Below are 57,671 nucleotides of genomic sequence, written 5' to 3'. Positions count from 1 at the left end.
GTCCCTGGAAGCCCACAATCTGGGGGGGCTATATCACATGCGGGTTTTTGTCGGCCGTGATGCATCTGGTCAAGGCTGTTTGGCCCTGGAGCAATCTAAAATTGTCAACTGGCGGCAGGACCGCGAAGGAGTGGAGGTAAGGCAGATTCTGATCAACAACATAGAGGGCCTGCGGTTTACTTATGGGCTGGGTTCAAAAGAGTACAGCACCTGGAACGGGCTGCGTGATGGACGCTTGCCGGATCGGGTGCTAATGCATCTGGCCTTGCCGTGTCAAGAAACCAGAACCTGGCAGATTCCCATTCATGTTGCCGAATTCCAGTCTAAACCTGAATAACCCTCCCCGGCGCTGCCCTCCGGCCTCAGAAGAAGGGGTGGTGCTGTTGCTGGTGATCTGGATTCTGGGCCTGATCAGTGTGGTAATCCTGACCGGGGCTTACGAATGGCGCAATGAAATTAAGTTAACCGCCAATTTTCAAGAGTCTTGCCAATGCCACAGTCTGGCCCAGGCCGGAGTGCATTACGCGTTAGGGAAGCTAGTGGAGCTTAAACTGGCCGAGGCGGCAATAATGGAGTCGCCTACGGCTTCTATTCCAGCGGGGACCTGGCGGGGCGATCAGAAGCTTCATATTCTGGAAATTGCAGGGGGCCGGGTGGAGGTCCGGGTAGCTGATGAAGGCGGAAAGATCAATCTCAATCTGGCCGATCAGAAAATCCTGGGCAAATTATTCGCTGCCTTGGGCTACAAGAAAGCGTCTGGCCAGTCCCTGGTTGCCGCTATCATGGACTGGCGGGACACCGATGCCCTGACCAGGCCGCAGGGAGCGGAAAGCCCCTATTATCTCCGCCTTAATCCTGCTTATCCTGCCAAAAACACCGGATTTGATGTGGTGGAAGAACTGGGTTGGGTGAAAGGCCTGGGGTACAGCCAGTTGCTCCCGCATTTAGCGGATTACTTTACGGTTAATAAAAATGGTCCCGAAATCAATATCAACACTGCCTCCCTGGAGGTTCTGCAGGCCATTGGTTTTTCCCGGCCCCAGGCCACCCGGATAAGTATGGCCCGGCAGGAAAAATCCTTTCGCCTTCCCAACGAGGTGGCGGCAGTGGCTGGGGCGGTGGCATTTCAACGCCTAGAAAGTTTGATCGGCTTTGAAACCTCGCCTTTTTTTACAATTTTATCTAAGGGTATGGTAAAAAACCAAAAATCCTGTCATACTATCAAGGCAATAGTCAGCATTGATTTAGGTCAGCCGGTTCCCTGGGCCATTGTCTACTGGGCCGACGATTATCCGGACTGACATATTTTTAGGATGGATAAACCTGATATGACCTGGACCAAACCTCAATGGTGGCAGACAATTTCATCTGAGCTGCTGACCGGCACCCAAAGCCTGGGGGCCTATCTGGACCGCTCCGGCCTTACTCTGGCCCATGTGGAAAAGGGTCTGTCGGGATTGGAACTGCGTCATCTGGCCTGCCTGCCCTTGTCACCTGGGGGGTCGGAGACCTGGTCAATTAACCTTCAAGCCATTATCACGTCGTGGAAGTTGCAATTTTGCCCGGTGAGCCTGGCGGTCGGCCGGGAATTGGGTTTTATTAGACAGGCAATACTGCCCCGGGCCGTAGCGGAAAACCTCTCCCAAGTGGTACAATATGAGCTAGACCGTTTTTTTCCGTTTCCCGCCGACTCCCTTTACTTTGATTTTCAGGTGATAAAAGAGACGGATACCGAGGTTCAACTGCTGCTGATGGGGCAGCCGCGGGAGCCGGTGGAGGACTGCCTCAACTTGCTAGAACAGGCGGGCTTGAGAACCATTACCGTGGAGCCGGAAATAACCGCTACGATAAATGCCTTTGGCACCCTGGTGAAAAGATTGCCCGCTTCCTGGCTTGTGTGGCGCACTGATTCCGAGGGTTTTGAGCTCATTCATCTCGAAGGGCGACGAATTCGAGCCTATCGTCAGGTTCGGTTAGCACCGACGGAAAAAACCGTCCCCCGGCTACTCGCCGAAATCGATCGTCTTCGAGAACAGGGGGCAATGCCCGAAGCTTTATGCCGGTCTGGGTGGGAAACGCCAGAAGCTGACCTCAATCCCCTCACGGAGGGGCACGAGCTCTCGATAATTAACCCAGATCAACTCCAGGTTAAAGGTCTGCCTGCGGCCAGTGACCTGGGGGGGGGCCTACCGGCTTTGGGTGCGGCCCTCCGGGGTCTGAGGAAAGTCCCCCTGCAAACCAATCTCCTCCCGGAAACCGAGAGGTCCAAGGTAAAATTAAGGGGACTTTTTCTCACCAAGATATTACTGGTGGTCCTGATCGGTTTAAGCTGCTTATGGGCTGGAAGCCTGATGATTCATAAGCGGGTCCACCTGTATCAGACCAATCGCCTTCTGGCCCGTCTGGGGCCTGAAACCCGCCAGGTCGCCCGGCAATTGAGCGAAAGCCAGGAAATGGCGAAAACTCTGGAAAGTCTTGAACAACGGCTGGAGCAATACCCTCGAAAACTTAATTTGCTGAAGGAGTTGACCAACTTAATTCCTGAAAACACCTGGCTTTTTTATCTGAAATGTAACGAACGGCAACTGGAAATGGGGGGGGTCTCCCGATCAGCGGCAGACCTGATTCCCCTGATGGAGCAATCCGGTTGGTTTACCAAAACCGAATTCGCCTCTCCTATCGTCACTGATGCTAATGGACGCGAGCATTTTAAAATTAAAGCAGAAATTAAGGTCCTGGGGATGGGATCTTGATAAATTGTCCGATCAGCAACGGCGCCTGGCCTGGGGACTGGGCGGACTGCTGCTGTTTATCGTGGTTATCTTTGGGATCATCTTTCCACTGCTGGATATGAAAAATGATTGGGCCCAGGAGCTGGAAAAAAAACAACTAATGCTACGACATTACCAGAATTTGTTGGCAGAGCAAAGCAGAGTGGCCCAAGTCCACCAAACACTAAACGACGCCTTGACCCAGGCCGAGACCAAATTTCTTTCCGGGAGCAATCCTGCGGTGGCAGCCGCTGATCTTCAGGAAATCCTCAAAACCCTGTCCGGCGACCAGGGTCTTAAGTTGATCAGTATAAATGTGTTACCTTCTCGGGAAGCCGGGTCTTATCTAGAAGTGCCGGTCCAGGTGCAACTTTCGGCCAACATTGAACAATTACTGAAATTTCTCTACTATCTGGAACATCACCGAAAGCTTCTGTATCTCACGCAATTAGAGATCAACGCGGCCCGCAGCCATGCCTTGTCACGGCGGGCCAGTATGTTGCGAGTCAGCATGGAAATTGCCGGGGTGATCAAGCGGGAGTCCAAGGGATGATCTGGCGCCAGGGTCGCATCTGGGATATTTTGTTATTAGTGGCAAACGCCCTGTTGCTGGGGGCCATCATCGGGGTCTGGAGCGGTGAAACGACGCTGCCCGTCAAGGCCAATGCCAAAGCCGGGGTGGCTGTGCCCCAGGTTCCGGTCCTGGCCGATAAGCAGCCGCTGAGTGCTTTTCAGATAGTCCAGACCAAAGACCTGTTCAGTCCCCAACGCATGGCGTTTCATCTCTGCCCTGATCCGAGCAAAGGTCAGGCTACTCTAGAGGGCGGCAAACTCCAGGGAATCATCATCATCGGCCAGGAAAAGGCGGCTATCATCAGTTCGCCTGATTCCAGGGGGCGACCCCAGGTTCAGGTAGTCCGCCAAGGTGAGGAATGGCGGGGCTTCAAAGTAGTGGAAATCTGTACAGAAGCGGTGCTGTTCCAGGGAAAAGGGATTAGCAAAACTCTAACCTTCCCAACCCCCCTGGTGCAGTCTCCGCGGGGTTCAGCACTGAGGGGAGGGCCGTCCCTGGAGAGTGAGGAACCTGAAGTACCGCCCGAAGAAATGGTGGAGCCCGAGGGACTCCAAGAAGAAATTGCCCCAGAGGAGATGTGGGAGGAAGAAGTGATCGAGGATTCGATTTAACCAGATAATAACAAGTTGCGATCAAAGAGCTAAAATGCCTCCTAACCCTCGCCCTCTCCCCCGCCAGCAGGGGAGAGGGGATAAAGGATAAAATTACTCATTTGAAAGCTAATCGGTATAAGACCTTGATGGCAGCCTTCTTATTTTAATTTGGCTAAAATTAAAAATCGATGGATCATGGCTAGTCGGCTTATTCAGATACTGATCGGGTTTCTGTTGTTGGGTATGGTCGGATGCGCCTCGCCAGCAGAGCAATCCCCTTACCCGGCCGTGGTTTCTAGACAGATACCAGTGCAGGTATCCACTGGCCCGGCACCCCCTCCCCGTCCGATCCCAGACTCCAAACCCAGAGAACCGCTCCCCGGGAATTTGCCTCAGGATGACCGGTTCCTGCAGGACTATGCTCAGGCTCTCAAGAAAATCCAAACTATCCAGCGTCCCAAACGCAAAGACGAGAAGATCTATCCTATTGACCTCAATTTAAAAAATGCTGACCTGGTGGAAACCATCGGGGTTCTGGCGGACACCATGGGGATCAACTACTTAATCGATCCCCGGGTCAAAGGCAAAGCCAGCGTGCGAGCCACCGGCAAGCTGAGTCAGAGCGAACTGTTATCCATCCTGGAAACCCTGTTGTTGGTGAATGGGGCCGCCTTGATCAGAGATGTCAATGTTTATAAGATTGTCCCGGCAGACAAGGTTGGGGCGCAGGCCTTACCGGTCTATACCCGAGGGATTCCGCCGACCGGGATGACCGTCCAGGTAGTTTTCTTAGAGCAGACCGCCGCCAAAGAGATGATGCCGGTTCTGAAGCCCCTAATGTCTCCCGGCGGATCCATCTCTGAAGCTGCAAATAATTCCTTAATCCTGGTCGATTATCCTGCCAATCTGGAAAAACTGCTGAATCTCATCCACCTGATCGACACCCGCAGTCTGGCTCAAACTCAGATTCAGATTGCCAAGGTGGATAATACCTCCCCGCAGAATCTGATTTCTGAGTTAGAGGTAATTTTTTCCGCATATGGTGCTTTAGCCCCCAAGGAGAAATTTGGCGTGGGCTTCCTGCCGGTCCCCCGACTTAATTCGATCCTGGTCCTGGCCGGTTCCAAGCCCCTGATGGACCGGGCCCTTTACTGGATTCGCCAGCTAGATCTGAAAACCGACATGCTGGCCGACATCCATGTCTATCACGTGGAGAACTATAAGGCCAGAAACCTGGCCAACCTCCTGACCCAGGTATATGGTGGCAAGCCCCTGGCGCCGGAGGTAAAGGAGGTTGAACCTGAGGACCGCCGCCCCACTTTCTTGGGACAGTCTGGTGCTGCAGGGGAAGGAGGTCTAGGAACCGGCATCATGGGTGGAACCAGGACCTCAGGTTTGGGGCAATCAGGAGGCGGCGCTGGCAGTATTGAAAGAAGGCGAGGCCCGGGCGGAGGCCTGTTAGAGGGACAGAAGGAACAGGCCGTTCCCTTAGCCGAAGCCGCGGCCCCAGAGGTCTCCCCTAAGGAAGGGGTGCGCATCATCCCGGACGAAGAGAACAACCTGCTGGTGATAGTCGCCCCTCCCCATGAATGGCGGGTGATTTCTCAGCTCTTGCAGCGCCTGGACCTTATGCCCCGTCAGGTGCTGAATGAGATCTTGATTGCCGAAGTGCGGCTCACCGGCGATCTCAAGTATGGCGTAGAGTGGTTTTTGAACTCCAAACTGGTCACCCCTAAAACCAAGAACGGCACCCCCAGTCTAAATATCTTGCAAGGACCCTCAGCCGCCTTTTCCAAGGCCATCGGCGGCTTTACGTTTGCGGTCCGGGATTCCTTAAATGAATTCCGAGGCTTGATCCATATGCTGGCCGAAGAGGGCAAGGTCAACATCCTGGCCTCGCCCCACATCATGGCAGCCAACAATCAAGAAGCCCGTATCCAGATCGGCCAGGATGTTCCCATTCTGACTTCCCAGGCGGTCCCCCTGATCAGCCAGACAACCTCTTTACAGACCCAGACGGTGGAATACCGCAGTACTGGGATTATCATGCTTGTGAAACCCCAGATCAATGCCAAGGGCCTGGTGACCCTGGACATCACTCAGGAGGTGAGCGCCGCGGTCCCCACTACCACTGGGGTGGAAGCCAGCCCCACCTTTATCATCCGCACTGCCAAGACTTCTCTGATCACCGGCGACAATCAGACTATCGTCTTGGGCGGTCTGATCCGGGAGGATGCGACCCGGACGGCCTATGGCATTCCCGGCTTGCGCAAGATCCCCTTGCTGGGAGCGCTGTTTGGCAGCGAAGAGGTGAAAAGAGAAAAGACCGAGCTTTTGGTGCTGATTACCCCCCACATTATCTCCAGCCTGGAAGAGGGAGCCCGCCTCACCGATGAAGTCAAGCACCGCATCCCTCTGGAAGAATTAAGTCCCGAATGGCAGAAAAAGACCCAACCTAGACCTCCGAGGGCGCCATGAAATAGTATATCCCGCCACCATAATTGAGAAACCCGGATACCGAGTGCTTTTTAGGCCCCCCGGATATTTTTATGGTTAGCTGAGCCGCTCTGGTGGTCGGACTGATCCAATGGCTCTTGGGAGATTTGAGCGAGAAGTCCTTGCCGAGAGAAGACGATAAGGATGACGATAATAATCAGCAAAAAATGCTATATTCAGTAATTGAAAATTAATTAAGAAAATATTATATTAATCAAAATTTATGGCTAAACAGAGCCACCAGGGGAGGCGCACATGAGCCGGCTGTTGATGGTAGGTATTCTGATATTGGGATTGGCACTGGGCAGCAGTATCGCCACAGCCCAAAACTACTCTCAGAGCAAACCCAGTCCGGAGGTTATGTTCCTCGATGGTCTGGTGGGGCGGCCGATTGGGATTGCAGCCACTGCGGTGGGATTTGCCACCCTGGTAGCCACCCTACCCTTCACCCTGCCCTCTGGCAGCACCGGTCAGGCCGCCCGCGGACTGGTGCGGGAGCCTGCGGCCTGGACCATTGGCCGACCTTTAGGTCAGAACTATATGTTCCACCGCCATCAAAGATTCTGGCTGCCTTGAGCCTTTCAAGCGGTGGGATAATAAGATAATTTTCATCTAGATGACGGGCTACCAGAATATTAAACCAAGTAGATCTGGCTCGGCAAAGAGGTAGACCAAAGCAGCCAAACCCAGAAAAGGGCCGAAGGGGATCGGAGTTAAGCGCCCCTGGCCGCTTTTCCAGGCCAACATCCCGCCGCCTAGACTCCCCAGGGTGGCGCTGATCAGAATCACCACCGGAATCGATTTGAGGCCCAAAAAGGCCCCGATCAGAGCCAGCAGCTTGACATCCCCGCCGCCCAAACCCTGACGCCCGGTCACTTTCCCATAACCCCAGCCTATGGCTTGCAACAGAGCGGCACCTGCCACTGCCCCGGCTAACGCCTGGCTAAAGGAAAGATGGGGCAGTATCAGGGCCAAGACCAGCCCCAGAGCAATGCCGGGTAGAGTGATGATATCGGGAAGCCACTGATGTTCCAGATCAAGCCCGGTCAGGATCACCAGGGCGGCGGTAAACGGCCCATAGGCGAACAGCAGCGGCTCCCCCGGGAACCGGGCCCATAGCCCCAGGGCCAGTAATCCGCCCGCCAATTCAACAGCGGGATAGCGCCACGGAATGTCACCCTGACAGAAGCGGCATCTACCTTTCAGCCAGATAAAACTGATAATCGGCAGGTTGTCATACCAGGGGATTGGGTGGCGGCATTGCGGGCAGCGGGACCGGCCGGCCCACACCGGTTCCCCCTGGGGAAGCCGAGTGATTACCACATTAAGGAAACTCCCCAGAGCCAGACCTGCCAGGAAGGCCAGAAGATAAGCGATCATCAGGTTGGTCCCGACCGGCTCGGCAACGTCAGCCTCGACTTACTCGGTTCCTACCTCGAGGCGGCTTACCTTGGTTAGGGGCATATTCCAGTAGCCCAGGTCAGTGTTGCCTTCCAAAATGTAATTGATTGAAATTTCCGACTGCAGAGCCTCTCCAGAGGTCAGAACAATTTTAGCCGGGCGATAACCGTCCTGGTCCGGGCCAGTGAACTCCAGGCGTTGGATCAGGGTTAAGGGGATCCAGGTATTGGCCCCTGCTTCCCGGACCCGGAGCTCCTGGCGAGTCCCGGGAAGCCTCAAGCCACGCACATAATAGGCCAAGCCATCCTCAGTGATAACCACGCTGGGCCAGGTAAGCGGGGCCGGCACCATCTGGGGGGCACAGGCGGCCCCCAACCACAGTATCAGGCCCAGCAGCCAAACTTTTTGCCGAATCAAGGGGCAGATTTTTATCATTTCTTGATTTTCTCTAAAGACGGTACTTCTACTATACAATCAAAATTTTAAATCGAGCAATTATTTTTCACATTATTTTTTAACCTGGTTTAGCTGCCCTCCCGGAAATGAATAGGGCCCCGATACAAAAATATATTTCCCTTGAATCAAGAATTTTTCTGGGCTAAATTAACTTATCCCGAAAGTTTAGATACTGCCTTTAATTTATCGGATCATCAACCAGAAGCGGATAATACCGGGAGAAGCTATGAAGCGTTATCAGGATGCAAAATGGACCCGCGCCATGGCCTTGACGCTGGATTATAATTATGCCATGGCCGACTTTGTGGGAGTACAAAATGGTTTGCGCTCCGAAGAACTGGATGAATTAACAACCCGTATTCAAGAGATCGACCAGGATTTAAAAACCCGCCGGCAACAGGGGAAATTAGCCTTTTATGAGCTTCCTTATCGGCAAGAGACCATCACCGAGGTCAAAAACCTGGCCAAACCCCTATTGGAGTGGTTCTGGGATTTTATTGTCCTGGGAATCGGCGGGTCAGCCCTGGGGGCCCGGGCCTTGCATCAGGCCCTGTGTCATCCCCAGCATAATCTATTGGCCCTCGCCCGGCGGCATCATAGGCCGCGGTTGTTGGTCGCGGATAATATTGATCCGGACGGCTTTTACGGCCTCTTAGACGCGGTCGATTTGCGTCGCACCGTCTTTAATGTTATATCTAAATCAGGTAGTACGGCCGAAACCCTGAGCCAATTCTTGTTTGTTTACGGAATGTTAAAAGGCCGGTTAGGAGAAGCACGAGCCCGAGATCGGGTGATCCTGACCACTGATCCAGAACAGGGTAATCTCCGCCGCCTGGCGCAATCGGAAGGGTTTAGAAGTCTTACCATCCCCCCCAAGGTGGGCGGCCGGTTTTCGATCTTCAGCGCGGTCGGCATGTTTCCGGCCGAAATGGTGGGGATTGACATAGATGAATTAATGGCCGGTGCCCGCTTTATGGATGTGTGCCTCAAGGAGCCGGAATTCAAAAATAATCTGGCGTATCGGCTGGCGGCGATTTATTATCTTTTCTATACCCGCAAGAATCGGCCGATTCAGGTATTAATGCCATATGCCTCGTCCCTGTCCGGGGTGGCGGAGTGGTTCTGCCAGATCTGGGCCGAAAGCCTGGGGAAAAAATTCAACCTCCAAGGTCAGATAGTCAACGTCGGCCCTACCCCGGTGCGAGCCTTGGGAGCCACGGATCAACACTCCCAGCTTCAGCTTTATATTGAGGGTCCATTTGATAAAGTAATTACTTTTTTAGAGGTGGAAAACTTTCAGCATCACGTGGCGCTTCCCTCCCTCTACCCAGAGCTCGAAGGCTTAAGTTATCTGGGCGGTCATACCCTGAACGAACTGATCAAAGCGGAGAAAACCGCCACCGCCTTCAATCTCATGCGCAACGGACGTCCCAATCTGACCATCCGGCTCCCGGAGATCAATGCCTTTACCATCGGACAACTGCTCTTCCTTTTTGAGGTAATGACCGTAAGCTTGGGAGGACTATTGGGGGTAAATCCTCTGGACCAGCCTGGGGTGGAGGGGGGCAAGCATACCACCTATGGCCTGATGGGCCGACCGGGATTTGAGGAGTATCGACAGCAACTAGAGAGTGCCCCACCCCTCCGGGAACAATATCAAATCATCTGAGACTGCAGCCTGATGGCAATGTTTGAGCGGCTTAAACTGGCCTGGCGGCCTGACCGCCAGGATGTGGAAACCTTTCGGCTGGTAAAGTTTTTCTCTTTTACCGGCTTCATGGTGATTTTGATCTTTACTCTGCTGCTCACCCTGCTACTGGTCTACCGGGCTCAGAAGCTGGCCCTGAAAAAAAGCCAAGATTACGCCCTGCTGGTGGCGGCTAATCTAAACCATCAGGTTTTTCAACAATTTGTCTTGCCCGTAGCCATCCGCTATCAGGGAAAAATTCAGATCAAAGATCCCGAGCAGTTTGAACGGCTGGATGCCGTAGTCCGCCACACTATTCATGGTTTTCACATCAAACAGGTGAACATTTATGATCAGGTGGGAACCCTTTCTTATAGTACCGACGACATTCCCTTAGGGGAGGATTGTTATGATGTTCCTGAGGTTAAAAAGGCCTTATTGGGCGAACCCAGTCTGATCGCCCCCAACAGTCTCCTGGACCTGCTACTTTTTCATTTGACCGCACCCCAACAACTGAAAACCTATATTCCCTTCCGACTAGAGAGAAAATTGACCCCGGAACTGGGGCCGGTGATCGGGGTGTTTGAAATCACTCAGGATATTTCCCAAGATCTGGCCGAAATCGGTTGGTTCCAGCTCTTTATCATCACCACCCTGGTGGTGATCATGGGTCTCTTATTCCTAATTCTGCGGCAAATTGTCAAAAAGGCGGAGATAATTTTAGAGCGGCGGCACGAAGAACAAAAGGCTCTGTTAGCCCAGCTCAATCAGGCCGAAAAACTGGCGGCCCTGGGGGAGATGATCGCCGGGGTGGCGCACGAAATCCGCAACCCCCTGGGAATTATCAGTTCCACGGCAGAACTCTTGCGGCAACGCCTGGCCAAATATGAGCCCCAGGACCGACTGGCGCAGATTATTGTGGAGGAATCGAACCGACTCAACCAGACCGTGACGGAATTCCTTGACTTTGCCCGGCCGCGCGAACCCAACCTGCGGCCCTGCAACCCGGAAGAAATCCTGGAGCGCAATCTTGAACTTCTCCAGCCGGAGATTGAGAAACACCACATCACGGTGGACAGGCATTATAGTCTTGACGGCCATCCTTTGACGGCCGACCCTGATCTCCTCTACCGGGCCTTTTTAAATATTTTGCTCAATGCCATTCAGGCTCTGCCCGAGGGGGGTAAGATCACCGTGACCACTAGATTCGGGCCCCATAACGAGGGTGCCCTGATCCAGGTACAGGATAATGGCGAAGGGATTGAGGCGGAAGCTATCAGCAAAATCTTCAATCCTTTTTTTACTACCAAGGATATGGGTAGCGGTTTGGGGCTGTCGATCGTAAAAAGCATTATCGAAAGCCACCGCGGCACTATTGACATCGACAGCACCCCGGGCCAGGGGACTACCGTCATCATCATGTTGCCAGATGCGGAGTGAACCAATAAATTCCCGCCCGATGGTCCTTCCTGCCCAGCGATTCAACAACTTAGCCGGATGGTTGGTGAGCTTAGGAATCCCCGACCGGCAAGAGTTCTAAATTCGGCTGAAATTAAAAGTGGCCCGGTCATCTACTGGATGCGTCGGGATCAACGGGTCCATGATAATTGGGCCTTGCTCTTCTCTCAGGAACAAGCCTTAAAACAAGGGGCCCCGCTTTTGGTAGTTTTTTGCCTGGTACCGCGTTTCTTAAATGCTGCCTTAAAACAATACTCCTTTATGATCCAGGGGCTTCAGGAACTGCCACGGAACCTTGCCGCCCAAAATTCATCGGGCTTGGCCGGAATTTCTGGAAGATTTCCCACCCCGGGCCAGGCATCCCCAGGCCTAGGGTGAGCCAGATATTTGGCAAAATCCGCTACATGAGTTATAATGCCTATAAAGCAAAATTCCATATTAAAGCCTATATTAAAAAAAGTTTGTAAAGTCGGGAAAAAGCCGCTCATTATATGGCTTCTTGGCGGACAGCGAAAATTCCGTACTTTAGGGAGTTACCTCAGGTAATAAGGTCATAGTTAAGTTAAAAGCTTGATGGTGAGCTTTAAAATCATCTGTTACCCTAGCTTTGCCATTATACTGTTATAACTTGGCTATGCTGATCAGCCTGGCTTTAGCGTAATAATATTTTTCAGGTATATTACTACGAGCATTTAAAAGATTACTTTGAGGGGAGGGCGAGGGACCGCCGCTCCCTCTCCCCAGAGCTTTTTTCTGACCCCTATTCATTTATTTTATTTTATGATCTGAGTGATAATTAGGCGTTCGGACTCCAAACTAAAATTTCCAGGGAATTTATGGATACCATCCTGGTTGTTGATGATGAAAAAAATTATCTGCTGGTCATGGAGGCCTTGCTTTCCGGGGCTGGATACGAAGTGCTGACCGCCGAAAGCGCCACCGAAGCCCAGAAGATTGTCCGCCATAATGATCTGGATCTGATCATCACCGATATGAAAATGCCCAGAGTCAGCGGCATCGAATTGATGGAAGAAATCCAGCACCTTAATCCCGACTTGCCGGTAATCATCATGACCGCCTTCGGCACGGTGGAAAAAGCGGTGGAGGCCATGAAAAAAGGGGCCTTCGACTACATCACCAAGCCCTTCAAAAACGAGGAGATTCTCGTCACTATTGCCAAGGCCTTGGAATTACGGCATCTTCTGGACGAGAACCGACGTCTCCGTCAGGACCTGGCCCAAAAGTACCGGTTCGAGAATATTGTCGGCAACAGCCGGGCCATGCAGGAGATCTTTGCCCTGGTAGAAAAAGTGGCCCAAACTCGGGTAACGGTCCTGATCACTGGCGAAAGTGGCACTGGTAAGGAGCTGATCGCCCGGGCCATTCATCAACGCAGCCCCCGCAGCCAAAGGCCCTTTATCTCGGTAAATTGCGGGGCCTTGACCGAGACCCTGCTGGAAAGTGAGCTTTTCGGCCATGAAAAAGGTGCCTTCACCCACGCCGTGGCCCTCCGCAAAGGCCGGTTTGAGCTGGCCGACGGCGGCACCCTGTTCCTGGACGAAGTGACCGAGATGTCTCCGGCCCTGCAGGTCAAATTACTGCGAGTCCTGCAGGAAATGGAGTTTGAGCGGGTAGGCGGATCGCGTACCCTGCGGGTGGACGTGCGCCTAGTGGCCGCTTCTAATCGGGATTTAAAAGCCGAAGTCGACGAAGGGAATTTTCGAGAAGACCTGTTTTACCGCCTTAATGTGGTCCACCTGGAGATTCCGCCGCTGCGCCAGCGGCCCGAGGATATCCCGCTCCTCGTGACTCATTTTATTCAAAAATATACCCAGGAAAACGCTCAGGGCGAAGTCCGGGTGGATCCGGAGACCATGAGAATCTTAACCCGGCATTCTTGGCCGGGTAATGTCCGGGAATTGGAAAATGTCATCGAACGGGCCGTAATTCTTCGCAGTGGCGACGTCATTACTCCGGCTGATTTGCCCCCCAATCTGGCCACCACCCGGCCCGAAAGCGAGTTTGACATTGACCGCCTGGTCCCCCTCAACACCCCCTTACCCGAAGCCCTGGAACGCATTGAAGAACTGATGATCCGGCGGGCCTTGGAACATTCCGGCCAGGTCCAGGTTCGGGCCGCCGAACTGCTGGGAATTACCAAAAGCCTGTTGCAGTATAAGCTGAAGAAATATCATCTGAATGTCTAGAGGGCGATTTGTGTCTTACCCAGACCAGCCCTCTGAGCGGTTGAGGAGCGATTGTGGAACTCAAAGATTTTCCGGAAGATTTACAACCTTATCTCATCCCTACCCCTAAGGGGGAAATGGTCTATCGCTGTCTGGAGTGCGGGGCGGAATATGGCATTGATGAATTGCTCTATACCTGTCCCCGCTGCCAGGGCCTGTTTTTGCTGGAGGACAAGGCCGCTGACCGCCTCTGGCAGCTGCCCGGCAGCTTCTGGCGGCGGCTGTTCAATTACCGGAAAATGTTAAATATTGCAGCAGTAAAAGGTATTTTTCTTTATCATGAGCTGATTGCTCCGGTCATGCCCCCGGAGGACATCATCTATCTGGGAGAAGGCCATACCCCCCAGGTAGCCGCCAATAGCCGCCTGCAGAATGAAATCGGCATGGCCTTTTATTACAAAAACGACGGCCAGAACCCCAGTGCCTCTTTCAAGGACCGGGGCATGGCTGCCGCCTTGAGTTACCTCAACTATCTCATCCGCACCCGCAACCTGGAGGGCGTATTGGCGATCTGCGCCTCTACCGGCGACACCTCGGCAGCCGCCGCCCTGTATGCCTCCTATCTGGGGGATAAGCTAGCTTCGGCAGTGCTGCTGCCACAGGGCAAAGTCACCCCCCAGCAGCTTTCCCAGCCCCTGGGCAGCGGCACCCGGGTGTTTGAGATTCCCGGCGTCTTTGACGATTGCATGCGGGTGGTGGAGGCCCTGTCGGAGCGCTACCACGTGGCGCTGCTCAACTCCAAAAATAGCTGGCGCATCCGGGGGCAGGAGTCTTATGCCTATGAAATCGCCCAGTGGTACGATTTTCACCTGAAAAAAAAGGTTATCGTGATCCCCATCGGCAATGCCGGGAACATCACCGCGGTGCTGGAAGGCTTATTGCGGTTCCATGATTTGGGTATCATCGACACCCTGCCCCGGGTTCTGGGGGTACAATCGCACCATGCCGACCCGGTGTTTCGCTATTACCAGGAGCAGAACCCCACCAAGCGCATCTTCGTTCCGGTCACCGTCAAGGCGAGCGTGGCCCAGGCCGCCATGATCGGTCGGCCAGTCTCCATGCCGCGGGTCATCCACCGGGTAGAGGAGTATCTGCGCCGGGCTGGCGAGGGCAGCTTTGCGGTAGTCCAGGTCACGGAACAGGAGATCATGGACTCGATGCTCTTGGCCAACCGCAACGGCCACATTGCCTGCACCCAGGGCGGCGAATCCCTGGCCGGATTGCGGGCGGCCCTGCGAGCCGGTCTGGTCAATCGGGACGAAGAGGCGGTGCTGGATGCCACCGCCCATGCCCTCAAATTCAGCTCCTTTCAGCAGATGTATTTCGACAACAGCTTCCCGCCGGAATTTGAGGTGGTGCCTAAGCCCGAATATCAGAACCACCCGCAATTGCTGACCCCGCAGGTAAATCTGGCATCGGGCCGCCCCGCATCTCCGGCCGCACAGCAGACGTTTACCCAGGATCTAGTCAAGCAATTGGCAGCCATATTAGCTTTGAAATCCAGGGACGAAGATTAGGAAGAGAGAAAGTTGTGCAGAAATCGCTGTCACCAATTTTTCTGGATATAGAGGATAAAAATAACAAACTCATTCGCCCCCGGAATCGCAAAAGGCGAATAGTATTCGGTTGGTACGGCGGGAAGTTTAACCATCTTGATTGGCTTTTACCCCTCTTACCTAAATGCCATCACTACTGCGAGCCTTTCGGAGGGTCAGCGGCGGTACTCCTTAATCGTGAACCATCACCGGTTGAGACTTATAACGATATAGATGGAGAGGTAGTTAATTTCTTTCGTATCTTGCGCGACAAAAAAGACGAGCTGATCCAGGCTATAGCCCTGACGCCATTTTCTCGGGAAGAATTCTTCTTTGCTATAAACTGCGATGTCGGCTCCCTATCTGAGGTTGAACGTGCCCGCCGGTTTTTTGTCCGCGCCCGTCAGGCTAGAACCGGCTTAGCCCAAACCGCAACCCTGGGAAGATGGGCAAATTGCAAGAACACTAGCCGAGCCGGGATGTCTGGAGTAGTGTCGCGCTGGCTCGGCAGTGTCGAAGATCTCCCTGACATTGCTTTGCGTTTGCTTCGAGTACAAATCGAAAATCGTCCAGCAATTGAACTGATCAAATTATATGATGGGGCAGGAACGCTATTCTATTGCGATCCCCCTTACGTGCATGATACACGGGGAGATAGCAAAGCCTATGGCTTTGAGATGGATGAATTGGAGCACCGCCAACTAGCCACAGTATTGGTCAACTGCAAGGGTAAAGTAGCAGTTTCTGGTTATCGTTGCGATATCTTGGATAAGCTTTATGAAGGTTGGCGCCGCTTTGACGCGCCTCCTAAGCATTGTCACTCTATAAAAAAGTTACGCCAAGAGGCTTTGTGGATGAATTATTGAAGGAACCTGATTAGCATGTCTGCAATTGATTACCATCTGGCTCGAGAGTTGCTGGAAAAATCCATACTTGCAGCTGAAAAAGCCGTTCTCCAAGGGGCTGCCCTACCCGTAAGGGACGATATCCAGACTGCTTTACAGACTCTGTTCCGATCTAAAACCCAGGCCTATCGTGAAGTCCTTTTAGGTTGTACTTTAGCCAGAATATTAGATAAATCTATTAATATCCGCCAACCATACACAGATCTGGGGCCAAACGCCTTCAGTGGTCGCAGCCTCGATGAAAAGGTTATAAATCCCTTTTTACATGAAAAGCGTATTCCATCAACTCATGGCCTCTATCTAAGTGTATTCCGACGCTCGGTCCGCTTTGATCTGACTACACGGGATGGCTTGAGAGATAAAAAAGGTTATGATGCTTTCCTTAGTCTTTTAAATTACTTAGAATCAACTTCAGTAGATGCTGAACTCGGAAATTTTTTGCAATACCACTTGTATAAGTTTGTTAAATTACGGGAAAGTGCTGCAATACCGCTCTTTAGGCCACAGAGACTTAGCCTGGACCAATACGACACTTTGATTTCCGGTCTGCTTAATACTCCCAGCGGCGGTAGATTTCCATTGATCTTAGTAGTAGCTACCTTTTTTACCATTAAGCATTTGTTTGGCTTGCAAAATTGGACAATAAATTCGCAAGATATTAATGTCGCTGATGTTGCTTCGGGCGCGGGTGGTGATATAACCATTACCAGCCAGGGGCAGACGCTTATGGCGGTTGAAGTAACCGAACGCCCAGTGGACAGATCGCGAGTTGTGGCAACCTTTAATACAAAAATCGCCCCTGCCGGAATTGAGGATTATCTGTTCTGTTTAAAAACTTCTCCTCCCTCCTCGGAAACCATGGAGCAGGCTCGACAATATTTTGCCCAGGGTCATGAAGTAAATTTTGTCGAAATCAAAAATTGGATTTTAATGTTGCTGGCTACCATCGGCAAAGCTGGAAGGGCATTGTTTAATAAAGAGATGATGCGGCTATTAGAAGAACCACATGTTCCTAAACTTATCAAAATAGCATGGAACGAGCAACTTAATAAAATATTCGCTATTTAACGTTAGGTTATCCAGGATATGGAAACGAAGCCTTCGCTCATGCCGGCTGAACGGATTGAACAGTCCATCATATTGATCCGGGGCGAAAAAGTTATCCTGGATGCCGATCTGGCCAGGCTTTATGAGGTTGAAACCCGGGTTTTGGTCCAGGCCGTCAAACGCCACCGGGACCGCTTTCCCGAAGATTTCATGTTTCAGCTTACCAAAGAGGAGTTTACTCTCTTGAGATCACAATCTGTGAGCTCAAAACAGTGGGGCGGCCGGCGTTATCCGCCCTATGCCTTTACCGAACAAGGGGTGGCGATGCTCTCCAGCGTGCTCAACAGCCCTAGGGCGATCCAGGTCAATATCGAAATCATCCGCACCTTTATTCGGCTGCGACGGATGCTGGCCACCCATAAGGAACTGGCCCAAAAACTGGCGGCCCTGGAAAAAAAATACGATGCTCAGTTCCAGATCGTCTTTGAGGCTATCCATCAACTCATGACCCCACCGGCGCCCAAGCGTCGCCGCATCGGTTTTCTGGGAGAGTGAATAAACTCTAATTTTTGGGTTGAGAATAAGAATAATTTTGCCGGAGGCTCTATAGGGATTATAAAAGGGAACTAATGGCGGCGCGATTAGAAATCACCTGGCGGCCGGAACTGGTGGATGCCGAGGGCGAAGCCATCCGGCGGAAAGCCAAAGAATATTTTGGCCTGGAATTCTCCCGGGTGCGGGTTATCCACATCCTGACCATTGATGCCCAGCTCTCCGGGTGCGAATTGGAGGCCATCCGCACCCAGATCTTTACCAACCCGGTGACCCAGATTTCCAGTTATCAACCATTGGCTGACCGTTTTGATTGGGCGGTCTGGGTGGGGCTCCGGCCCGGAGTACGGGATAACCCGGGGGCTACGGCGGTAGAAGCCATCGAGGCTTTTTTGGGGCGTTCTCTGGACGCGCAGGCGGCGGTCTATACGTCAAAATTATACCTGTTTGAAGGAACCGGCATTTCTTCCAGGGATGTTGCCCGAGTGGCCCAGGAATTGCTGGCCAACGATATTATTCAGGAATTTCGGGTGTATTCCCCAGATGCCTGGAACCCGCAAACCGGCATTGGGTTGATCATCCCCCAGGTGCGGCTTGACCATCTGCCCATCGTCACCACCTTCAATATCGACAGCGACGCCACTTTGCAAGAACTCAGCGAGCTTCGCAATCTGGCCCTCCAGGAGCAGGATATCCCGGTGATCCGGGCCTATTATCTGCGGCCGGAAGTGCAGGCCCGGCGGGCTAACTTTGGGCTCGGTCTGCCTACGGACGTGGAACTGGAATACATTGCCCAGGCCCGCAGCGATCACTGTAATCACAACACTTTCCGGGGGTTGTTTCATTATCACGACCAGGTAACGGGCGAGCAGGTTACGGTTAACAGCCTGTTCAAGACCTGCATCGAAGAACCCACCCTAAAACTGGCCCGGCAAAAGTCCTGGGTGGTGTCGGTGCTCTGGGATAATGCCGGGGTAGGCCGTTTTGATGATGACTACAGTTATGTGATTACCGGCGAAACCCACAATTCGCCCTCCAATATGGAGGCCTACGGCGGCGCGCTGACCGGCATCGTCGGGGTCTATCGCGATCCGCTGGGCACCGGCAAAGGCTCCAAGCTGATTGCCGGTCTGTATGGCTACTGTGTCGGCCCCCGGGATTATCGGGGGCCCTTACAGCCGCATCTGCACCCTCGGCGACTGCTGGACGGGGTCATCGAAGGGGTCAAAGACGGCGGCAATAAAAGCGGCATTCCCACCCCGCTCGGAGTGCTCTATTTTGATCCCAGCTACTTGGGCAAGTGTCTGGTGTTCGTGGCCGCCTTGGGGTTGATACCCAATAAAATCCAGGGTGAGAATGCCGCCCAGAAGACCACTTCCCCCGGTGATTTGATTATCATGTGCGGCGGCCGGGTGGGTAAGGATGGCATTCACGGAGTGACCGCCTCCTCGGAAGTTTACGGGGCCCACACTCCGGCTGGGCATGTGCAGATCGGCGACCCCTATACCCAGAAAAAGATGCACGATTTCCTGCTCGAGGCCCGCGACCGGGGCTACATTGCCTTTATTACCGACTGCGGTGGCGGCGGTTTGTCTTCAGCCATCGGCGAATCAGCCCGGTGGTCCAATGGCTGTGAGGTCTGGCTGGATCGAGTGCCGCTAAAATATGAGGGCCTGGATCAGTGGGAAATCTGGGTCTCCGAATCCCAGGAGCGCATGGTGGTGGCGGTCCGCCCGGAACATGAGGCTCAGTTCCTGGCCCTGGCCGCCAAACACGCAGTCGAAGCCACGGTGATTGGCCGCTATACCGACTCCGGGGCGGTGCATCTGCGCTACCAGGATCAGACCTGCGCCTATATCGACCTCGATTTTCTCCAGGCCGATTTTCCCCAGTGGCAGTTCCAGGCCGAATGGAATCCGCCCGCGGCCCGGGGCTTAACCGAACCGGTGATAGGAGAGGTTCAGGACCACACCGCTCTGCTTCATGCCATGCTGGATCGCCCCAACCTCTGCTCTCGGGAGTGGATCGCCCGGCAATACGATCATGAAGTGCAGGGCGGTAGCGTCATCAAACCCCTGGTGGGCAAAAAGGCCGATACCCCCAGCGACGCAGTGGTAATCCGCCCCCGGATGGAGTCCTGGCGGGGGCTGGCCCTGAGTCAGGCTCTCCACCCGGCTTATGGCCGGATTGATACCTACCATATGACCGCGGTTACTATTGATGAAGCGGTGCGCCGGGTCCTGACAGTCGGCGGTCGTCTGGAGCATATCTCCGGGGTGGATAATTTCTGTTGGCCGAATATTCAGTATGATCCAATCAAGAATCCGGACGGCAAATTTAAGGCCGCCCAACTGGTGCGGGCCAACTGGGCCTTGCGCGATCTCTGTCTGGCCTATGGCATCCCCTTGCTGTCCGGCAAAGACAGCATGTATATCGACGGCCATCTGGCCGGGGCGTATGGCGAAACCCACAAGGTGTCGGGATTGCCGACGCTATTGTTTACCGCGGTCAGCCTGGTCCCGGATGTCCGGCGCTGCCTGACTATGGACCTGAAAACCCCCGGTGACCTGGTCTATCTGGTGGGCGAGACCGAGGACGAACTGGGAGGGTCGGAGCTTTATGAGCTTTGGGGTTACTTGGGGCTCCAGGTGCCGCAGGTGCGTCCGGCAGAGTTCCAGGCTCGCTATCAGGCCCTGGAAAAGGCGATCAACCAGGCCTTACTGGCTTCTATGCACGGGGTTTACCGGGGCGGTCTGGCCGTCCACCTGGCTCTCCAGGCCATGGCGGGCGAGTTGGGACAAGAAGTGGATCTGACTCCGGTGGCCGAGGGGCAAAGCCATCAGGTCGCCTTGTATTCGGAATCGGCTGGCCGCTTGCTGATCAGCGTCGCCCCGGCGGACCGGGAAGCCTTTGAGACCCTGATGTCCGGCCAGCCCCTGACTTTGCTGGGCCAGGTCCGGGCCGATGACCAGTTTGTGGTCCGGCGCCAGGACGAATTACTCATCCAGACCTCGGTCTTGGACCTGAAAGCCAGTTGGCAGAGACGCTTTAGGGGATTAATCTGAAATTTGGGGGCCCAAGTCGTAGGGGTGACCCGCCGGTCGCCCCTACTCTAAAATTACGAAAGTTGAGACAGCCAGGAAGACTTGTCCTGCTAAAAAGTTGTCTTTATGAATAAACCATTGGATCGGTGGGGTTAAATCCTTATGCATGCCGAAATGCTGGTTTTACGCTTTTCAAGAGAAGTGGTAGATCAACCGATTATTTATCGGTTAGTGAAAGATTATGACCTGGAGTTTAACCTGCTCAAGGCCACCATTTACCCCCGGAAAGAGGGGGTTATCGTTATGGAGCTCCGGGGCCACCCGGAAAATTTCCGGAAAGGGGTAAAATACTTAAGAAATGCGGGAGTAGAGGTCCATCGGGTGGCCAGTGAAGTGCGCCGCAATGAGGACCGTTGTTATCAGTGTGGCACCTGCACCGCGGTCTGCCCCACCGGGGCCTTGTCCATTCGCCGACCTGGTATGGAGGTGATCTTTGATCCAGAAAAATGCAGCGCCTGCGAATTGTGTTGCCCGGTCTGCCCGGCTCGGGCCATGGAAGTTAGAATCAATCGGGCCGCGGTGTAAATTTGGGGTCAATATCACTATTTAGAGGTAAATCAGAAAACTTTGGAGTATATCTCAAGTTCCTGGAAAGCATGCGGATCAGGGTCTGGCGGCCGTCTCCCATGCTGATTCCCCAAACCTCACCCTCAACATCTTGTCAGGAAACAATTGACTTTCTTTTCAGCATGCGATAATCTAAAAATACCTTCCCATCAACAGACCTTAAAACGCCAGCACGATAATATGATTATTGCCTGCGAGAAATGCCAGACCAGATTGTCATTGGATGTCCAGCGGAGCAAGGGCCCGGGCGCTCAAGGATATAAATTTTGTTGACAAGGGGGAGTTGTCTAAAGGCTTGAAAGATTAGAGCGGGGTCTGCTTCCTCGTCATCCGGGGGATGGGGAAAACCATGGGACCGAACCGCGGAAATTTATTCTACTCAAGACTGAATTAATCGACGCCAACCAGAAACCGGTGTTGGAGAGCTTTTTTTGGCATCCAGATTTGAGCGCTGCAGGAATTCAGGAGCCGGATGTGGTCAGCGCTTCGTCAATCCTTTGACCGGAATAAACCCTGAAATCTGAGATATGAGGGCCATGAAAAAACTGTTTAGGTTCTTTCGGCGGGATCGAGAGAACCTCAAGGCCATACTCAAGATTTTTTTTCTGTCCCAGAATCTGATGGTGCCGCAGATTCAATGGAACAATACCCGAGACCCGGGGAACGATACTGTGTGTCTGATGATTTATTATTATGCCCGGATACTCTATGAGCTGGCCGAACTTAATGAAAACCGGGTGGCCCGGGAATTGTTGGATTATGTCAGGCGTGTGGCCCGACGGCTCCTGAGTCTGACCGGTCCGGAGCGCCGTTTCCAGATTCCTTTGGGGGAACTAAGGTTGGGACAATCCCTGGACCAACCTGCTGATCGCCTCTATGAAGCAAAGCTCATTAGCCTGGGGAGCGATAGTTACCGGTTGGACTTTCAAGGGGTGATCGGCAAGGAAAAATTTTTTCTTCCGGCCAGTGTCCTAGGTCTGCTGCAGTATTGTATTGACCACTTGGGGGAAGAATACCTGGACCACTTGGCCCAGGGGCTGCAAAGGCTCCATTATTTTTACCGTTATCGGCAGGATTTCTGGGAAGGAGCTGGTCTGTTAAGGGGACCGGCCTTTGCTTTAGGGAAAGAGAGCCTCCCCCCGCCAGGACCTCCGGAAGAACCCAATCCGGTGGAAGAATGATACCGAGCGCCTAAACCTCGCTGACTTTGGCAGCCGCCGATTTGTCATGCAAGCATCCCATCAGGCGGTTCCGGATCTGATCAAACTCTTCGGGGCTGATTACTCCAGAGTCGCGCAGACGGATATAACCCTCCAATTCTCGCCGTAGCTGACCCAACTCATAAGCGGCAGCATCATGACCAGATACCGTAGGTGACTCCACAGTCATTGAAGGCGGTGCTTCCAGGGCCAGAGGTTCGGAACTCGGATAAGGCAAAACATGCGCCGGATAACGATTGCCTTGACACCGGAAGGTGAGCAGCCCGTTTAACAAAGAGACCTCGACATTCTTGCCATCTTTGGCCGCCTCCGCCACAATATCTTTAAACTCAAACCCTTGGGCTGCCATTTTGGCCTTGATCTGACTCCACTTACGAGAGAGCCGCCAGAATCCCAGTGCAATGAGCACAGCCAGACCAGCGATGATCCAGGTGCTGAAGCCCAACACGCCGGTTAGCCAGACCAGAGCCACAATCAGCACAAAAGGGATAGCAATCAGAAACAGCAGGAGGCTGTAAAAGTTCATCATGTTGGAGAATGAACCAATTTTGGGGGCCTCTCCCTTGGTGCTCACCTTTGAAAAGAATTTTCCCATAACAATCCTTGATCAATTAACTCCTTTCAAAATATAAGGTTTATAGCCAGGAATTGCAAATATTTTTAACCTCACCGACTGTTATCGGCGATTCCGAGCAGAGTCCTGACCAGACCGAGATTCAGTTCCCTTTGGCGATCTGCTCGTCTCTGCCAGAAGGGTAAAAGCAAAGTTCCCAAAAGGAAAATCGGATTAATCTTCTCCAGCGGTAAAAAAGCTCCAATAGGCCTTATAGGTCATATACAGATCGCCTTTGGAGGACACTTCAAAGGGGGAGTGCATGGATAACAACGGGGTGCCGCAGTCAATGATATCCATGCCGTGGATGGCCAGAAACTTGGCGATGGTGCCGCCCCCGCCTTCGTCCACCTTTCCCAATTCTCCCGCCTGCCAGACCACGCCCTGGCGGTTGAAGATGCGTCTGATCCAGCCGACGTATTCGGCATGGGCGTCATTAGCCATATATTTGCCGCCGTGGCCGGTGAATTTGGTCAGGCAGACTCCATAGCCCATCCGGGCGGCATTGTTCTTTTCATGGACCTCAGGCCAGTCGGGATCCAAAGCGCCGTTCACGTCAGCCGAGATGGCCCGCGAGGCCATCAGGGCCGGACGCAGGGCCTCCCGCCCCTCACCCTGGCGCAGCAACAATTGAGTAACTAATTCTGCCAGCAGGCAGCTTTTAGCGGAAGTGTTGCCGTCGCTGCCGACCTCTTCTTTGTCCACGAACAGGGCCAGACAGGTATAGGGTGGGTCATTGACCACGAAAATGGCCTCCAGGGCAGCATAGGCACAGGCCCGATCATCTTGGCCGTAGCCGCCGACCAGACTCCGATCCCAGCCCAGATCCCGGGCCCGTCCGGCAGGCACTACTTCCAGTTCCGCACTTACCAGGTCCTCTTCATGCAGGCCATATTTTTCCGAAAGCAGGTGCAAGAGATGAAGTTTAAAACGTTCCTTGGTGTCATCATTGCCATAGGGGAGAGATCCCACCAGAACATTAAGCTTTTCTCCAATAAAGGCCTCATCCACCTTTTTATCCATCTGGACCTTGCGGGCCAAATGGGGCAGCAGATCGCAGACCGTAAACACCGGGTCGGAGTCCTCTTCGCCGACCCTAAGAGTAATGGTGTCGCCGTTTTCTTTGAGGATTACCCCATGCAGGGCCAAGGGGCGGGCCAGCCATTGATATTTTTTGATGCCGCCGTAATAGTGGGTCTTCAAAAAGGTCAGATCCGCTTCTTCATAGATGGGATATTGTTTGAGATCGAGCCGAGGAGAGTCGATATGGGCGGCGATAATGCGCAAGCCGGCGCTCAGGGGCTTGGTTCCCATTACCACCAAGGCCATGGTTTTCCCGCGATAGTTAAGATAAAACCGGGAGCCGGGTTGCTGGTCGGCCAAGTTGACAAATCCCCGTTCCTGGGCCTGACGCTGGATTTCCCCAACCGCCTGGCGCTCGGTCTTGGCCACATCCAAAAAGTTCTTATAGCGCTCGGCGTAAGCTAAAATAGCTGATCGTTCAGCGGCGTCTACCCGATCCCACACCAAACGGGGCTTTACCGCCAGCTTATCACGAAGCTGCTGAATTTCATCTTTAGAAGGGGTTTCCATGCCGTCTTCTCCTTGCTATCCTGCTAAATATGCCTAAGTTTCAGATAAAGCAATAGCTACGTATTAGCCGGACAGATTTCATGTTACTAAAATCACTATCCTTGAAAGATATCATGAAAGGCGAGTCCGGACAAGTCAGGGGGATTTTTTTCTCGGAAAGAGAACCAGCACCTCTGAGAGGCAGGTTAGGCAATCCTGGCTATTAGCCGCCCGGCTTTGAAGTTGCCTTGACTTAAGCATGGAAAAGATATAGATTTAATTTAGCTCCAGCGACGTTATTCAGGTTGACAAGCCATGGGCAGCGATTTAATTTGAACAAGGCGGGCGAGAGTGGCGGAATTTGGCAGACGCGCTGGACTTAGGATCCAGAGGGCAACCGTGGGGGTTCGAGTCCCCCCTCTCGCACCAAGATCGGGAAGGACAGCATCATCGGGACTTTAGACCTGAGTCACTCAGACCAGATGGCTGTAGATTGTAGGTGGGTGGAGATAAGGATACTAAAACTCATACGAATATGGTGCATTCTATGAAAGTGGAAATTGAGGAAATCAGCCCGGTGCAGCGAAAACTCTGGATCGAAGTGCCTTCCGAGGAGGTCGATAAAAACCTTGATCGGGCCTATCGCAATCTGAAGAAAAAAGCCCGGGTGAAAGGCTTCCGGCCAGGCAAGGCGCCCCGCAGTATATTAGAGCGGCTCTTCAAGAAACAGGTAGAAGAGGAAGTCACCCAGGACCTGTTGCGTAATTCTCTGGATGAAGCCTTAAAAGAGGTCAATCTGCACCCCTTAATGCTGCAGATCCCCCAGCAATTACCAGATATAATTCAGGGAGATAACTTTAAATATAGCGTTGAACTGGAGATTACCCCGGAGTTTACGGTAGAAAATTATCTGGGCCTCAAACTAACAGTAGAACCGGTGGAAGTTACGGAGGCCATGATAGACCAACGGTTACGTGAGATTCAAGAACTCAATGCCTGGGTCAAGCCGGTCTCGGAAGCTCGGCCGATCCAAAAAGACGATTTTGTCTTGCTCGATTACGAAGCCTTTCAAGAGGGTAAGCCTATCCCCGGCGGTAGCAACCTGAACTATCACCTGGAGATCGGGGCGGGAAGGTTTAACGTCGATTTCGAACTACAGTTAATCGGTCTGAACCAGGGTGATGAGGCTAATATTCGAGTTGATTTGCCGGAAAATTTTTTTAATCCGGCCTTGGCAGGCAAAACCATAGATTTCACGGTCAAAATTCACGAGATCAAGGAGAAAGAGTTACCGGTCTTGGATGACGACTTTGCCAAAGCTTTGGGAGGCAGTTTCCAAACCCTGGAAGACTTGCGGGAATCGATCAAACAGGATATTATTAATAAAAAGGAACAGCAGCGTCAGGCTGAGTTACGTGATCAAGTGCTTGACCATCTAATCCGCCAGACTGCCTTTGAGGTCCCGCCCTTTCTAATCCGCCAGGAACAGGAATACATCCTGCGGGAGCAGTTAGAAGCCCTCCAGCGTCGTGGTATAAACCTTGCGGGGTTAGATAAGGAAAAAATGTTAGACAAGCTTCGGGACCTGGCCGAGCGCCGGACCCGGTCTGACCTGATTCTGGAAAAAATCGCTGATCAGGAAGGAATCACCGTCAGCAACGCCGAACTGGAAATCGGTTATCAGCAACTGGCCGAGCGGTTGGGGGAAGAGGCGGGGCGCATCAGAGAATTTTATCAGCAACACCAGAGGGTCGAAGAGTTCAGGGGTCGTTTGCGGAAAGATAAAGCGTTGCAACGTCTTATTGAGCACGCGGAAATAGTTGCCCCTCTGGCCGCCACCGAAACAGCCCAGGAGGGGACTTGAGATGCCGTTAATACCCATTGTCGTAGAGCAGAGCAGCCGGGGGGAAAGAGCCTACGACATCTATTCCCGACTACTGAAGGATCGCATTATCTTTTTAGGTTCAACGATCAATGATGACATTGCCAATCTGATTATCGCCCAATTGCTCTTTTTGGAATCGGAGGACCCGGACAAAGATATTCACTTTTACATCAATTCACCGGGAGGCTTGGTGACCTCGGGCCTGGCTTTGTATGACACCATGCAGTATATCAAACCACAGGTGTCGACCCTATGCATGGGTCAGGCAGCCAGCATGGCAGCCCTGTTGTTGGCCGCGGGCGCGCCGGGAAAACGTTTTGCCCTGCCCCACGCCCGTATTCTGATCCATCAGCCGCTGGGGGGGTTCCAGGGTCAAGCCACTGACGTTGATATCCAGGCCCGGGAGATCTTGAGGTTGCGCCAGGAGCTTAACGAGATTCTGGCTCGGCATACCGGTCAATCCTTGGAAAATATTAACCGTGACACCGAACGGGATTTCTATATGTCGGGATTGCAGGCCAAAGATTATGGCCTGGTGGACGAAGTGATCAGTTCACGCCCGATGGAACTGGCAACCCAAGCGGCCTGACCCAAATATGTTCCGGCCGCCCTTAAGAAAAGCTGGAAAAAACCGATAAATTGGTAAACCCTGAGGATATATCCAGCTTGCCAGGATGGGAAACCATCTTGAGCAGATTAATAAAAAATTAAAGCACCGAAGCTACCGCCAGGCGGTTAGCACCCAGGTTCGGGGAGGTAAATGTGATGACTAAACGCGGCAACGATAAATCCTCCGATCTCTTCTGTTCTTTCTGTGGGAAAAGTCAGAGTGAGGTGAAAAAGCTTATCGCCGGCCCCAGCGTTTATATCTGTGATGAATGTATTGAATTGTGCAATGACATCATTGCCGAGGAGTACGAAAAAGAAGAGGCTAAAGGCGCCCGGCTGTCAATACCGGAACCAGCGGATATAAAGAAAGAAATCGACGAATATGTCATTGGTCAGGAACGGGCCAAAAAGATTCTGTCAGTAGCGGTTTATAACCATTACAAACGGATCAACTCTCGGGTCGACATGGACGGCGTGGAACTGCAGAAGAGCAATATCCTGTTGATTGGCCCCACCGGTTCGGGAAAGACTCTGTTAGCCCAAACCCTGGCCAAGATTCTCAATGTGCCGTTTACCATTGCTGACGCCACTACCTTAACCGAAGCAGGCTATGTGGGGGAGGATGTCGAAAACATTATCCTCAATCTCCTGCAGGGAGCTGATTACGATGTGGAAAAGGCCTGTCGGGGCATCGTCTATATCGATGAAATTGACAAGATCGCCCGCAAAACTGACAGCCCCTCTATCACCCGGGATGTCTCCGGAGAAGGCGTGCAACAGGCCCTGCTCAAGATCATCGAAGGGACCATGGCCTCGGTGCCGCCCAAAGGTGGTCGGAAACATCCCCAGCAGGAATTCGTCAAAATCGATACCACCAATATTCTCTTCATCTGTGGCGGGGCGTTTAACGGCCTGGAAGATATTATCAACGCCCGGATCGGTCGCAAGACCATGGGTTTTGTGGCCCCGGTGGAGAGTCAGATCAATCGCAAACTGGGTCAGACCCTGGCTCAGGTGCAGCCTTACGATCTGTTGAAGTTTGGTCTGATTCCGGAATTTGTTGGCCGCTTACCAGTGATTGCCAGCCTGGAAGAACTGGATGAAGAGGCCTTAATGCGCATCCTCAAGGAACCTCGCAATGCCCTGGTCAAACAGTACCAGAAACTCCTGGAGATGGAGCATGTGACGGTGCGGTTTACCGATGGTGCCTTGGCGGCAGTGGCGCGCGAGGCCCTGAAGCGTAAATCCGGAGCCCGGGGACTACGGGCCATCCTGGAACAGGCCATGCTGGATGTGATGTACGAAATCCCCTCGCTCAAGAATGTGCGGGAGTGTCTGATCAACGAAGACGTTATCTTAAAACACGAATCGCCGATCCTAATCTTTGAACCTCAGGCCGAGATTGCTTAACAATCTAAAAGGATCAGGAAAATTATGATATTTAAACTAAACCGACCGAAACTAACATCCGATGGTAAAGGCAGGCTCTACAATACCGTCCCCTTGCTACCTTTACGGGATATCGTGGTTTTTCCCTATATGGTGGTACCACTGTTTATTGGTCGGGAACGTTCCATCCAGGCTCTAGAGAATGCTATGAGCCAGGATAGTCCAGTTCTTTTGGTTACCCAAAAAGACGCCAGCAAGGATGATCCTGGCGAATCCGATATCTATCGCTTCGGCGCGGTGGGGCAGGTATTACAGCTTCTACGCCTGCCGGATGGGACCGTCAAGGCCCTGATCGAGGGCAAAGGGCGGGCTATTATCCGGCAATATCTGGCCAATCCCAACTTCTTCTTGGTAGAAATCGAAGAAATTATCGAGCCCTACGAATATTCGGTGGAAGCCGAGGCGCTGGTCCGGACTTCAATCGATGCCTTTGAGAAGTATGCCAAGTTAAATAAGAAGATTCCTCAGGAGGTCCTGCAGGCAGTCAGCTCGGTTGAAGAGCCCGGCCGACTGGCCGATAATCTGGCGGCCCATCTGACCATAAAAATTGATGAAAAACAGCAACTGTTGGAAATCATCAACCCGGTTAAACGGCTGGATAAGGTCCTGAACTTGATGCAACGGGAAATCAAGGTCTTACAGATCGAAGGTCGGATCAAGAACCGGGTTAAAAAACAGATGGAGAAGACCCAGAAGGAATACTATCTGAATGAGCAAATGCGCGCCATTCAGAAGGAAATGGGCGAAAAAGACGATTTCCGTAGTGAAATCCAGGCTCTCGAAAAAAAGATCAAGAAGAAACGCATGAGCGCCGAGGCCATGACCAAGGTTCGCCAGGAGTTGAAGAAACTCAAGCTCATGAGTCCCATGTCGGCCGAGGCGACCGTAGTGCGCAATTACATTGACTGGCTGATTTCATTGCCCTGGCACGAACGCACCAAGGATAAGCTTGACATTGTCAACGCCGAGCAAATCCTCGATGAAGACCATTACGGCCTGGAAAAACCCAAAGAGCGCATCCTGGAACACCTGGCGGTCCAGAGTCTGGTCAAAAAAATGAAAGGACCGATCCTTTGCCTGGTAGGGCCTCCCGGCGTGGGGAAAACCTCCCTGGCCAAGTCAGTGGCTCGGGCCCTAGGCCGCAATTTCGTCCGTCTGTCCCTGGGAGGCGTTCGGGATGAGGCAGAAATCCGGGGACACCGCCGTACTTATATCGGTGCTTTGCCGGGTAAGATTATCCAATCGCTCCGCAAAGCCAAGACCAACAACCCGGTCTTTTGTCTGGACGAAGTGGATAAGATGAGCACTGATTTTCGCGGCGATCCTTCGGCAGCCCTGTTGGAAGTGCTGGATCCAGAGCAGAATTTCGCCTTTAATGACCACTATCTGGATGTTGATTACGATCTTTCCGAAGTGATGTTTATCACTACCGCCAACAATCTGTATTCCATCCCGCTGCCGCTGCAGGACCGGATGGAAATTATCCGCCTGCCGGGCTATACAGAGGTTGAGAAGCTCCATATAGCGCAGCAGTTTCTGGTTCCCAAACAGCGGCAGGCCAATGGCTTGGAAGCAGATAATATTGAATTTTCGGAAAATGCCATCTTAACCATTATTCGCCATTATACTCGTGAAGCCGGGGTCCGGAATCTGGAACGGGAGATCGCCTCCATCTGCCGAAAAGTGGCCCGGGAAGTGGCCAAGGAAGGCAGAGAACATAAAGTCAAGGTTTCCAGCCAGAACATCCCCAAGTATCTGGGGGTGCCCAAGTTCCGCTTTGGTCGCACTGAGGAACACGATGAAGTCGGCCTTACCACCGGACTGGCCTGGACTGAATTCGGAGGCGAACTGCTCCAGACCGAGGCAGTGATTCTTCCCGGGCGGGGCAAACTAATCATCACCGGCAAGCTGGGGGAAGTGATGCAGGAATCGGCCCAGGCCGCCCTGAGTTATGTCCGCTCCCGGTCGGAACAACTGGGCCTGGGTCGCGATTTTTACCGCAAAATCGACATCCATGTGCACGTTCCAGAAGGGGCCATCCCTAAAGATGGGCCGTCAGCCGGGATTACCATTGCCACCAGCATCGTCTCGGCCCTGCTCAAGGTTCCGGTGCGGCGGGATGTGGCCATGACCGGAGAGATCACCCTCAGAGGACGGGTGCTGCCCATAGGCGGTTTGAAAGAAAAGATCATTGCCGCGCACCGGGGCCAGATCAAAACCGTACTGATCTCCAAGGATAACGAGAAGGACATTAAAGAGATCCCGGCCCGAATTTTGAAAGCAGTGGAACTGGTTACCGTCGAACATATGGATGAGGTGCTGAGACAGGCTCTGGCGCTCGAGGATCCCGATAGTCTATTTCGCGCTCAACCTTCAGCCCTGTCCGATAAGCCGGTCTTCTTGCCGGTTGGCGAGGTTCCGGCTGATCATGAGATTCGGGCCCATTGAGGAATTTCCCTTGACAGGGGGTAAATATATCGGGTACATTTCAATTCTTTAACCGGATATCAGGGCGGATAGCTCAGAAGGGAGAGCATCGGCCTTACAAGCCGGGGGTCACAGGTTCGAATCCTGTTCCGCCTACCACGAACGTCACAGAGGTGCTGATTATCTGGCAACCTGAAGGGGGCGTAGTTCAGATTGGATAGAACGCCGGCCTGTCACGCCGGAGGTCGCGAGTTCAAGTCTCGTCGTCCCCGCCAAAGAAATACAAGGACTTAGAACAATTTCTAAGTCCTTTTTTGTTAGCTTAAATTGGCTTTTCCAACCCTATTTACAACCTAAATCATAATTAAACCCCTCAGAGGGCTACGTCACTAAATACCTTTATTCCCTTACTGACAGGTCAGAATAAATAATTCCAGAATCTCTAATTTCTCCCAAGGTTTCTACGTAGATGTTCAATACCATTACCTATGATAAGCCCTTGAATTCTGATTGGATACTGGTGCAAAAAACTCCGGTAGCCCTCTACTCAAAGCCTGATGAGGCCATAAATGAAAAACTACTCCATCAACCCAGAAGTCGAAAACTCCTAACAGGCTGTTGAAAAACTCGTTACTCGAGAGCGCCAAAAAGTGTGGTCATTAAAGCCTAAAAACTGTTATATATAAGGACAACAATACCTTGTCCGGAGGCGGCGACCAGGCCCGGTGACGTTGTCCACCAGCAAACGATATTCAGCGATCTTTGCCCTGAAGCTCGAGTGCCCCAGGACCATCGGCTGCGGCCGATTCGGAACATGGTGAATCAAGCCCTGGCCGAACCGCTGTCGGACGAGCATTTCACCGGGACAGCACCGTGATGGCGGCCTGGGCTTCCCTGAAGAGTTTCCGCTGAAAGGATACTCCGCCTCCCCCTGCCGGCGGCGGTCGCAACCCGGAAGTGGATTTTCATGGGGAACGGCGATTGAACCAGACCCATGCCGCCACCACCGACCCGGGGGCACGGCTGTTCCGCCAGGCAAAGGCAAAGATGCCAAGCTCTGCTTCCTGGGGCAGGTGTTGATGGAGAACCGCCACGGCCTGATCATCACTCCCCGCCTTACGGTGGCTACGGGCACTGCCGACCGGGAGGCGGCCGCGGTTTGTCCTTGAACCAAAACAGACGCCGGGAATGCGGTAATTCTCCCGGCAATCGGAAACCGAGGGGAAACGCGGCCAAGATTTATCCGGGAATTTGATCGTCATCAGGGTACCGAAATTGTCCTCTGATGGGAGATACAACTTAAAGGCTTTGCCTTTCCCCACCTCTCCCTCCAGCCTCTCGGTTTGCTAAAATTGCTGATTATTGCTCATCGAAACGTTCGTCAAAGATTTTCATGGCGCAGAACCGACCGCACATGGTGCACTGGTCTTCGCGGGCCTGGCTGATTTCCCGGTAGCGCCGGGCTTTTTCAGGATCGATGGCCAGATCGATCTGAGTCTGCCAATCCAAAGCCCGCCGGGCTTGGGACATCTTGAGATCCCAATCGGCGGCACCGGGAATGCCGTTGGCGATGTCCGCGGCATGGGCGGCGATGCGAGAAGCGATCACCCCGTCAACCACGTCCTCCACCTCAGGCAGTTTCAAATGTTCAGCGGGAGTGACATAACAGAGAAATGAAGCCCCCAGGCTAGCAGCCAGAGCTCCGCCGATAGCTCCGGCGATGTGATCGTATCCCGCGGCAATATCGGTGACCAGTGGCCCCAGGACATAAAAGGGGGCGCCTTGGCAATATTTCTGCTGCAGTCGCATATTCTTTTTGATCACTGACATGGGCAAATGGCCCGGTCCTTCCACAATTACCTGCACGCCCTGAGCCCAGGCCCGGCGGGTCAACCCGCCCTGAATCTTTAGCTCATGCAATTGGGCCCGATCGGTGGCATCAGCCAGACAGCCGGGCCGCAGACCATCCCCCAGACTCAAGGTAACGTCGTACTGCCGGGCGATCTTTAGCAGCTCATCATAATACTCGTAGAGTGGATTTTCCTGCCGGTGCCGCCGCATCCAGGCCACCAGAAAGGCCCCGCCCCGCGATACCACCCCGGTGACCCGGGACTTCAGAAGCGGCAAGGCCCGGCGGGTAACCCCGCAATGGACGGTGACAAAATCAACTCCCTGTCGGGCATGGAGGCGCACCGCTTCGATGATCTGTTCGGCGGTAACCTCTTCCAGGCTCTTGGCCTCCGCCATCACCTGATAAATGGGCACGGTCCCAAAGGGAAGGGGACAATGGGCCAGCAAGGTGGTCCGGATTTTGTTGAGATTGCCGCCGGTAGACAGATCCATCACCGTATGCGCCCCACACCGGATGGCGGCCGCCAGTTTTTTTAGCTCCTTTTTCAGACTGGCATCGGGGGGGGAGGTGCCGATGTTGGCGTTGACCTTGACCCGCACCCCGGTGCCGATAGCAATAGGATCAAGATTATGATGCTCTTGGTTGGCCGGTACTGCCAGGGAACCCTGTGCCAGACCGGCGCGAATGAATTCGGGGTCGCAACCCTCTTTCCGGGCGGCGGCCTCCATGACGGGGGTAATCTGGCCAGCTAAGGCTGCTTGACGTTGAGTCATTACTTACTCCTGAGGTTAAACCAGGCAATGGAATTGAAAAATAATAAATTTTTTATAATTTTATCAAAAGCTGGCCAAGAAAAAAAGTTAAGGGGGGGGTCTGAGTAGTAGGAGGGACCGATTCTTTAAGTCTATATTTTTGCCCGCCGTCCGAGCTGAAGCCGGGCCTGGAGCCCTCGGTCGCCCTACGGTTCCCAAAAAAGAAAACTTTGCATTTCCGTGTGATTCTGTTATTCATAACAATAAAGGTTGGTTTTCCAAATAAAGCTTACATCAAGAGGCTCACCTTGTTTATCTTTACCAAGATTGCCGAAAATCGCATCCGGGAGGCCATGGCCGAAGGCGCTTTTGATAATTTACCCGGGAAAGGTCAGCCCCTCAAACTAGAAGATGAAAGTCACATCCCGCCGGAGTTGCGCCTGGCCTACAAGATTCTCAAAATGGCTGACTGTCTGCCTCCTGAGGTGGAACTGAAAAAAGATATTCTACGCATGCAAGATCTGGTAGCCAATCTTCCCGACGAAGCCGAGAAACTGAAGCAGATGCGGCGGTTGAACTTCTATGTGATGAAGCTCAACATGATGCGGAAGGTTTCGCCGCGGTTGCAGGAACATGAGGAATATACCGCCAAGATTCTTGATCGCCTGGGCTCAGGCCGGGACAAAGCTTAAGGGCTCTCAACCTGTGACCGGGTCTGAGGGCATTTTTGACTTTGATCCGCCGCCTCGACATCCATGAAAGTCGATTCCCTGCTTTGGAACAGGCTGTTGCCCTCCTTGGGAGTGCTGTTGCTGCGAGGAATTTATCAATCTTGCCGTCAGACCACCCAGGGTGAGGAACAAGAAGCCCAACTACTGGCCCAAGGCACGCCGATTTTATATACTGTCTGGCATTGTCAGCTCAGTTATCTCCTCTATTATTTCCGCCATCGGCAGGGGGTTGTGATGGCCAGCCCCTCCCGGGATGGCAAGCTGATCGCTCGGGTGGCCCAGGGGTTAGGTTTTATCGTCTGCCAGGGGTCCCGACACAAGGGCGGGCTTTCGGCTTTAAACATTATGGCGGATTATATTCGGCGAGGTCATATTGCGGGCCTGGTCGCCGATGGCTCCCGAGGTCCGGCCCGGGTGGCGCAAAAGGGCCCATTGGTGCTGGCCCGGGAAACCCAGGTGCCGATCCTGCCCTTGGCGGTGGCCAGCCGCAGGAAGATCATTTTCAACAGTTGGGATCGTTTTGAATTAACCCTGCCCTTCAGTGAGGTAACCCTGTTATTCGGAGCCCCTCTGTATATCCCCCCTTATGACCGGGGGCGTCGGTTGGAATACTGGCGTCAGGAACTGGAAGCCCGCCTTAATTATCTCTTCCTGAAAAGTCATCAGCAATATCAGCCAATTTAAAAAACTAACAGCGAAAAAAATATCTCCAATCCCATATTTATAGTTTGCCTTTTGCCCTGGAACTGGATATAAATTTACTCAGGTTAAGGAGATTCTAAGAGGAATGCGATGCGTTTGGAAGACTTGGACAGCAATACCGTGCGCAGTTTGGGCACACCAGAGAATATAGAGCGGGCGCAAGAATTGGTTGAAAAAAACCAGGTGCGTTATCGTTATCGCTTGCCCGATCGACTGCAGGCAGGAATTTTGGATAACAATGTCTTTCGGGTGGAAGTCCTGATCGAAGACAATCAGCTGAAATATAACTATCCCTATCCCTGGGAAGGAGAGTCCTGGTCCCCCTATGCGTTGGCGGTGCTCTGGGCCTGGGTTAGTGATCCGGATAGCTTTTTACAGCGTAACACCCTCAAGGAAAGATTAAAGCAATACTCCAAAAATGAATTGGTTCGGATAATCCTGGAACTGGCCGATAGAGTCCTGGAAGTTAGAGAGATTTTGAAACAAGAAAACCCGGAATTGGAAGATATTCTGGAAAGCATCGATCAGATTATGGCAGAAATCAGTGAATCTGAAACCCCAGCTTTGGCAAAAGTTGAGGATAAGCTGCGTCGGGTCCAGATCCATGCCGATCGTCTATCCCAAAGCGGCCGCCTGTCCGAAGCCCGGGCCATCTATTTTTACATTTTGGACAATATTCTCGGTCTGGAAGAAGATCGAGGCCAGGTTGATTTATTATCGGCGGAGCTGAAACAAGAACTCTATGAGGAGTATTGTCAGCTTATCCACGAAGATCGCCACCTCGACCGCCAGTTAGTGCAGCAAGAGATCGAACAACTGGAAAGCCGTCCACTCGCGGCCCAAAGCTCTTTGGATTTCACTGAGATCAAAAAAGCCATCTCAGAGCGGCATTAAACAAGGGGCAGGATATCATACGCCATAAATATGCATAAGTACCCCGCGGTTCTGTTCAGCATAAACACAAAGGGAAATTGCATATAAAAATAAGGTCAGCAACATTATCGCCTTAGGTCCAGCAGCAATCTCGGCCTTGAACTTCTCCCCTGAGAATTTTAATCTATTTCAGGTAGGCCAGCTCCGCAGGGAGAGGGATACCTTTACCCATGGTGTCCTCTCCGTAATTAATGCTGGCCAGAATTTGAATATCGGCCAGAGCGCGGGCGTCGCCGATGAAGGTAACCTGAGGCCGGTTTTCCCGGTATACCTTGCCCCCGGCCCACTGTAGCTCTAGAATTGAGCTGGCATCAAACCGATCTTCCCCCACTACCATTTCTACCTGACCGCCATAATGTTGGACGATTTTAGCTACCAACATGCAGGGGCGGCTATGAAAGCCCAGTTTGACTGGAACCCCCACGGTAATTTCGGCGCGCTGGATATAATGGTTGAGCAGATCTTGAGATAAGGGCTTTCCTTTGGCTAAATATTCATTGCAATAAAAAATCGCATAATTTACAATGGCATCCAGCAGGCTCTCGGGATCAACCAATTCTCTAATCAGGCTCTGGACTTGGCAGTAAAAATTTCTGTGACCGACATCATAGATATGTCGTTCATAAAAATGGGAGAGACGACCGCCCAGTTCCAACAAGTGCAGAGAAATGGAGATATGATCCCGCAAGCATTTAAGGCGATGGCTTCCCGGTCCCCGGGTATGACGACCAACATAGGTATCATAGGACGATTGCAAGTTATGGATAGCCATTTCATATTTGCGCAGCACCTCTTCGTTGGCTTTAAGGGGAATGATCGAACTTAATTCATCTGGGGAGAACTGTTTGTAAAATCCCAGTGCTTCGAATTCCTTGCAGATATTTAAGTAAGCAGTGGTAATCCGGACAATATTCTTTTTTTCTTCCAGCAGATCCTGATCAGCAATATCAGACTCCAGCAGCTGGTCAGAAGAAAGATTGGAGAACCGCTCGCGCTTGAGAGCAAAAGGAGGGATATTTAAGCCCAGATGCTGCGCTTCTTCCAACAGCCGTTGACAGAGTTGGTTAAGGCTGGTGAATAAAAATTTATGAACCTTATCACTGGCAGCTAGGAAATAATCATCCTGCCCGATCTCATAAAACTCCATACGGCTGGTAATATGTTTCATGGTGAACGAAGCTGACGAAAAATTTAGCACTGATGCCACCAGCTCGCGGTAGGTATACCAGCTCAAGTTATTTTTGGCCCCGTGGTAGTCCAGCAAATCTTCTACCAATTTTGAGGCATAGATCAGCCGGGCGTAAAGCCGTTCCGTGTCACGTTCCTGATCAAGGGAATCGTGGACAAAAAACTGGCACAGCTCTAAAAGTTCATCGGAGAAGTTGTTGACCAGCTTGAGAAAGACTTTAAAGGGTATGATCTCAAACTTTGAGCTCATCCAACCTGACCTCTTAATCGATGTTAAAACAAAACCAAAGGCGAAAACCTGATATTAGTTTAACAAACCATGGCGGTGGTTTAAAGCACTAAACCCGGACGGGCTGGGAATTGGCCCGAAGATGGCTGCCGGCCCCCCGGCCCTCCCCTCAAATTAACCTTTTAAATGCTCGGATTAATATCATGATCTCCCTGGGGGAGCAATTTTCTTTTGGCCCGGAGCTGGATCGTCTTAAAAAGCTAAGCCAGTTTCAGTAAATAAACATGAGATTTGGAGGAATGGCATTGAAGATTCGCAAAACCGTGGGATTCCGGCGGGTGGTAGTAACCGGACTCGGCCTCGTCTCTCCTTTAGGCAATGAAGTGCCTACCACCTGGAAGCGATTACTGGCCGGCGAATCCGGGGTCACGCAGGTTACCCGGTTCGGGGAAGATCTGGAGGAATTTTCCCAGCGCTTCAAGGCTCCCAAGGATTTCCCCCTGATCGCCGGGGAAGTAAAGAACTTTGACCTGAAAGAGTTGATGACGGCTCGCAAACAGAACCTGGATAAAGAAGACTTGAAGCTGCTCAAATACACCGACCGGTTTGCCCAATACGCCCTGGCCGCCAGCCTGGAGGCGATTAATGACAGCGGCCTCGATCTGGAAGCTGAAGACCCCAACCGGGTCGGGATCATTATCGCCAGCGGCATGGGCGGGGTCAGCAGCTGGGAAGAACAGCATGAGAAATTGCTGTACGAGGGCGTAAAGAAAATATCGCCGTTTCTGGTGCCCAGACTGTTGCCTAACCTGGCTGCCGGCAATGTCTCGATCAGTTTCCGGGCCAAGGGTCCCAACGCGGCCCTTTCCACTGCCTGTGCCGCCGGTGCCCATGCCATCGGCGCCGCCTTCCGGTCCATCCAGTTGGGGGAAGCCGAACTGATGGCCAGCGGTGGGGCCGAGGCCGCCATCACCCCGCTCACCATGACCGGCTTTTATCGCATGGGGGCTCTGGCCACCGGCTTTAATGACCGGCCGGCCCAGGCCAGTCGTCCTTTTGATCAGGAGCACCGGGGTTTTGTCATGGCCGATGGGGCTGGTATCCTGATCCTGGAGGAGCTCGAACATGCCCGGCAGCGGGGAGCAAAAATCTATGCCGAAATCATCGGCTTCGGGATGACCGGCGATGCCCGGCACATCACCGATCCTGACCTGGAAGGAGCCATCCGCTGCATGGAGGTGGCCCTGAAAGATGCCGGTATCAGCGCCCAGGAAGTGGCTTATATCAATCCCCACGCCACATCTACCCCGGTGGGAGACCGCAACGAGGCCCAGGCCATCAAGCTGTTGACCCGTAATTCCTCGCCGGGCCCGCTGGTCAGCGCCACCAAATCCATGACCGGCCACCTGTTGGGCGCAGCCGGAGCGGTGGAAGCGATCTTTACCATACTGAGCCTTAAACAAGGTCGGGTGCCGCCGACCATTAACCTGGAAGTGGTGGATCCCGAGTGTGACGGCCTCAATTTTGTCAAAAACCAAGCCCGCGCCGTATCCCTGCGCTATGCCCTGTCCAATTCCTTCGGCTTCGGTGGGACCAACGCCACTCTGGTGTTCCAGCGCTATGAAGCGTAAGAAAGCGGTGAGCGTTGTGGTTGGAGAAAAAATTTTCTCTGGTCTTGGGCTTACCCCGAGATGAGATTTAGGCGAGGGTCTAGCTGGTTGGCATTGCCCAAACCAGCCAGCGGCTGATTTGGGCAATTTTTGGAAAGCCAAGCAGATTTAATTATTATCAAGACGCCTTTCCTTTACCTGAATATTACCGTTAGGCCAATCGAATAATTCCAGGTCAGGCCAACACATGCACTGGCACGGGTTTGCTGCAAATGGGAAAGCGCTCACCTGATCCGGATCAGATCCGGCTCCCTGGCCATTATCCGCCACTTGCCAGACGATCACTTTGCCCACTAGCTTGGGGTTTTTGGCTCTGATAATGGTCCCCCCAATCCAGGCCTCATTTCCTTCCACCCGTAGACATTGGACTTTGACATGAAACCTACCGCAATTGGGGTTTCCGTGGATGTTGAACTGGGCCTGACCCTTGACATTGCCGTCCTTATCTTTTTGGGCGGTGAAGGCCAGGGACGTTTTACCATAAATGGGTATATTGATACTATTAGTCCCACCGCCGGTGGCTTTTTCAACCCAGGGACCCGCCGACGCTACCGCAACTCCCAACGCCACCAGCGCCAACGCCATTAGTAAGATCAGAACATTTTTTTTCATCTCGACTCACCTTTCGCTTTTGCCATACTAACCGGTTAAGTTATATTTTCCCTTCTTGCTCTGGCTGATACTATCCTTTTTCCCAGGCACCCCGGGTTAAGACATGGTCTGCCGCAGTCCAAAACTGGGCAGATCCAGGCACGGGGGTATTACCTATTAATATTAAGTTAAAATAAACCTCTCTCTCTAATAATTAAGCAAGAAAAGTGCCAAACTAAATTCTTGCTATGTTAATGATATTATTAGCTATTAATTTAGACTTATAAGTGCATTTTAAGCAAATTAAACATATGTTAAGAAAATAAAACATTAAAAGCAAACAAAGTATTCGTTCGGTATTAAGCTTCATTCGGCCGATCAGCTTTTTGGTCAAGCTCTCTAAGCTTCTGCTCCCTTGGATTTATTGAACCGTGGTAAGGCTGGTAGCTGATTGAGGATTAGATTATTTGGGACCGGCCCGGGCCAAAGAAAGTTACCACACGGTGAAGGTGGCGCTCTTTTGGGCCATGCCGTAACCGGTGGTGACTTTGACCACCAGGGTATAGGTTCCCGGCTCGGCCTGAGGGGGAAGATTGATATCCACCTGATTTTCCCAGGTGCCGTTGGGGGTGCGGGTCTCGGTTACCTTGGTCTGACCCACGCTTTGCCCCTGGTAGCGCACCGCCCGGCTGATAGTTACCGGAATAGCCAGCTTCTCGGGGGTAAGGATGGTATACGAAGTGGTAAGAGTGATGGAGTCGCCGGGCTTCACCCACTTTGGCCTGATCTCGACCTCCTCCAGGCGCACCACACAGCCGCCGGTAGGACAATAATTATATTTAGCCACCGCGTCTTCCCGCGACAGTTTGATCTGTTCCTGATAGCGTCCCCATAACAGGTTGCTTAACCCCTTGACTCCACTCTGTTTGGGTTCACAAGCACTTATTAAGATGATTACCAGACCCAGACCGATCAGAGATCTCTGCAAGTTGCTTCGCATGGCCTTATCCTCCCCTCTTCAGGTTTTCAGGTTGTTTAAATATAACCCAAGTTAGCCGGTCTGCAACTTTTATAAAAACTGTCATTTAATAATCGTATAACCTTGCGTGGGAAGGAACCGGGCCATCTTGCCAAGCCACCAGTATAAGTGTATTATTTATTTATATAGTCTGGGCCAATGCTCCCTGGCGTGAGGACTTGAGGTTCAAATAAATTTGGAGCTAATTATTGATGGCTGGGTCTAAGTTTCGCTTATATTTAAATATTCGGCAGAAGGTGATTGTTGGCCTGACGACCGGCATGTTAGCCATCGGCTTCATCGCCCTGATCTCCTATCATTATTTACAAGTAATTGAATTAAAACAGCATTTTGTGGAAAAGGCAGACGACTTCAGTAATATTGCTCTGGAAATCCGCAGGTATGAAAAAAATTATCTCCTGTATGGTTCGCCGGATGATCTGAAGGAAAATCAACGCTATATCCAATTAGGTTTAGAAATTCTTGATAAAATCGGACCAGAGTTACGTGGTTTGTCAGGCGCGCCTCGGCTTCATATAATTCAGCAAGGACTCCTGGATTATAAACAACTAATGGATCAGATTTCTAACAACGAAATAGCCAGGGGCAATCCAAGCTATGAGCTATTAGAAGAAAAATTACGGGAAAAAGGCAAGGAACTCGTAAACATTTCTAAACAGTTGGTCACCTTCGAACGCCAAAAGATTCTGGAGATCATTAGGCAATTAAAAGGTCAGCTCTTGGTCTCCATCGGGGTATTCCTCGGCTTGGGGGTGTTTTTAGTGATTGTGGTCAGCCGCAAGATCATCCGCCCGCTGGCCACCATTGAAAAAACGACCGAGCGCATCGCCCAGGGAAATTATAAGCCACTGCCGGTGTTAAATACGCGGGATGAGACCCAGCGGGTCGTAGAGGCCTTCAACCGCATGGTGCAAGAACTGGAAAAGCGGCAGGATCAGTTGGTGCAGTCCAAAAAAATGTCTTCTCTGGGCGTGTTGACCTCTGGGGTGGCTCATCAGCTAAACAACCCTTTGAATAATATTTCTACCTCCTGCCAGATACTCTTAGAGGAATTAAACCAGGGTAATATTGAATTCTTTAGAAAAATGCTGACCAATGTTGAACAAGAAGTCAATCGGGCCCGGGATATAGTCAGAGGACTACTGGATTTCTCCCGGGTCCGGGAATTTGCCCTCAAACCTACGCCACTCCATGAAGTAGTAGAGCGTTCCATCAGACTGGTTTCCAGTCAGGTGCCGACCGGGATTGAGATTGTGGATGAGGTTCCTCCGGATCTGATCCTTATTTTAGATGCCCAACAGATGCAGGAGGTTTTTCTCAATTTAATTATGAACGCCATCCAGGCCATCGACCAACTGCCCGGGGAAATCAAGATAGCGGCTCAGCTCGATCCAGCCACCCAAGAGGGCGTGATCACCGTGGAGGACACGGGGAAAGGTATTCCCAAGGAGACCAGGGAACGGATATTTGATCCGTTTTTTACCACTAAAGAGGTTGGTTCGGGGACTGGTTTGGGGCTGTCTATTGTTTACGGCATCATCGAAAAACACCACGGCACCGTCGCCGTGGAAAGCAAAGTGGGGGAGGGCACCCGATTTATTATTCGGGTACCCTGTTTTACGGAGATAGCGGAAGGGAGAGAATCCAGCGATGCGGCCAGCGCGAATTATGATCGTTGATGATGAAAAAATCGCCAGAGAAAATCTGGATTATGTTCTGAGTAAGGAAGGGTATGACACTGTCGCGGTAGAAAGCGGCGTTCGGGCTCTCCAGGAACTGGAAAAATCCGAGTTTGACCTGGTCCTGACTGATCTGCGTATGCAGCAAGTGGACGGCATGGAGGTTTTGGAGCGTACCAAAGAACTCTATCCGGATACCGAAGTGGTGATGATTACCGGCTATGCCACGGTTGGCACTGCGGTGGAAGCCATGCAGAAAGGAGCTTATCACTATCTCCCCAAACCTCATAAGATTGATGAACTGCGCATCCTGGTACGCAAGGCCCTGGAAAAAAGATGGCTCCGGCAGGAAGTCAGCGAATTACGGCGGCAGGTAAAAACTCAGGAAGGGCTGCCGCAGTTGATTGGCAAAACCCCCAAAATCGAAGAGTTACGCAAGACCATCGAACAGATTGCCCCGACCGATTGCACCGTGCTCATTCTGGGAGAAACCGGCACTGGCAAAGAGCTGGTGGCCAAAGCCATTCATCAGTTGAGTCCCAGGGCCGAAAAACGCTTCCTGGCCTTGAACTGCGGTTCGTTTAGTGAAGAACTACTGGCCAATGAACTCTTTGGCCATGAGAAGGAAGCCTTCACCGGGGCCCGGGGAATTAAAAGAGGCTTATTGGAAGTAGCCTCGGGAGGCACGGTGCTCCTGGATGAGATCGGTGATATGCCTCTGGCCATGCAGGTTAAGCTGCTCCGCGTCCTCCAGGAAAAGAACCTGATGCGGGTCGGGGGGACTGCTGAGATTCCAGTGGATATCCGCATCCTGGCCGCTACCAATAAAGACTTGAAACGAGAGGTGGAACACAACCGCTTCCGGCAGGACCTTTATTACCGACTTAATGTTATTACCTTAGAACTACCGCCTCTGGGGGCCCGGAAAGATGACATCCCGCTGTTGAGCTATAATTTTTTAAAAAAGTTTTCTCAGACCCAAGGCAAAGATATTAGAGGAATTTCTGACGAAGTAATGGATATTCTGATGAACTATGAATTCCCCGGCAACATCCGGGAACTGGAGAATATCATCGAACGAGCGGTGACCCTTTGCAATGGCTCGACTATTGAAGTGCAGCATCTCTCGGCCGACTTGCAGCAACAGGGCTTTCAACTGCAGCGTCGCCAGAAGCGGGAATTTCAGACCCTGGAAGAAAATGAGAAAGATTATATTCTTTGGGTCTTGAATCAGATGGACGGCAATAAAACCCGGACCTCAGAGGTCTTAGGGATTGATCGGGTCTCCCTGTGGCGGAAACTGAAGCGGTACGGCATAGAGGCTTGAGGACCTTATTCATGCGGGTAGCAGCACCAGATCAATGATTGGCGGTATTTCTTCCGCCAACACAATTTCCAGCCCTTTTTTGACTTCCTCCTCCAGATTATTAATATCTACCTCATTCTGCTTAGGAAATATCACCGTTTTGATTCCAGCCCGCTGAGCGGCCATAATCTTTTCGCGAATGCCGCTGACCGGCAACAGGCGGCCATTCAAGGTCAGCTCCCCAGAGAGGGCCACATCCTGCCGGGCCGGCCGCCCGGTCAACAGTGAAAGCAGGGCCAGAGCAATGGTAATCCCCGAGGACGGGCCTTCTTTGGGTATGGCTCCGGAAGGGATATGAATATGGATATCACTGGTGGTAAAAAAATCAGGGGGGATCTGAAATTGCTCCGCATGGCTTCGGATATAACTCATGGCGGTTTGCGCCGATTCCTGGAGTACACTTCCTAGGGAACCGGTCAGAATAAGTTGCTTATTGCCTCGCATCCGGGTCGCTTCCACCGAGATGATTTCCCCGCCGAGCTCGGTCCAGACCAGGCCGGTGGTCACTCCCAGTCGTCTTTCGCTTTCTGCCACCCCGTAACTGAACTTTCTCGGCCCCAAAAACCGTTCAACCAGAACCTCATCTACCATAGTAGGACAGGATACCGCCTTGTCACGCAAACAGATCCGGGCCAATTTGCGGCAGATCATGGCAATCTCCCGCTCTAAATTTCTCAGACCAGCCTCCCGGGTATAGTCCCGGATGATCTTGATAATAGCCTCATCGGTAAACTCCAGGCTTAACTGGGTCAGACCGGAGTCTCTGAGCTGGCGGGGAATCAGATAATTCTTGGCGATCTTTTTCTTCTCACCCTCGGTATAACCAGGGAAATTAATGACTTCTAACCGATCCAGGAGCGGTAAGGGCAGATTTCCCACAACATTGGCGGTAGTGATAAACATCACCCCGGACAGATCAAAGGGCAGATCCACATAATGGTCAATAAAATGATGGTTCTGTTCCGGGTCCAGAATTTCTAGCAAAATGGAAGCAGGATCCCCCCGGAAGTCCTGCCCGATCTTATCGATTTCATCCAACATAAAGACCGGATTTTTTACCTCCAAGCGCTTTATTTCATTAATAATCCTGCCTGGCATGGCCCCAACGTAGGTGCGGCGGTGGCCTCGAAGTTCGGCCTCGTCACGCAACCCGGCCAGGGACATGCGTACGAACTTGCGTTCCAGGGCTTCGGCGATGGCCTGTCCCATCGAGGTTTTGCCAGTGCCGGGGGGGCCGGCGAAACACAGAATCGGCCCCCGGGCCATCTGCATATGCCGTTTGCGATCGATGATTTCCCGGACCGTCTCCCGCAACTCATCCAGTTTGATCGGTTTGGACAGATAATGCGCCGCGCCTTTGCGCAGGGCGTCCACCGCGGTGGTGACCGTAGCATAACCGGTAACCATGATGATTTCGGTATGAGGGGAGAGTCGTTTCACCGATTCCAGCAACTGCAGGCCATCCATCCGGTCCATCTTCAAGTCGGTGAGGACCAGATCAAAATCATGGGATTTGACCTGATCCAGGGCCTCCACGCCGTTGGCGGCGGTGGCCACCTGATGGCCCTCTTTTCGCAAAATATATTCCAGGTTGTGGCGGGCGATCTCTTCGTCATCCACCACCAGTACCCGAGAAGTTTGGATGCTGCACAGAGTGCGGACCGCTAAATATTCCAACACCCTTTCCTTGACGTGCTGGAGACCATAATGTTTGGACTCCAGAATGCGCTCGGCCCGCTTCAGATCCAAGTTGTCTTCAGTAAATTGGTTCCAAGGCAGGGAGATTAGATAATCCAGGTAATTGAGGCCAATCGAGTATTCGGCTACCGCGGGATCAGTTTTTTCCAGCCGTTCCAATTCTTTTCTGGCCGCGCTAGCCACATAATCGGGCAGTTGGGCCTTCTGAATAGCAACTCGCAGGTCAGCTAACTCCTTGCCAGTAGGGGCTCGTTCATCCTCGGGTTTCCGAAAAAAGATCATTGCCGCAACCTTTCTAAGCATTCGTTATCCTAATTAAATTATAAATGAAAACCTGAACAAGAGCAAGATAACCTTGATAAGCGATGTTTTCTCTGTGATTATGTTGCATTTTTCAATGGTTAAGCAGTGATGGTGTAACAATTTTCAAGTTATTATTTTAATTATTTAATTTAGGCCAAAAGATATTGCCGTTACAAAGTGCAACAGTGTTGTGGCTTTCAGTTTGTCCTTGAAAAAATAATAAAGTTAATTAAATCATTAACTTAAACAATAACCGGATTTTTGGCATGGTTCTTGGAAACTAATAGAGTCAAAAGCGGTTAGAGTTAGTGGTTAGGCCATGATTGCGGAGCCAAAATCTGGCCCCGAAGAAGTCAAGGAAAGGAATTAAGACCATGTTGTGGCGACTGAGAAAGTGGAAGGCAGGGAAAAGCCCTACTCCTGGCCCGGAGGATAGGAACAACCACAGCCTGCCCCAAGCTTTTGGGTCGGCGATGGAGGTCGTGCCCCTGGGAGGCGGGCCCGAACTATACGATCTGGCCGCTGAGGAGAAACCCCTAATTCCGGGGGAGCCGCGCAAAATTTTGTTAGTGGCTCATGGTGAAACCTTTGACCCGGAAGAAATCGATTACACGGTTAGTCTGGCAGCCCGGCTGGGCTGCAACCTTGTGGCTCTTAATGTGGGGACGCCGCCCCGGCGGTCAGCCAGGTTCTACCCTGCTTTAGGCAAATCCTGGCAGGATTCCTTTAAGAAACGGGCCACCGCCGCCGCGGCCCGCCTCCAGGCCAAAGCCGCGGAGCAAGGGGTGCAGTGCCGTCAGATGGTGAAATTCGGTGACCTCAATCAGGCCGTGGAGGAGGTTAATCATGAGGTGAAGCGTATCGAATTTGTCATTACCGAACCCAAAATTACCAAACAGGAAGTAACTGCGCAAGTAACCTTGCCGGTTTTCAGCCTGAGAAGATACCAAGGATATCAAGGAGGAAGGATTATGGCTAAGGATCTTAGGAAGAAAAGAAGGTACTATCTTCGGAATACCATCGTGCTCGGCGCGGCCAGTGTCGCTCTTTATGCCGCGGTATTTCTGAATGAGGGTACAGTGACGACTTACTTTACCATGGGAGGGTTGTATGCCGGCTTGCCAGTAGCCACAGCATTAATCTTCTCGTTTGTGCATGGGTCTTTTACCAGCAATTTCCTGTCAGCATTGGGTATTGAACCTTCTGCCAAGTCGGTCCAGCCACGCCCGGCGGCCAGACGACCGGTTCGGAGAGAGCGTCCCCGTTTACGCCTCAATGCCTAGGGCAAAGGTCCCGAAATTACCCCAGGCCACGACACCGGTAGCATGCTGGTGTCGTGGCCGATGTTGCAACCGGATGCTACTCGACAAAACAGTCAAATGCTATACAGGTCCTAATTAGGAGGCAACCATGCCCGGAACAGAAAATTTAATGTTCATTGATTTAAATTTATACTCGGTAATATTCTTATTTGTATTGGGTTTTATCGGCGGACTGGTTAGCGGCTTTATCGGCTCGGGAGGGGCGTTCGTGCTGACCCCAGGGATGATGAGCCTGGGGGCGCCGGGGGCCGTAGCGGTGGCCAGCAACATGTGCCATAAATTTCCCAAGGCCATGGTCGGAGCTTATAAAAGGTGGAAATACGGTCAGGCCGACATCAAGCTCGGTTTGATCGTGGCCCTTTCGGCCATCGGCGGGGTGCTGGTGGGAATCAAGATCCAGGAGCTGATCCTGGCCCGCTGGGGGCAAGCAGGCTCTAATCTTTATATCAGTTTAGCCTTTGTGGTGGTACTGGTGGTCGTCGGAGGTTATGTTTTCCGGGACGCCGTAAAATTGAAAAAGTCTGGGGCCGAGAGCAAGGTCACCAAGCTGGCCCAGAAACTGCAGAGTATAAATCTGCCCCCGATGATCACTTTTAAGTCCGCCAACTTAACCATATCCTTGTGGTTCACCATACCGGTGGGCTTTTTTACCGGCATGCTGGCGGCTACCATCGCGGTCGGCGGTTTTATCGGTGTGCCTGGCATGATGTATGTGGTGGGGGCTACCGGTCTGGTCGCCTCGGCTACCGAGCTGGTGGTAGCCTTTATCATGGGTTTGACCGGCTCGATCAAATGGGGCATTCTCGGGCTGATTGATATCCGCATGACCTTGCTGATCCTGGCCGGATCCCTGTTGGGGGTGCAGTTGGGTGCCATCGGCACTACCTATGTGAAGGACTACATGATTAAATATGTCATGGGGACTATCATGCTGATCGTTGCCGTGAGCCGGGGTTTGGCAATCCCTCAATATCTCAAACAACTTCAGGTTATCAGCATGAATGAGGGAACCATATCCTTGCTCAATAAAGTTAGCTACCTGTCCATGTGTTTTGCTTTGACCTTGGGGGCGGTAATTATCTTGGGAGCCATGTGGAAGGGTATCCGGGCCGAAAAGGCGGCACTGGCAATTGAAAGTAAAGGTACGCGTTATGGCCAGGTATAGCAAGATCCTGGTAGCGGTGGATGGCTCGGAGCCCAGTTTACACGCCTTAAAAGAATCCCTCCGGCTGTCCAAAGATGGCCTCATCGCCGTATCGGTGGCCCCTCGTTACGAGGGGGATTTAAGAATCACCGGTGGCCAGAGTCTTAGCGCCCTGCTGGCCGAACCCTGTGAACGGGCCCTGGGCCAAGCCCAGAAACTGGCCGAGACCGAAGGGGCCCAGATCAGCACCGCATGTATGGTGGGCGAACCCTATGAAGAGATCGTGGACTTAGCCGAGAGGGAAAAAGTTGATCTCATCGTCATGGGTCGCAGTGGGCACAGCTTCTTAGCCCGGACCCTGATCGGCAGTAATACCCGTCGGGTCATCGGCTACAGCCCGGTGCATGTTCTTGTGGTGCCGCCCCAAGCCACCCTCAACTGGCAGAAGATCTTGTTGCCCACGGATGGGTCCAAGTACAGTCAGAAGGCCGCCGAACGGGCAGTAGATTTTGCCAAATCATACGGGGGAGAGCTGACGGTGGTCTCCGTCTTTGACTTGTGCTGCAAGGTTTCCGGACCCTTACCAGCGGTTGACCAGGATATGCTAAGTCCTATTCAAGGATATGTCGATGAGGTCAAATCTCTGGCCGAAGCTGAGGGTATTAAGACTGAAGGTCTGGTGCGGCAAGGCCGGGCCGAGCAAATCATCCTTGATCTGGTCACTGAACAAAAGATTGACCTGGTTATCATGGGATCCCACGGCCGGACCGGTCTGGATCGGCTATTAATGGGGAGTGTCACCGAAAGAATTATCGGAAATTCAACCTGTCCGGTCCTGGTAGTCAAATAAACAATCCAGATGAAAAACTTATGGAGGCGGTCCGGGGGGCGTCCCTAGCGTAAAATTGCTGTCTTAATAGTAAAATTAAGGAAAATTTCCCACCTCAGGGGCGTCTTTAACAGCGCCCCTGATTTTTTAGGATGGGGCTTGCTCGGGGCGTAGGAATCTCAGGCTGTAGTCGCCTTCCCGGAAAGCCGTCAGAAAGCGATTCATGACCGCGTCGGAAGCCAGGGCCAGGTCTAACTGCCGCGCAAAGGCCATTAACAGACCGGTCAATTCCAGCGTTTGCTCGGTTTCTAAAAGAGAATATTTGACCAGCCGTCCCTGCACCAGATCTCCTTTGACCTGAACTTTATAACCTAGTTCTTGCAGGATCTTGCCCAGTAACCGGGCGCGGCGTTCCCGGCGTTCCGGTTCGGCGGCCCCGCCTTTGAATTGGAAACTGATATAGTTGTCATTCTGTTCTTCGGACAGATAGGCGTCGACGATGGAGAAATGATAGCCCAGCCGGGAATTAAAATTGAGGTAATTTTCGGTAATGATGGCAAAGCTCTTGCCCCCCAGACCGCGTTCCGATTTTGCCATATCATAGAGGGTGTTAGCAAAGACGGACATAAAACCTTTGAAGTCCACCACCACCTGTCCGGCCCAACTGACCCGGGGATGATGAAAGCCTCGGAGCAGGGCCTGGAAAGGACGGCAGGCGATATCCTGCTCTTCTACCGTTTCCAGGCCGGCTGTCCTCAGGCCGCCGCCCAGATCTAAGATAAAGAGGTTAAGCGGTATTTCGCTCTTCAGTCGCATCACGCCACTGGCCCGTAAAGATTCCTCCACATCCTGATCAAACATGGCATCCATGGCCTTTTCATGGCAAAAGCGGGTGATATCGTGCCAGGTCCGGCAATTGCCTGGTTGGAAGTCGGGGCTATCCGGGTCGAGCAGAAATAGCGGGGTGATTTTTTTTAAAATCCACCTTAGCTTCTCAAAGACTGGATTCTGTCGCCAGGCTTCTTCGGCTGCAGGTGGAGAGACCAGCAGTTCAGGGATGATTCCCTGATAGATGCGAGCTGTGTCTGCATCCACGGTCACCATCTGACCGGTGCGCAATATCCGGGTGGCCCCGCCGACCTCAACCAGGGTGGGAATCCGGAATTCCCGGGCCAGGATCGACATGTGACCCGTAGGACTGCCCACCTCGGTAATGATGGCGGCAATGCGATCCATGACCAATACCAGACGGGCCGAAGGCTGTCGGGCCACAACTACGGAGCCGGGGGGGATGTTGGCGGTGTCTTTTTCATCCAGAAACAGATAGACCGGCCCGGCTGCGGCCCCGCCGACCGCTCGAATACCGTGTTTTAACAATGGCGGTGCGGTGGGTTCCGGGGGAGGCGTAGCAGCGGCCCCGAAGGCGGCAGCACTAATGCGGAGCGGTCGTGTTTGCAGCACGAAGATTTCATCACGTTCATCAATAGCCCACTCAATATCCTGCGGACCGCCGAAGTGTTTTTCCAGCTTTAAGGCAATCTCTGCCAGACTTTTGATCTGTTCCGGGGTCAGACAGGGTGATTGACCCTGCTCCGGGGGCAATGAAATTTCCTTGGTCTCCCCTTCCGGGGCGCAGGTTAGCGCCACCGGCTTCTGAGCTAGACGCTGTTCCTGCACCTGGTGGTCGCCGGTTCGGCTGACCCGGTAAATGTCCGGCGAGATGCGGCCATCTACGGCATATTTCCCTAGGCCCCAGACTGCGGTGATCACTAGGGTATTGCTATCCGGAGCATGTGGGTCCACCGAAAACATCACCCCACTGGTCTTGGCAGGCACCATGGCCAGACAACCTACAGCCATGGGTAGCTCATTTACAGAAAATTGTTGGTATTTCCAATAGAAAATTGCCCGGGAAGTAAATTTACTGGCCACGATTTCCTTGTAATGCTCCACCAGTTGTTCCGGAGGGACGTTGAGCAAGGTTCGGAATTGGCCAGCAAAAGAATAATGGGTATCTTCCCCGACGGCGCTGGAGCGTACTGCCACGCCTCGGCCTGCCAGAGATTGACCGGCTTGGATCAGGGCTTCGGCCAGATCCGGGGGAAGTTGGGCCTGGCGCACCCGAGTCTGCATCTGTTCGCTGACGGCCTCGAGGCTCTCTAGATCATCCAGGCTGGACTGAGTCAGATATTGCTTTAACTCTTCTGCCAGTCCGGAGGTCTCCAGAAATCGTTTGTAGGCCCAGGCAGAGATAGCAAACCCATCGGGCACCCGCATCTCCAGCCTGCTGCGGATCTCGCCCAGGTTGGCCATCTTGCTGCCCACGCTGGCCGCCATTTCTCGGGTAAGGTCAGTCAGGGGCAAAATGTAAGGGGTTTTAGGGACTTCCGGCGTCGAAGTCAATTCCTGTTGGATGGCTTCCTGGAGTTGACGGTGAACTACTACTAGTTCGGGATAGCGATCCTGGGTGAGCTTATTAAGTTCAGTGATTATCTGGGTTACCTGGTGGGCTAGCCGATCCACCTGGCTACGTATGTACCCGGTATCAAAAAGGTATTCCTCGGCGAGCTTTTCCTCCATATCCGCCATGATCTCCAGAGCCTGATTATTGCCTTCTAGGAGGCGGCGGAAGTGAGAAAATTTCTCCTTCAGGCGGAGCTGCTGGTCCTCCTCGGATTTAAGGAAGCGCCGCAGGAATTTAAACATTAATTCCTCAACTTGGGCACAGCCAAGACAGATGCACCGGTGAAGTATTCAGACCGCAGGGGTTTTCAGTGCCGCGAGTTCTCCTTGCATCTTTTTCCACTCCAAGGCCCGTTTTATAGTGATCAAGATAGTCTCCCGGCGGAAGGGTTTGGTGATAAAATCATAGGCCCCTTTTTGAACCGCCTCTTCGGCGGTCTCGATGGTACCATAAGCGGTAATGATGATAATCGGGATATTAGGATCGTTTTTCTTGGTTATTTCGATGACATCCATACCATCTACCAGGGGCATTTTGAGATCAGTGATCACCAGATCGAAATGTTCGTCCTGGAGCAGTTTAGGCACTTCCAAGGAGTTATTGGTGGTGACGACTTCGTAGTCGGTCTTGTCGGTGATCACGGTTTTCAGTAATCTCAGCATATTGGGTTCATCATCGACAACTAGTATCCGTTCTGACATATGGTCCTCCTAAGACACTGAGCCCTACAGGAATGTTCCAATACGGGGGGGCTGGTCTTCCAGAACCTCCGCTTCTGTGGCCAAAGGGGGCGCCTCAGACTCAGCCTCGGTAAATACGGGCAGATAGACAATAAAAGTAGTGCCATGTTTATCGGGATATTCCTTTTCCGGGTAACTTTTACAGATGATTTTACCCCCAAATTTGGTAATAATGCCATAACTCATGGACAGACCCAAACCGGTCCCTTCCCCGGTTTTCTTGGTGGTAAAAAATGGATCAAAGATCTTGGCTTGCAACTCTTTGGGGATACCCACGCCGGTATCGCCGAATTCGATAGCTACCTGATTTTTGGCAGTTAGCCAGGTCTTTATCCTCAGTATACCGCCACCCTTCATAGCGTCGATGGCGTTGTTGATCAGGTTGATAAAGACCTGCTGCAATTCTTGGGGGTCTCCTTTAACCCGGGGCAAATCAGGGGTAAGACTGCATTCTTGTTGAATCTTTTTGGTCATCAGATTGTTTTTCATCACTGCCAGGGTCTTTTCCAAAATTTCATTAATATTGGCACTGATCTCGGCGCGTTCCGGGGTGCGGGCAAAGGTGAGCAAATTTTCTACGATCTTTTTACATTTCAATCCCTCTTCCTCAACTACCTGCAGAGTTTCATGGATGTCAGGCAAGTCGGCGGTTTTTTCTAATAAGTGTTCCGTAAATCCCAGGATCACCGCTACCGGGTTGTTGATTTCATGGGCCACCCCGGCGGCCATAGTTCCCAGGGAGGCCAGCTTCTCCATATTGATCAGGCGGTCTTCCATGGCTTTGCGCCCGGTGACATCCCGGGAGATGATTTCATAGGCATAAATCTGCCCCTGCTCGTCTCTCAGTCCAACTATACTGGTGGAAAACCAAAACTCCTTCCCCTTCACGGTCACCGGATGGCGTTTGCTTCGGATCAGACCGGTACCTTTGATTTCCTGCAACCATTCCAGATGGAAATCGGCCGACTTTTTGTCAAATATGTCATAAAAAGTCCGGCCGATGAAATCTTCCGGTCTGACCTCGACCTGGGCTTCGGAAGCCTCGGCCTTACTCCGCATCGAACGGGCCAGAGAGAACAGGCAGGCGGCACAGCGGTTAATAGATTGAATGCGACCCTCAGTGTCCACTGAATAAATCAGATCCGCGGCATTCTCCACCAAAGCCTGATAACGGGCTTCCGACCGGTGTAACTCCTCGGTTTTGCGGTTGACCTCTTCCTCCAGGGTCGCAGTAAATTCCCGCTCATAACGATAATTCAACAAAACCACGCTGCTCAGCAGCACGAAGACGCCGATGATCACCTGGATCAGAAATTGCCGCTGATAGATGGTGTGGATGACGCCTTCCACTTCGCTAACCGGAGCCACTACCGCCACCGACCAAGAGCTTGCCGGGCCCGCGGTCTCCGCCAGACTGGAGCCGGTTAATTTCACGGGGGCATAGGCGATCAGTTTTTGGATTACCCCCGCCTCACCCCGATGCCAGCCGGAGATGTAAGTGCCCCAGCCTTCCTGGCCGGTGAGCATCTTTTCCCGCTGGATTTCGTTAATGGCGTCAAAGGAGATGGCCGGCATCCGGGCCTTGCGCACCGTAAAGGCATTTTTACCGATAAAATCCTCCTCCGGGTGATATAAAAAGGTACCCTGGTTGTCCATGATCCAGGCGTAGCCCGTCTTGCCGCTTCTGATCTCAGAGGTAAATTTATGCGCCAGATAGTGAACATCAATATAAAAAGCCAGCACCCCGGACCACTGCCCGGAGGGGTGGGGATGACTTTCATCTACCGACTCGTCATAGGTCGGTGTAGCGATGATCATGATCAGCCGGCCGAAATAATTGGGCAACTGAGTAATTACCCGGCTAACATAGACCCGCCCCTTGTTTTCCGGCTGCCGGGCCCATTCAAAATAAGGTGTTTTTTTATAGGAACCGGTGATGATGTGCTCCAGGCTACGTTCATCTACCAGATAGGCTTTATTGCCTTCCCGATTTATCCGGCGAATTTCCACCACGCCCTCTTCCCGCACACTGGAGAGGGTGACTCGCATACGATGGGCCCAGGTGAGTTCTTCTAAGTATTGAACTGAAGCAGAGTGGTTGAGAATCCGCAACTCCCGTTTCAGAAATTCAAGGTCCTGCTCCAAAATACTGGCAGTATGCTGCGCCAGAACCAGTTGCTGTTGATTGAAATCCTCTTTGACGATCTGGCGCATCTGTCCGGCGGACTTAAGTCCCAAATAAATGCTGACGCCTAACAGCACCAAGATCCCGACCAGGATAACTATTATGACATAGCGGGATAATAAAAAAGAAAAACGCCGCATTTTAGTGTTTTTCCTCTATTTTTACATGTTCCTGTAAAAAATCCTTGATGTACCAGTCAACAATGCCGTCTGAAAACATCACCATGTCCAGTTGTTTGGTGTAAAGGGTGAGTTTTCCTAAAATTTTTAACCGGCAGGCCATTTCCGCGGGCGGATACTTAGCCAGCCGGGCCTCGAGATGGTCGCCTTTACGCTGATAATTCAGGTGCAGATGGTCAATAATGGTTTCGATCAGCCGCACCCGGCGTTCGCGGCGTGCGGCGGTGGACCCTCCGCCCTGAAAATGAAACGTAAGATAATTATCATTAATCTGATCGCTGACATAGGCTTCGACAGTGGAAAGATGATAACCCAGATGAATGCTAAAATTCATATAATTTTTGGATATGATCAAATAACTCTGGTCCCGATAGGGAGCCGCGCCCTGAGCCACCTCGGCATCGGTGTTGACAAAGACCGAGGCGAAACTCTTCACTCCGGCAGGCTTGGCCTGGGGCCAGCGCATGGCCGCCAGGCCCTCCCAGAAGGCCTTAAAAGGGATAGAAAGAATCTGTGCTGGCCGCACTTTGCTCCGAAAGCCTCTTTTCAGGCCGCCGCCCAAGTCCAGGATGGCCACCTTAAAAGGCAACTCCGATTCCAACTCCACTACTCCCCGGCGATCCTGGAATTCCCCTTCTGTCAGCTTAAACATTTCCCGCATGGAAACTTCGTGAGCGAAGCGAACAATATCGTGCAAGGTGCGACAGTGGGACGGGGCGAAAGTTTCCTCCTGGGGGTTGACCAGGTTAAGCGGTACCACCTTTTTGATAACGGTTTTTAGGGTCTGGAAAACCTGGGTTTCGGCCAAATCGTTACCCTTGCCCCTTGGCGCTTCCAGAAGCTCCGGCACCATGCCGTCGTAGACATTGTTATAATAGGCGTCTACCGTCACCACCTGGTCGGGGATCAAAACCTGGGTCGCCCGTCCCGTGTTAATGATGGTGGGAATCTGGAATTCCCGGGCCAAGAGAGCCATGTGGCCGGTGGGACTGCCGGTGTCAGTGATGATGGCCGCGGCATTGGGCATTACCGTGACATATTTCGGTGAGGTATGCCGGGCAACCAGCACCCCTCCCACTGGAAAATTTTTTAGATCCTGGTCCTGGCGGACCATCACCACCGGACCGGATCCCACCCCTCGGCACACAACTGTGCCCTGCTCCAGGAGTAAAGGATAGTCTTTAACAATGCGGGGCCGCGGCTCCACCCCCTTGTGAGTAGGCACCTTGAGGGGGCGGCATTGGAGCAGCCACAATTTATCCTCCTGATCCAAGGCCCACTCGACGTCTTGGGGCTTGCCAAAGTGGTCCTCCAATAATAAGGCCCACTCCACTAGTTTGGTTATCTGGTACTCGTTCAGGCAGGGAGTGTTGACTTGCTCCGCCGGAACCGGCACTTCCGCCACCCCGCCTTCCGGAAGGCTGATCAGCATCTCCTGCTTGGCCGGAATGATCTTTCTGACAATTTTACCAGGGGGTTGGTAGGCGGCCAGGTAATGGTCGGGATAGACCCGGCCGCTGACCGCATATTTCCCCAGCCCCCAGACCGCATTAATCAGCACCACTTCCAGGTCGGCCAGCTCCGTCTGCCTGGTAAAGAGCACGCCGCTGGCCTTGGATTGGACCATAGGCAAGACCATGACCCCCATGGCCATCTCTTCTTCCCGGAACCCCTTGTTTTTGTAATAGAATAAGGCTCGGGGAGTAAACAGGCTGGCGATGATGTCTTTATAGCGGGCGGCCATGTCCGTGGCTGGAACATTCAGATAGGAGGCGTATTGCCCGGCAAAGGTAAAGGTCAGATCCTCGCCCACGGCACTGGAGCGCAGAGCTAACAGCGGTCTCGATCCGACCCGTTTTGCCAGCCGTTCGTAGGCCTCGAACATGGCGGTCTCTAATTCTGTGGGGACCTGGGCGGCGTTGATCATCTCCTTGAGTTCATCGCTCACCCGGGCCAGACTGTCCAGATCATCCAGACGCCACTGTTTCAGGGTCTCAGTAATGCGCTCGCCCAGTTGATTATAATCCAGGAAAAATTTATAAGCATAACTGGAGATGGCAAAGCCCGGCGGCACCGGCAGCCCCAGCCGGTTCTTGATTTCCGCCAGGTTGGCGTTTTTGCCGCCCACCACCTCGATCATCCCGACGTTCAGGTCCTCAAACCATATCACCAGGGGGGCTTCTGGAATTACCCAGCGCTGCTCCAGTACTTCTTCCAATTCCGCCATAATCTGGTCCAAAACCTGGGCCAGGTCTTGATAGCGGTCGCCGCTCATCTGGTTTAAGGCCTCGACCAGCGTGGCGGTTTCCTGGCGGAGCTGATTTACTGCGGAGATAATATATTGAAAATCAAAGAGATAGTCCCCGGAGAGCTTCTCTTCCATGTCGGCCATCAGGGCCAGCACCTGATTGTTGGCGTGCAGCAGGCGTTGAAAATGGGTGTGCTTCTCGGCTAAATGAGATTGGTCTTCCAGGTCCCGAGAGATCCCGGTGATTAGTTGCCAGGTTGGCTTTACCCAATATGTGGAAATATAATCTAAATAAAGCTAAGTGTACTATTTTTAATAAAATTTTAGCCTTTATTGGCCTAACTGTCAAGAAAAGGGCCGGACCCGAGGGCACGTCTACCAGAGGAAGCGTTTTGGGTGTCTTTGGAGGAACTGGCTGGGGGCATGGGCTCGGGGCGATGCCCCCAGGGTTTGTGGTTTAGGGACTGGAAATTAATACCGGCATGCCCATCAGCGGCCAGATAAAGTAGACGAAAAGGGCCAAAAGTACCATTAACACGACATTGGCGATCCAGCCCCAGGTGAAGAACTCGCCGGTGGTAAACTGTTTGCTTTCATAAGCGATAGCATTCGGGGCCGCGCCGACCAGCAGGTTGAACGGCATCCCGGCAACCACCAGCG

Annotated in this window: 46 protein-coding genes and 3 tRNA genes (1 of these 49 running past the window's edge); 34 read left to right on the top strand and 15 right to left on the bottom strand. The window is 52.5% G+C overall.

What is annotated here, in order from left to right; genetic code table 11:
- From JRG72_03095 to JRG72_03065, 7 genes are all read left to right on the top strand, one after another.
- A protein-coding gene (locus JRG72_03095; GenBank protein ID MBW2134210.1) for a prepilin-type N-terminal cleavage/methylation domain-containing protein crosses the window boundary here: on the top strand, positions 1 to 337 show its 3' portion. 311 nt of this gene lie to the left of the window's left edge; only the last 337 of its 648 coding nucleotides appear in the window; the start codon falls outside the window, past its left edge; its stop codon occupies positions 335 to 337.
- Positions 306 to 1,301, top strand: coding sequence for a general secretion pathway protein GspK (locus JRG72_03090; protein ID MBW2134209.1), 996 nt, complete (start codon positions 306 to 308; stop codon positions 1,299 to 1,301). The genes JRG72_03095 and JRG72_03090 overlap by 32 nt, the downstream gene beginning before the upstream one ends.
- Before the next feature lie 27 nt (positions 1,302 to 1,328).
- Positions 1,329 to 2,753 (top strand): pilus assembly protein PilM, encoded by a 1,425-nt coding sequence (gene pilM / locus JRG72_03085; protein MBW2134208.1) that lies wholly within the window; start codon positions 1,329 to 1,331, stop codon positions 2,751 to 2,753.
- Between the two features lie 4 nt (positions 2,754 to 2,757).
- The gene (locus JRG72_03080; GenBank protein ID MBW2134207.1) at positions 2,758 to 3,324 is read left to right on the top strand and encodes a hypothetical protein; all 567 of its coding nucleotides are present in this window, start codon (positions 2,758 to 2,760) and stop codon (positions 3,322 to 3,324) included.
- On the top strand, positions 3,321 to 3,956 hold the full coding sequence (locus tag JRG72_03075; GenBank protein MBW2134206.1) for a hypothetical protein: 636 nt from the start codon (positions 3,321 to 3,323) through the stop codon (positions 3,954 to 3,956). Before JRG72_03080 ends, JRG72_03075 begins: the two co-directional genes overlap by 4 nt.
- A 177-nt stretch (positions 3,957 to 4,133) precedes the next feature.
- Positions 4,134 to 6,416, top strand: coding sequence for a type II secretion system secretin GspD (gene gspD, locus JRG72_03070; protein ID MBW2134205.1), 2,283 nt, complete (start codon positions 4,134 to 4,136; stop codon positions 6,414 to 6,416).
- A gap of 273 nt (positions 6,417 to 6,689) precedes the next feature.
- A complete protein-coding gene (locus tag JRG72_03065; protein ID MBW2134204.1) occupies positions 6,690 to 7,010 on the top strand; it encodes a hypothetical protein in 321 nt (106 codons plus the stop codon).
- Between the two features lie 48 nt (positions 7,011 to 7,058).
- On the opposite strand, the gene JRG72_03060 is transcribed toward JRG72_03065, so the two are convergent.
- Positions 7,059 to 7,814: a prepilin peptidase gene (locus JRG72_03060; GenBank protein MBW2134203.1), complete on the bottom strand. Its 756-nt coding sequence runs from the start codon at positions 7,812 to 7,814 to the stop codon at positions 7,059 to 7,061.
- A gap of 39 nt (positions 7,815 to 7,853) precedes the next feature.
- A complete protein-coding gene (locus JRG72_03055) occupies positions 7,854 to 8,270 on the bottom strand; it encodes a hypothetical protein (protein ID MBW2134202.1) in 417 nt (138 codons plus the stop codon).
- Between the two features lie 247 nt (positions 8,271 to 8,517).
- Here JRG72_03055 and JRG72_03050 point away from each other — a divergent pair, with 247 nt between their 5' ends.
- The 11 genes from JRG72_03050 (at position 8,518) to JRG72_03000 (ending at position 22,573) form a co-directional block, all read left to right on the top strand.
- Positions 8,518 to 9,960, top strand: a complete 1,443-nt coding sequence (locus JRG72_03050; protein ID MBW2134201.1) for a glucose-6-phosphate isomerase — start codon at positions 8,518 to 8,520, stop codon at positions 9,958 to 9,960.
- Between the two features lie 12 nt (positions 9,961 to 9,972).
- The gene (locus JRG72_03045) at positions 9,973 to 11,418 is read left to right on the top strand and encodes a two-component sensor histidine kinase (protein ID MBW2134200.1); all 1,446 of its coding nucleotides are present in this window, start codon (positions 9,973 to 9,975) and stop codon (positions 11,416 to 11,418) included.
- A gap of 57 nt (positions 11,419 to 11,475) precedes the next feature.
- Positions 11,476 to 11,814 (top strand): deoxyribodipyrimidine photo-lyase, encoded by a 339-nt coding sequence (locus JRG72_03040; GenBank protein MBW2134199.1) that lies wholly within the window; start codon positions 11,476 to 11,478, stop codon positions 11,812 to 11,814.
- A 458-nt stretch (positions 11,815 to 12,272) separates the two neighbouring features.
- Entirely contained in the window at positions 12,273 to 13,643 is a 1,371-nt protein-coding gene (locus JRG72_03035) for a sigma-54-dependent Fis family transcriptional regulator (GenBank protein ID MBW2134198.1), read from the top strand.
- A 53-nt stretch (positions 13,644 to 13,696) separates the two neighbouring features.
- Positions 13,697 to 15,199: a threonine synthase gene (gene thrC / locus JRG72_03030; protein ID MBW2134197.1), complete on the top strand. Its 1,503-nt coding sequence runs from the start codon at positions 13,697 to 13,699 to the stop codon at positions 15,197 to 15,199.
- 47 nt (positions 15,200 to 15,246) lie between these two features.
- Positions 15,247 to 16,083 (top strand): DNA adenine methylase, encoded by an 837-nt coding sequence (locus tag JRG72_03025; protein ID MBW2134196.1) that lies wholly within the window; start codon positions 15,247 to 15,249, stop codon positions 16,081 to 16,083.
- Between the two features lie 15 nt (positions 16,084 to 16,098).
- Positions 16,099 to 17,190 (top strand): restriction endonuclease, SacI family, encoded by a 1,092-nt coding sequence (locus tag JRG72_03020; protein MBW2134195.1) that lies wholly within the window; start codon positions 16,099 to 16,101, stop codon positions 17,188 to 17,190.
- 18 nt (positions 17,191 to 17,208) lie between these two features.
- Complete coding sequence (locus JRG72_03015) at positions 17,209 to 17,724, top strand: ORF6N domain-containing protein (protein ID MBW2134194.1); 516 nt, start codon at positions 17,209 to 17,211, stop codon at positions 17,722 to 17,724.
- Between the two features lie 74 nt (positions 17,725 to 17,798).
- Positions 17,799 to 20,786 (top strand): phosphoribosylformylglycinamidine synthase, encoded by a 2,988-nt coding sequence (locus JRG72_03010; protein MBW2134193.1) that lies wholly within the window; start codon positions 17,799 to 17,801, stop codon positions 20,784 to 20,786.
- Between the two features lie 141 nt (positions 20,787 to 20,927).
- Positions 20,928 to 21,350: a 4Fe-4S dicluster domain-containing protein gene (locus JRG72_03005; GenBank protein ID MBW2134192.1), complete on the top strand. Its 423-nt coding sequence runs from the start codon at positions 20,928 to 20,930 to the stop codon at positions 21,348 to 21,350.
- A 578-nt stretch (positions 21,351 to 21,928) separates the two neighbouring features.
- The gene (locus tag JRG72_03000; GenBank protein MBW2134191.1) at positions 21,929 to 22,573 is read left to right on the top strand and encodes a hypothetical protein; all 645 of its coding nucleotides are present in this window, start codon (positions 21,929 to 21,931) and stop codon (positions 22,571 to 22,573) included.
- A gap of 10 nt (positions 22,574 to 22,583) precedes the next feature.
- On the opposite strand, the gene JRG72_02995 is transcribed toward JRG72_03000, so the two are convergent.
- Positions 22,584 to 23,186: a hypothetical protein gene (locus JRG72_02995; protein ID MBW2134190.1), complete on the bottom strand. Its 603-nt coding sequence runs from the start codon at positions 23,184 to 23,186 to the stop codon at positions 22,584 to 22,586.
- 213 nt (positions 23,187 to 23,399) lie between these two features.
- On the bottom strand, positions 23,400 to 24,818 hold the full coding sequence (locus tag JRG72_02990) for an aminopeptidase (GenBank protein MBW2134189.1): 1,419 nt from the start codon (positions 24,816 to 24,818) through the stop codon (positions 23,400 to 23,402).
- Between the two features lie 324 nt (positions 24,819 to 25,142).
- On the opposite strand from JRG72_02990, the gene JRG72_02985 reads away from it, so the two are divergent.
- The 7 genes from JRG72_02985 to JRG72_02955 all read left to right on the top strand — a co-directional run bounded on the left by JRG72_02985 (position 25,143) and on the right by JRG72_02955 (position 31,442).
- Positions 25,143 to 25,226 (top strand) — tRNA-Leu (locus JRG72_02985).
- A gap of 118 nt (positions 25,227 to 25,344) precedes the next feature.
- Complete coding sequence (tig, locus tag JRG72_02980) at positions 25,345 to 26,661, top strand: trigger factor (protein ID MBW2134188.1); 1,317 nt, start codon at positions 25,345 to 25,347, stop codon at positions 26,659 to 26,661.
- Position 26,662: 1 nt separating this feature from the next.
- Entirely contained in the window at positions 26,663 to 27,271 is a 609-nt protein-coding gene (clpP, locus tag JRG72_02975) for an ATP-dependent Clp endopeptidase proteolytic subunit ClpP (protein ID MBW2134187.1), read from the top strand.
- Between the two features lie 176 nt (positions 27,272 to 27,447).
- The gene (clpX, locus tag JRG72_02970; protein ID MBW2134186.1) at positions 27,448 to 28,701 is read left to right on the top strand and encodes an ATP-dependent Clp protease ATP-binding subunit ClpX; all 1,254 of its coding nucleotides are present in this window, start codon (positions 27,448 to 27,450) and stop codon (positions 28,699 to 28,701) included.
- A 24-nt stretch (positions 28,702 to 28,725) separates the two neighbouring features.
- Positions 28,726 to 31,188 (top strand): endopeptidase La, encoded by a 2,463-nt coding sequence (lon, locus tag JRG72_02965; protein MBW2134185.1) that lies wholly within the window; start codon positions 28,726 to 28,728, stop codon positions 31,186 to 31,188.
- 62 nt (positions 31,189 to 31,250) lie between these two features.
- Positions 31,251 to 31,326: transfer RNA gene (locus JRG72_02960), tRNA-Val, on the top strand.
- Positions 31,327 to 31,364: 38 nt separating this feature from the next.
- A tRNA-Asp gene (locus JRG72_02955) sits at positions 31,365 to 31,442 on the top strand.
- Between the two features lie 690 nt (positions 31,443 to 32,132).
- Here the strand turns inward: JRG72_02955 and JRG72_02950 are convergent.
- Together JRG72_02950 and thiC are read right to left on the bottom strand one after the other, a co-directional pair.
- On the bottom strand, positions 32,133 to 32,489 hold the full coding sequence (locus JRG72_02950) for a hypothetical protein (GenBank protein MBW2134184.1): 357 nt from the start codon (positions 32,487 to 32,489) through the stop codon (positions 32,133 to 32,135).
- Between the two features lie 37 nt (positions 32,490 to 32,526).
- Positions 32,527 to 33,792 carry a phosphomethylpyrimidine synthase ThiC gene (gene thiC, locus JRG72_02945; GenBank protein ID MBW2134183.1) on the bottom strand — a complete coding sequence of 422 codons (1,266 nt, stop codon included), beginning with the start codon at positions 33,790 to 33,792 and terminating at the stop codon, positions 32,527 to 32,529.
- A 287-nt stretch (positions 33,793 to 34,079) separates the two neighbouring features.
- Between thiC and JRG72_02940 the strand changes: the two genes are divergently transcribed.
- The 3 genes from JRG72_02940 (at position 34,080) to JRG72_02930 (ending at position 36,098) form a co-directional block, all read left to right on the top strand.
- Positions 34,080 to 34,463, top strand: a complete 384-nt coding sequence (locus JRG72_02940) for a DUF1992 domain-containing protein (GenBank protein ID MBW2134182.1) — start codon at positions 34,080 to 34,082, stop codon at positions 34,461 to 34,463.
- Between the two features lie 63 nt (positions 34,464 to 34,526).
- The gene (locus tag JRG72_02935; GenBank protein MBW2134181.1) at positions 34,527 to 35,186 is read left to right on the top strand and encodes a lysophospholipid acyltransferase family protein; all 660 of its coding nucleotides are present in this window, start codon (positions 34,527 to 34,529) and stop codon (positions 35,184 to 35,186) included.
- 108 nt (positions 35,187 to 35,294) lie between these two features.
- Positions 35,295 to 36,098: a hypothetical protein gene (locus JRG72_02930; protein ID MBW2134180.1), complete on the top strand. Its 804-nt coding sequence runs from the start codon at positions 35,295 to 35,297 to the stop codon at positions 36,096 to 36,098.
- A 163-nt stretch (positions 36,099 to 36,261) separates the two neighbouring features.
- Here JRG72_02930 and JRG72_02925 read toward each other — a convergent pair whose 3' ends face one another.
- A complete protein-coding gene (locus JRG72_02925) occupies positions 36,262 to 37,575 on the bottom strand; it encodes an HPr family phosphocarrier protein (protein ID MBW2134179.1) in 1,314 nt (437 codons plus the stop codon).
- Positions 37,576 to 37,853: 278 nt separating this feature from the next.
- Here JRG72_02925 and fabF point away from each other — a divergent pair, with 278 nt between their 5' ends.
- Positions 37,854 to 39,185, top strand: coding sequence for a beta-ketoacyl-ACP synthase II (gene fabF / locus JRG72_02920; protein MBW2134178.1), 1,332 nt, complete (start codon positions 37,854 to 37,856; stop codon positions 39,183 to 39,185).
- Between the two features lie 147 nt (positions 39,186 to 39,332).
- Here fabF and JRG72_02915 read toward each other — a convergent pair whose 3' ends face one another.
- Positions 39,333 to 39,836 (bottom strand): hypothetical protein, encoded by a 504-nt coding sequence (locus JRG72_02915; GenBank protein ID MBW2134177.1) that lies wholly within the window; start codon positions 39,834 to 39,836, stop codon positions 39,333 to 39,335.
- A gap of 472 nt (positions 39,837 to 40,308) precedes the next feature.
- Entirely contained in the window at positions 40,309 to 40,815 is a 507-nt protein-coding gene (locus JRG72_02910; GenBank protein MBW2134176.1) for a hypothetical protein, read from the bottom strand.
- A gap of 230 nt (positions 40,816 to 41,045) precedes the next feature.
- Between JRG72_02910 and JRG72_02905 the strand changes: the two genes are divergently transcribed.
- Both JRG72_02905 and JRG72_02900 read left to right on the top strand, forming a co-directional pair.
- Positions 41,046 to 42,533 carry a HAMP domain-containing histidine kinase gene (locus JRG72_02905; GenBank protein MBW2134175.1) on the top strand — a complete coding sequence of 496 codons (1,488 nt, stop codon included), beginning with the start codon at positions 41,046 to 41,048 and terminating at the stop codon, positions 42,531 to 42,533.
- Positions 42,505 to 43,860: a sigma-54-dependent Fis family transcriptional regulator gene (locus tag JRG72_02900; GenBank protein MBW2134174.1), complete on the top strand. Its 1,356-nt coding sequence runs from the start codon at positions 42,505 to 42,507 to the stop codon at positions 43,858 to 43,860. The genes JRG72_02905 and JRG72_02900 overlap by 29 nt, the downstream gene beginning before the upstream one ends.
- A gap of 9 nt (positions 43,861 to 43,869) precedes the next feature.
- Here the strand turns inward: JRG72_02900 and lon (JRG72_02895) are convergent, their stop codons facing one another.
- The gene (gene lon / locus JRG72_02895) at positions 43,870 to 45,879 is read right to left on the bottom strand and encodes an endopeptidase La (GenBank protein MBW2134173.1); all 2,010 of its coding nucleotides are present in this window, start codon (positions 45,877 to 45,879) and stop codon (positions 43,870 to 43,872) included.
- 395 nt (positions 45,880 to 46,274) lie between these two features.
- Here lon (JRG72_02895) and JRG72_02890 point away from each other — a divergent pair, with 395 nt between their 5' ends.
- The 3 genes from JRG72_02890 (at position 46,275) to JRG72_02880 (ending at position 49,216) form a co-directional block, all read left to right on the top strand.
- The gene (locus JRG72_02890; protein MBW2134172.1) at positions 46,275 to 47,183 is read left to right on the top strand and encodes a hypothetical protein; all 909 of its coding nucleotides are present in this window, start codon (positions 46,275 to 46,277) and stop codon (positions 47,181 to 47,183) included.
- A gap of 127 nt (positions 47,184 to 47,310) precedes the next feature.
- Entirely contained in the window at positions 47,311 to 48,387 is a 1,077-nt protein-coding gene (locus JRG72_02885) for a sulfite exporter TauE/SafE family protein (protein ID MBW2134171.1), read from the top strand.
- On the top strand, positions 48,374 to 49,216 hold the full coding sequence (locus JRG72_02880) for a universal stress protein (protein MBW2134170.1): 843 nt from the start codon (positions 48,374 to 48,376) through the stop codon (positions 49,214 to 49,216). Before JRG72_02885 ends, JRG72_02880 begins: the two co-directional genes overlap by 14 nt.
- A gap of 126 nt (positions 49,217 to 49,342) precedes the next feature.
- Here JRG72_02880 and JRG72_02875 read toward each other — a convergent pair whose 3' ends face one another.
- From JRG72_02875 to JRG72_02855, 5 genes are all read right to left on the bottom strand, one after another.
- A complete protein-coding gene (locus tag JRG72_02875) occupies positions 49,343 to 51,901 on the bottom strand; it encodes a phosphoenolpyruvate synthase (protein ID MBW2134169.1) in 2,559 nt (852 codons plus the stop codon).
- Between the two features lie 48 nt (positions 51,902 to 51,949).
- The gene (locus tag JRG72_02870; protein MBW2134168.1) at positions 51,950 to 52,360 is read right to left on the bottom strand and encodes a response regulator; all 411 of its coding nucleotides are present in this window, start codon (positions 52,358 to 52,360) and stop codon (positions 51,950 to 51,952) included.
- A 24-nt stretch (positions 52,361 to 52,384) separates the two neighbouring features.
- On the bottom strand, positions 52,385 to 54,724 hold the full coding sequence (locus tag JRG72_02865) for a PAS domain S-box protein (protein ID MBW2134167.1): 2,340 nt from the start codon (positions 54,722 to 54,724) through the stop codon (positions 52,385 to 52,387).
- A gap of 1 nt (position 54,725) precedes the next feature.
- Positions 54,726 to 57,155 carry a phosphoenolpyruvate synthase gene (locus JRG72_02860; GenBank protein MBW2134166.1) on the bottom strand — a complete coding sequence of 810 codons (2,430 nt, stop codon included), beginning with the start codon at positions 57,153 to 57,155 and terminating at the stop codon, positions 54,726 to 54,728.
- Positions 57,156 to 57,468: 313 nt separating this feature from the next.
- Positions 57,469 to 57,671: SLC13/DASS family transporter (locus JRG72_02855; GenBank protein ID MBW2134165.1), on the bottom strand; the 203-nt coding region annotated here is incomplete at its 5' end.

This window comes from Deltaproteobacteria bacterium, assembly GCA_019309545.1.
GTDB lineage: Bacteria > Desulfobacterota > Desulfobaccia > Desulfobaccales > Desulfobaccaceae > Desulfobacca_B.
This window is presented reverse-complemented; position numbering and strand designations above follow the sequence as displayed.

What these genes read in the sequence shown, in the direction of transcription:
- JRG72_03060 (MBW2134203.1), bottom strand. Translation starts at nt 7,814, where the DNA reads ATGATCGCTTATCTTCTGGCCTTCCTGGCAGGTCTGGCTCTGGGGAGT.
- fabF (MBW2134178.1), top strand. Translation starts at nt 37,854, where the DNA reads ATGGCATTGAAGATTCGCAAAACCGTGGGATTCCGGCGGGTGGTAGTA.
- JRG72_03040 (MBW2134199.1), top strand. Translation starts at nt 11,476, where the DNA reads ATGGTTGGTGAGCTTAGGAATCCCCGACCGGCAAGAGTTCTAAATTCG.
- JRG72_03005 (MBW2134192.1), top strand. Translation starts at nt 20,928, where the DNA reads ATGCATGCCGAAATGCTGGTTTTACGCTTTTCAAGAGAAGTGGTAGAT.
- lon (MBW2134173.1), bottom strand. Translation starts at nt 45,879, where the DNA reads ATGATCTTTTTTCGGAAACCCGAGGATGAACGAGCCCCTACTGGCAAG.
- pilM (MBW2134208.1), top strand. Translation starts at nt 1,329, where the DNA reads ATGACCTGGACCAAACCTCAATGGTGGCAGACAATTTCATCTGAGCTG.
- JRG72_03055 (MBW2134202.1), bottom strand. Translation starts at nt 8,270, where the DNA reads ATGATAAAAATCTGCCCCTTGATTCGGCAAAAAGTTTGGCTGCTGGGC.
- JRG72_03045 (MBW2134200.1), top strand. Translation starts at nt 9,973, where the DNA reads ATGGCAATGTTTGAGCGGCTTAAACTGGCCTGGCGGCCTGACCGCCAG.
- JRG72_03075 (MBW2134206.1), top strand. Translation starts at nt 3,321, where the DNA reads ATGATCTGGCGCCAGGGTCGCATCTGGGATATTTTGTTATTAGTGGCA.
- JRG72_03090 (MBW2134209.1), top strand. Translation starts at nt 306, where the DNA reads ATGTTGCCGAATTCCAGTCTAAACCTGAATAACCCTCCCCGGCGCTGC.
- JRG72_02910 (MBW2134176.1), bottom strand. Translation starts at nt 40,815, where the DNA reads ATGCGAAGCAACTTGCAGAGATCTCTGATCGGTCTGGGTCTGGTAATC.
- tig (MBW2134188.1), top strand. Translation starts at nt 25,345, where the DNA reads ATGAAAGTGGAAATTGAGGAAATCAGCCCGGTGCAGCGAAAACTCTGG.
- JRG72_03050 (MBW2134201.1), top strand. Translation starts at nt 8,518, where the DNA reads ATGAAGCGTTATCAGGATGCAAAATGGACCCGCGCCATGGCCTTGACG.
- clpX (MBW2134186.1), top strand. Translation starts at nt 27,448, where the DNA reads ATGACTAAACGCGGCAACGATAAATCCTCCGATCTCTTCTGTTCTTTC.
- JRG72_02880 (MBW2134170.1), top strand. Translation starts at nt 48,374, where the DNA reads ATGGCCAGGTATAGCAAGATCCTGGTAGCGGTGGATGGCTCGGAGCCC.
- JRG72_02900 (MBW2134174.1), top strand. Translation starts at nt 42,505, where the DNA reads ATGCGGCCAGCGCGAATTATGATCGTTGATGATGAAAAAATCGCCAGA.
- JRG72_02990 (MBW2134189.1), bottom strand. Translation starts at nt 24,818, where the DNA reads ATGGAAACCCCTTCTAAAGATGAAATTCAGCAGCTTCGTGATAAGCTG.
- thiC (MBW2134183.1), bottom strand. Translation starts at nt 33,792, where the DNA reads ATGACTCAACGTCAAGCAGCCTTAGCTGGCCAGATTACCCCCGTCATG.
- JRG72_03010 (MBW2134193.1), top strand. Translation starts at nt 17,799, where the DNA reads ATGGCGGCGCGATTAGAAATCACCTGGCGGCCGGAACTGGTGGATGCC.
- JRG72_02905 (MBW2134175.1), top strand. Translation starts at nt 41,046, where the DNA reads ATGGCTGGGTCTAAGTTTCGCTTATATTTAAATATTCGGCAGAAGGTG.
- clpP (MBW2134187.1), top strand. Translation starts at nt 26,663, where the DNA reads ATGCCGTTAATACCCATTGTCGTAGAGCAGAGCAGCCGGGGGGAAAGA.
- JRG72_02860 (MBW2134166.1), bottom strand. Translation starts at nt 57,155, where the DNA reads ATGGCCGACATGGAAGAGAAGCTCTCCGGGGACTATCTCTTTGATTTT.
- lon (MBW2134185.1), top strand. Translation starts at nt 28,726, where the DNA reads ATGATATTTAAACTAAACCGACCGAAACTAACATCCGATGGTAAAGGC.
- gspD (MBW2134205.1), top strand. Translation starts at nt 4,134, where the DNA reads ATGGCTAGTCGGCTTATTCAGATACTGATCGGGTTTCTGTTGTTGGGT.
- JRG72_03065 (MBW2134204.1), top strand. Translation starts at nt 6,690, where the DNA reads ATGAGCCGGCTGTTGATGGTAGGTATTCTGATATTGGGATTGGCACTG.
- JRG72_03015 (MBW2134194.1), top strand. Translation starts at nt 17,209, where the DNA reads ATGGAAACGAAGCCTTCGCTCATGCCGGCTGAACGGATTGAACAGTCC.
- JRG72_02885 (MBW2134171.1), top strand. Translation starts at nt 47,311, where the DNA reads ATGCCCGGAACAGAAAATTTAATGTTCATTGATTTAAATTTATACTCG.
- JRG72_02930 (MBW2134180.1), top strand. Translation starts at nt 35,295, where the DNA reads ATGCGTTTGGAAGACTTGGACAGCAATACCGTGCGCAGTTTGGGCACA.
- JRG72_02935 (MBW2134181.1), top strand. Translation starts at nt 34,527, where the DNA reads ATGAAAGTCGATTCCCTGCTTTGGAACAGGCTGTTGCCCTCCTTGGGA.
- JRG72_02890 (MBW2134172.1), top strand. Translation starts at nt 46,275, where the DNA reads ATGTTGTGGCGACTGAGAAAGTGGAAGGCAGGGAAAAGCCCTACTCCT.
- JRG72_02875 (MBW2134169.1), bottom strand. Translation starts at nt 51,901, where the DNA reads ATGTTTAAATTCCTGCGGCGCTTCCTTAAATCCGAGGAGGACCAGCAG.
- JRG72_02925 (MBW2134179.1), bottom strand. Translation starts at nt 37,575, where the DNA reads ATGAGCTCAAAGTTTGAGATCATACCCTTTAAAGTCTTTCTCAAGCTG.
- JRG72_03020 (MBW2134195.1), top strand. Translation starts at nt 16,099, where the DNA reads ATGTCTGCAATTGATTACCATCTGGCTCGAGAGTTGCTGGAAAAATCC.
- JRG72_02915 (MBW2134177.1), bottom strand. Translation starts at nt 39,836, where the DNA reads ATGAAAAAAAATGTTCTGATCTTACTAATGGCGTTGGCGCTGGTGGCG.
- JRG72_02870 (MBW2134168.1), bottom strand. Translation starts at nt 52,360, where the DNA reads ATGTCAGAACGGATACTAGTTGTCGATGATGAACCCAATATGCTGAGA.
- JRG72_03000 (MBW2134191.1), top strand. Translation starts at nt 21,929, where the DNA reads ATGAAAAAACTGTTTAGGTTCTTTCGGCGGGATCGAGAGAACCTCAAG.
- JRG72_03035 (MBW2134198.1), top strand. Translation starts at nt 12,273, where the DNA reads ATGGATACCATCCTGGTTGTTGATGATGAAAAAAATTATCTGCTGGTC.
- JRG72_02865 (MBW2134167.1), bottom strand. Translation starts at nt 54,724, where the DNA reads ATGCGGCGTTTTTCTTTTTTATTATCCCGCTATGTCATAATAGTTATC.